The organism is Parasediminibacterium sp. HNIBRBA5674, assembly GCF_056745525.1.
Map to the genome: position 1 here is coordinate 115,344 of NZ_JBQWIE010000002.1, position 57,671 is coordinate 173,014.

The following is a 57,671-nucleotide window of genomic DNA, read 5'->3' on the forward strand; positions in this document are numbered from 1 at the left end:
AAAAAAGCAATATCTATTAAATTAGATCCATTACGTGAAACAGCTGACATAAACGAGGCTAACAACGTTTGGGGTAAAGTAGATGCAGAACCAAGCAAATTTGCTTTGTTTAAAGCAGGTGCAGGCAACCGTAGAAACCCAGCTGCTACTACCAAAAATCCAATGCAAATTGCAAAGGAAAAAGGTGGTAAATAAGATTTATGATTGAAATGATTTTTGTGATTGAATGATAATAAAAGCGGTGAAGTCGTTAACTGACTTCACCGCTTTTTTATTTAAGGTGTTTAAAAACTCCCTTTAGGGTCGGGGCATTGCTGGGGCTTTACCCAACTCTGCCATCCCTTACTTTAAAGGTCTTTTTGCCTGAGTTCTTTTTCTCAAATTCTAAAATCTCTTTGGTCTTCAATTTCTCAGGCGCTTTTTTGGTAGTATCTGTTTTAGCTACTGCAGTTGATGCTGCACCTTCTACTTTTGGTATTACCAGTTTATCCATATCATAGTTTTCGGTTTTTACAAGCGATAAAGAGCCTGGTCTGTAATATTTCCACACGCCATTTTTATAGGCATCACCTTCACGTTTTATTACCCTTCTTATCACCTTGTACGGGTCAACAACATCGGGTACATCTATCGTATCGTAAGGTTTTTCAGGGTTAATGGCTCGCCAGCTTTCTTCTCTTTCTAGCCCAGCAATAGTATAATATCTACAAATACCATCTTTAAAGCCCCAGCGATAATTTTCAAGCCCTATAAAATCACCTTCTAAACTATATAAGCGCCAAGGCCCTTCCTTTTTATCGTTTTTAAACACACCTTCTTCCTCATAGCCAGGTTCGCCACGTAGGCTTTCTATGCGTATTTTCCATCGACCCTGCTTTTGGCTTTTCATATCAGTGCAATTAATCGTATCGCCTGTAGATGTTAAACGATACGTTCTACACTGTGCCATACCTTGTAAACCAACTAATAATAATGGTACTATTAACCAGCGCATAATTTATTTTTTAGTGTATCAAAATTAGCAAACAATTAGCGCAAGAAATTGCTAATGTTCTTCAATGAGCACTACTTAAAATAAAAAAGCTACTGACTCAATTAGGTCAATAGCTTCAATCCTCTCAAATTATAAATTTCAAATACCCAATCACTAAACAAGCTCTCTCGTTAAGTGTATCTTGGTCATATCTAAATACTGGTTTTGCAGTTGATGCACATAATGCACATTAGGGTTGTGGCGCTTGTCTTCTCTATACCACATTTCCATTTTACTAAAATCACCATCTACAGGCGTTACAATTCTAAAACTCCCTTTTTTGTACTTGGCAGAGCCATCAGCATTTGGTTCTTTACTAAAACCAAGGTCTAGCAAAGCAGCATCATCCAGTACAATCGGGTGAAGGTGTTCGGTATCAAACCAAAACTCTTGTACATCAGTGAGTACGCATACTTGTTTTTCGTCACCATTAAGGTTTACTACTTCACCAGTAGATAATTGACCTTCGTATTCGGCTTGCACAAAGTCGCCAATTTTAATGTCATTAAACTTAATCATATAGCTTATCGTTTTAAGAACGAAAAGATAAGTAATTATTTCATACAACAAGATTTTTTACACAAAAAATACTATAAGGTAACACATGTAAAGCCCTTATATGATTCGCTTTTATGTTTTGGGTAAAAATGCTTTACTTCCAACGGGAGTAACACATTTCAAAACAGAAATGCCTTACTTCCAACGGGGGTGATACGTTTCAAAACAGAAATGCTTTACTTCCAACGGGAGTGATACGTTTCAAAACAAAAATGCCTTAGTTCCAACGGGAGTGATACGTTTCAAAACAGAAATGCCTTAGTTCCAACGGGAGTGATACGTTTCAAAACAGAAATGCCTTAGTTCTAACGGGAGTAACACTTTTCAAAACAGAAATGCCTTAGTTCCTACAGGTGTAAATTGTTTTTTAGCTGCTAAATAAGATACTTTGCTCAATGCCTATCGTTAACATTAAATATAAAACGTTCTCGTAGGGTTGCATTTTGTTAAATATTAGCGTTTAAGTTGCTGCACTGCTACAAAGGCTTCAAACTGTTCAAGGCTAAAGCTACTCAAGTTTTTCGCAGCCGTAAGCCCAGCTTTTTGCGCTACTAAAACACCGTATTTACAATCTGCATAACCATCTATCGCATGTGCATCAGGATTAATAGATATCAGCACATTTTTGTCCAGCGCATGTTTTATCCAGCGCCAGTCTATATCCAATCTTCTTGGGTGCGCATTTAGTTCTATCACCACATTATTGGCAGCGCAAGCATCTATAATTTTTACGTGGTCTACAGGGTAGCCACCACGGCTTAGCAACAATCTACCAGTCATGTGGCCAAGTATCGATGTGTAAGGATTTTCTATAGCATTTATCAAGCGCAACATGGCTTTTTCTTCACTCATCTTCAAGTTCGAGTGAATAGAAGCAATTACTACGTCAAAGGTTTTAAGTACATCTGTATCATAATCTAAACTACCATCACCAAGTATATCACTCTCTATGCTTTTAAATATCTTAAATGGCGCCATTTTAGCGTTTATCTCAGCTATCTGCGCATGTTGAGCCATTACCTTTTCTTCAGGTAAGCCTTGCGCATAAAAAGCAGTTTTCGAGTGATCACTAATTACCAAGTAATCATAGCCTTGTGCTTTTGCAGCGCTAGCCATTTCTTCAAGCGTATTTACGCCATCGCTCCATTTGCTATGGCTGTGTATAATGCCTTTAATATCTTTATGAGTAATGATTGTTGGTAAACTATTGCTTTTAGCTTGTTGTATTATAGCAGCGTCTTCACGTAAGTAAGCAGGTATTACAGCTAGGTTAGCTGCTTCAAATATGGCTTCTTCACTATCGTAGTTTGCAGTTTCGTCCCAGCCCGTAATGTTGTTCCAATTGCTTAAAAAATCATCACTGCAACTTGTAGTAAATAAGGTGCTATACAAGTTTGTTTCTGCTACGCAGTAAAAACCAAGCGTTACATTCTCTTTGCCTACAAACGATGCATAATTACCATCATCATCTACCAAATCAAATTGGTGTTTGGTTAAAAAATCTATCAGTACTTGCTTATCTAGTGTGGTTACCCATTCTAGCTTTTCTATTATTTCTAGTTGCCTTCTAAAAGCACCTGTTATAGTAAATCTTTCTTTAGGAAATAATGCCTGCATTTTAGCATGTACATTACCTGCAAAATGTTCTATTTGTTGGTATAAATAACTACCTAGGCTGCCAAGGTAAAACTCAATACCTTCTTTAATATTTTGCTGTGTTTTCTCGCCAAAGCCTTTGTACAGCATCAAGCGGTTTTCGTTACAGGCATACAGTAGTTCACCCAATGTTTCTATTTCTAGTTCTTTCCAAATAGTAGAAATTTTCTTAGGGCCAATGCCTTTTATGTTTAGCATCTCTATAATGCCTGGCGGTGTATTCGCTAAGTATTCGTTTAATAATTGCAATTCGCCTGTTTCTATTTGCTCTACTATTTTTTCACCTATAGTTTTGCCTATACCTCTAATGGCAAATATTTTATCAGCTGGCAAGTCTACTAAGGCAGATGGCAACTTTTCAATGGTGTAAGCAGCTACCGAATACGATTTTGTTTTAAAGCTATTCTCACCATGTATATCCATCAGTTTGCCAAGTAATGAGAAGTTTTCGGCTATTGCATAATTATCCATACTAATTAGTTTAATCAATTACAAACATAAAGAACTCAAATAATCACGGTACTATCAAAAACATCAACGGTTTAAAATAAAAAAGTCCCGAAGTTACCTTCGGGACTAATAGTATGATAGTAAAATCATTTACTTGTTTACTACTTCTTTTTTGCAGCAGCTTTTTTAGCAGGTGCTGGTGCAGCTTTCTTTGCAGGAGCAGCTTTTTTAGCAGGTGCTGATGCAGCTTTCTTTGCAGGAGCGGCCTTTTTAGCAGGTGCTGATGCAGCTTTCTTTGCAGGAGCGGCCTTTTTAGCAGGTGCTGGTGCAGCTTTCTTTGCAGGTGCGACCTTTTTAGCAGGTGCTGGTGCAGCTTTCTTTGCAGGTGCGGCCTTCTTTGCAGGAGCGGCTTTTTTAGCAGGTGCTGGTGCAGCTTTCTTTGCAGGAGCAGCTTTTTTTACTGGTGCTGGTGCAGCTTTTTTTGCAGGAGCAGCCTTCTTTGCAGGTGCTGCTTTTTTTGCAGTTGCCATGTTTTCAGAAATTTAATGGTTAGTTAATAACCTAAAAGTAAAAACTTATTGCGTACTGCAAAAATATTTTTATTCAGCTACCTCAACAGGGCTTACAGAAACGTAAGTTTTGTCTTCTCTAGTTTTTCTAAATTGAACTAAACCATCAGTTAAAGCGAACAATGTAAAGTCTTTACCAACACCTACATTTTTGCCAGGATGGTACTGTGTACCTCTCTGACGGATGATGATATTACCAGATAATGCTGGCTGACCACCAAATATTTTAACGCCTAAACGTTTGCTATTAGAATCACGGCCGTTTTTTACCGAGCCTTCACCTTTTTTGTGTGCCATCTTATAAAGATTTGAAAGTTTTGAATGGATAATATGCTACTCACGCCTGTGCAGTAGGCACATTACTAATACCATCTTAAAATTAAGCGATGCTTTCGATTTTAATGCGGGTATAGTGTGTACGGTGGCCATGTTTCTTGCGGAAACCTTTTCTACGCTTCATTTTAAAAGCGATTACTTTGTCACCTTGTACAAGGTCTTTAACTATTTCAGCAGTTACTACAGTTTTAACGTCTGCACCTACAGTTAGGGCACCAGCGTTATCAACTAACAATACTTCGCTGAATTGAACTTTATCGCCAGTGTTACCTTCAATATGAGGTACGTACAAACTATCTCCAGCTTGTACTTTAAATTGCTGACCTGCTATTTTTACAATTGCTAACATAACTATCCAAAATTTGGACGGCAAAAGTAAGGGTATATCTTCAAATTTCGCAACGATTTTTCAAATAAATTATTCAAGATAATTTTTAGATGCAAATTTTGAATTTACAAGCCTATTTTCAGCCATTTTTATTTACAACACAACTATTTGAATTAAAAAATCCCCTCAAATTCTGAGGGGATTAATATTAATTGAGATTAATACCTATTTCTTTCTGGTCTATCAGGTCTATCTGTTCTTGGTCTTTCTTGTCTTTCACCATCTTCAGCAGATCTTTCTGGCCTTGGCATTAATGCTTTGCGGCTTAATTTAAATTTACCAGTACGCTGATCAACTTCCATTAGCTTAACACTTACTTTATCGCCCTCGTTAAATACGCCATCCATGGTTTCTAAACGGCTCCAACTTATTTCGCTAATATGTAGTAAACCTTCTTTTTTAGGTAAAAATTCTACGAATGCACCAAAGTCTTTAATGCTCTTGATAGTGCCTTCGTAAGTTTTTCCTACCTCAGGTATTGCAGTAATGCTATTAACCCAAGCAGCAGCTCTTTCTAGGCTTTCTTTCTGTGGAGAGAAGATGCTTACTTCACCAGTGTTACCAACTTCTTCAATGTTGATAGTAGCGCCAGTTTCTCTTTGTATTTCTTGAATAATTTTACCACCTGGTCCTATCACTGCACCAATAAATTCTTTATCAATGATGATTTTAACCATACGTGGTGCATGTGGTTTCACTTCTTCACGTGCAGCAGGCATCGCATCGTACATCGCATTTAAAATGTGTAAGCGACCTTTACGAGCTTGCTCTAAAGCTTCCATCATTACTTCCATGCTTAAACCATCTACCTTAATATCCATTTGTACACCGCAAATACCATCACGAGTACCTGTAACTTTAAAATCCATATCACCTAAATGATCTTCATCACCCAAGATATCTGTAAGAATAGCGTATTTACCATCTTCACGGGTAATTAAACCCATTGCTACACCACTTACGTGCTTAGGAATAGGCACACCTGCATCCATTAAAGCTAACGAACCTGCACAAACTGTAGCCATTGATGATGAACCGTTACTTTCTAATATATCACTTACTACACGAACTGTGTAAGCATAATTATCGCCCGGCATCATTTGTTTTAAAGAACGCATAGCCAAGTTACCATGACCAACTTCTCTACGGCTTTGACCACGCATCATTTTTACCTCACCAGTACTAAACGGAGGAAAATTATAATGTAAGAAGAATTTGCTATCAACAGATTTTGCAGCGCTTTCTACTAATAATTCATCTAAACCAGTACCAAATGTTACAGTAGTTAATGATTGTGTTTCACCTCTAGTAAATAAAGATGAACCGTGTGGCGTTGGTAAAATATCAACTTCCATAGCTAATGGACGAACTTGGTCTAGTTGTCTACCATCTAAACGGAAACGATCGTCTATAATCATGCTTCTTACAACTTCCCATTGTAAATCTGCATAATATTTTTTAGCTAATTTCTTTTGTAAATCTGTTACTTCTGTACCTAAACTTTCAATTAATTCGTTCTTTAAAGCACTGTAAGCATCGCTACGTTCATGTTTTGCAGAACCTTTACGAGAAATTTCATAAATTTTATCTTTTGCAAAAGCCTCAACTTTAGCTTTAATTTCTAAATCTTCAGCTGGTTTTTTATACTCTCTATAGCCAGTTACACCTTTAGCAGCTCTTAGTTCTTGTTGTGCTTTAATTTGTACACGAATAGCGTCATGAGCCAATTGTAAAGCTTTAATTAAATCTTCCTCGCTACATTCTTTTGCTTCACCTTCAACCATCATTAGGTTTTTCTCAGTAGCAGCAATAATAAATTCTAGGTCAGATGCTTCTAATTCGCTTCTTGTTGGGTTTACAATAAATTCACCATTTAAACGGCTGATACGAACTTCAGAAATAATTTCTTTCATTGGTATATCAGAAACCGCAATAGCAGCCGATGCAGCTAAACAAGCTAATGCATCTGGCAACACTTCTAAGTCGCTAGAAACAAGGCTTATTAATACTTGTACATCGCAGAAATAATCTTCTGGAAATAATGGACGTAACGCACGGTCAATTAAACGGCTAGTTAATATTTCATAATCGTTTAAGCGGGCTTCTCTTTTAAAGAAAGAACCAGGTATACGACCTGCCGATGAAAATTTTTCTTGATAATCAACACTTAGAGGAAAAAAGTCTTGACCTTCTTTTGGGTCTTTATTGGCAACTACAGTTGCTAATAAGATACAGTTGCCTTGACGAACGGTAACAGCACCATCTGCTTGGCGGGCTAGTTTACCAGTTTCGATAAATACTTCTGCACCACTTGGTAGCAGAAAACTTGATTGTATTGGTTGTGATAACATTGTAGTGTAATAATGTGGTAATAAAGATAATGTGCTAATATAAAGCCATTAACATTACCGTGTTAGAATAACTAATAAATGAGGAAAAATAGGAGTGAAAAACACAAATCCCAACATCAAATAGAAGTTGGGATTTGCATATACGAGAATGTGAATTCAGTATTGTATATGAAGGCCTCCAAACCCCACTTAGTAGGGATTTGAGACTTTATTTTCTTAGACCTAATTTTTCAATTAAAGCACGGTAACCCATTAGGTTAGTTTTTTGCATGTAGCTTAATAAAGCTTTACGCTCACCTACTAATTGAATTAAACCTTTTTGGCTTGAGAAGTCTTTTTTATTAGCCTGTAAGTGTTTGCTAATATCTAAAATTCTCTCAGTTAATAAAGCTATTTGAGCTTCAGTAGAACCAGTGTTAGTTGCAGCACCACCAAATTGGGTGAAAATGCTAATCTTTTTTTCTTTAGTAATTGACATCTTAATTTCTTTTAGAGCAAACGGTATTGCTTCTTTTAAATTTTTTGTGGCTGCAAAAGTAGGATAAATTTTGTAAGTGTAGAAAGTTTTAAAAAATATTTTTTTTCAACATTGCAAATAGATACCAACTACCTAGCAACACCCATCTTACTCCCATTTAACTACGTATTAAAAGCCACAGATTTTAAGTAGATAAAAATGATACAACTATGGTTTTGCCAAAATGCCAACGGCTATATTTGCCTCAAACTTAGTCACATTGCCCCGTATTATTTGTACAGTAACCAACGATTTAAGCTACGACCAACGGATGCAGCGTATCTGTACATCGTTGTCGAGTGCTGGTTATGAGGTAGTTTTGGTGGGTAGACGACTAAAAAAATCCATACCATTACAAGCGCAACCATTTATCCAAAAGCGCTTGCCTTGCTTTTTTACTAAAGGCTTCTTGTTCTATACTGAATACAACTTACGGCTGCTATTCTTTTTGTTATTTACACGAGCTAATGCCTTCTGTGCCATAGATTTAGATACAATTCTGCCAAATTACATCGCATCTATTATTAGAGGTAAACCTAGGGTGTACGATGCACACGAGCTATTTACCGAATTAATTGAGGTAGTAAGCCGTCCAAGTATACACAAGGTTTGGTTAGCCATAGAGCGCTTTGTAGTACCTCGCTTTCAGTATGGCTATACAGTAAATCTGTTCATTAAGGAAGAGTTTAAACGACGCTATGGGGTTGATTATCAGATAGTAAGAAATCTACCACTGAAGAAAGAAATAACTGTATTGGAAAAATATCCTCGCTTTACGGTATTGTATCAAGGTGCTGTAAACGAAGGCCGCAGTTTTGAAACCCTGACACCTGCCATGCAACAGGTAGATGCTAACCTATTAATATGTGGTAATGGTAACTATTTTACCCAAGTACAAGACTTAATACAACAATATGGTGTAGAAGATAAGGTGACGCTAATGGGTGCGGTATTGCCAAATGAACTAAAAGCTATTACACCTAAATGTCATGTTGGGGTTACCATCTTTGAAAGTGAAGGGCTAAATCAATATTACTCACTTGCTAATCGCTTTTTCGATTATATGATGGCTGGCATACCGCAGATATGCGTCAATTACCCAGAATATGCACACATCAACAACCAATATGGCTTTGCCTACATGATAAAAGATGTACTGCCACAAACAATTGCAACAGCATTGAACAATTTATTGGCCGACAATGTTTTATACAAACAATTACAAGCTAATTGCGCTATAGCTAATGAGCAGCTTAACTGGCAACAAGAGGAAAAAACATTGATTCAATTTTGGAATACGATACTATAAAGCCATAGAAATTTTGGAAAAGCATTTACATATTGTTTGTTTAAACGTGCCTTATCCGGTAAACTATGGTGGTGTGTTCGACCTATTTTACAAGCTACCTGCATTACAAGCTGCTGGGGTAAATATTCACCTACATTGTTTTGATTACGGCCGTGGTGCGCAAGAAGAGTTGAATAAATATTGTGTATCCGTTAATTATTATGAGCGCAGAATAGGCCATGAAAGTATCTCAACATCACTGCCTTATATAGTAGCTTCTCGCAAAAATGATGAGTTATTAGATAACCTGCTACAAGACGATTACCCCATTTTTATGGAAGGTGTACATTGCACTTATCTGTTAAACGATGATAGATTCGCGAAGCGGCGCAAATTTGTACGTATACACAATGTAGAATACCAGTATTATCACGACTTATATAAAACAGCTACCTCACCTTTTAAGAAATTGTATTACTGGCGAGAAAGTAGATTATTGAAACATTACGAGGCTTCTATTGCAGGTAAAGCAACTGCCTATTGGGGCGTTACACATAAAGACGTCGCTTATTATCGCAGTGAATATCAATGTAAAACCATCGATTATTTGCCATTATACTTACCACCAACTTGGGAAGTAAAGGGCATTACAGGCATTGGTAATTACTTTTTGTACCAAGCAGATTTAAGCGTGGATGCAAATGAGAAAGCCGCCATTTGGTTGTTAGAAAAAGTGTTTAGTAAAATAGAAGTGCCGTTTGTAATTGCTGGTAAAAATCCTAGTGAGAAACTACAACGCCTTGCACATACACAATTGCATACTTGCATTGTTGTTAATCCATCTGAAAAGGAAATGCAGGATATGATAGCAAAAGCACATGTAAATATCTTACCGTCTTTTCATAGTACGGGCATTAAATTGAAATTATTAAATGCGTTGTATAATGGTAGACATTGCCTAGTAAATACTGCTACTGTAGATGGTAGCGGTTTAGAAAGTCTTTGCCACATAGCCAATACTGCTGACGAGTTTATAGCTGCTATACAAGCCATTGAAAACCTACCTTTTGTAGCAGAAGATGTTACACTACGTGAGATAGCATTAAAAGGGATGTTTAACAATGCTGCCAATGCTGCACAGCAAGTAAAATGGATTTGGACTGATTATGCGTAGCTATTTTATAAAGCCATAACTACTTTAAACTTTACTGATACAAATACCCATATTCAACCTTGCCAATTCGTTGCTTTTGCTTGTTGTAGCAAACTTCGCTTTCTTTAAGTCCTTTATCGTTGTAAGTGTAAGTCCATACTAGATAATTACTACCGCCATTAGTTACTTGGGTCATTTTGCTAATTCTGCCCTTATCATCGTATTCGTACAAGAAATCTGGTAGCATTTGCTTAGCTCTAGTATTAAAGCGTACAATATCTGTTACTTGATTTTTATCGTTGTAATAGTAATAATAGGTTTCAAAAACTCTACCTTTTCTTTTCCAACGTTCTTCACCAATATTGCCTTTTTCATCGTACACAAACTCAATAAAAGTAGTGTCTACTTTGTTCTTAATTTTTAATAAAGATGCAGGAATGTTATTGGCATTATAAGTCCAAATATGTACTTCGTTACTATTAATACCAACGGCTGTATCGTTTGTGTTTGAAGTAATAGTTACAGGCAAGCCTTTCTCGTTGTAAGTAAATGTATTGGTCGTTTCTACCTTGTGGTTTACATCTACACTTTTCTTTACTCTGCTGTTTTCGTAAGTTACTGTTAAGGTACTTTTCGAGCCTTCTTGTAATGAAGTAGTTGTTACTGTTTTTCTAAAATCAGGACTTACTTCTTGCTCTATGCTAAAGCCTTGCGTTACTTCACCCGAAGGCTCGTAGCTAATAGCTTTGATGGTTTTTATTCTGGCTTGTTTTATCAACTTAAACTGCTGATTGCTTAAGGTGTTGGCAACAATATCGTTGTAATAATATTGACCATTAACAATGCTACAGAAACAAACAGTAAACAGTATAAAAACAATGCGCATTAGAGAAGAAATTTCGTCAAATGTAGAAGCAAGTTTATTAACAATCCAAAAACATCAAAGCATATCATTGGCTATAACCGCTTGTTGCTGTATTTTTAGCCAAATATTAACAGCGTGTCTCATTTAAAAGAAAGAAAGGAAAAGCAGTGTCTTAATTGTAATGCGGTTATTTATGGTAGGTTTTGCCATGTTTGTGGGCAAGAAAATGTTGAGCCTAAAGAATCCTTTTTGCATTTGGTGAGGCATTTTATAGAAGATATTACGCACTTTGATGGTAAGTTTTTCGATACGTTGCGCTACCTTATTTTACGTCCTGGTTTTTTATCTTATGAATATATGCGTGGCAGACGCAACAGCTATCTCAATCCAATTAGGATGTACATCTTTACATCAGCTATTTTCTTTTTAATTTATTTTTCGGTAAATAAAAAAGAACATGCTAAGGATGGCGATGCGACACATACAGTAGAATCAGCTGATAATCATGGTAAAAAAGGTGGTCTTTTTGGTATAGGTGATAGTATTAAAGCCAATTTTAAATCAAATTTTGAAAAGGATCACGTTATAGATTCTTTAGAAGCTATTGAAGATTTGTTATCAGATTCAATTAAGATGACAAAAGATGCTGATGTAAAAGAAAAATTGCTAACCCAAAAAAAAGCGATAACTAATATATTAAAAATTAGTAAGTCTATTGTTGGTAATAATGACACACATCAGGAAAAAGATAGTACACACGATGCGCATCGAAAAGTAGTGAAAGACACTGTAAAGACCAATAGATATGCGTATAAACCAGTTGAAAATCCAATAAAAAGCGGGCAAAAAAAGCTTGAACATTCTAGTGCCAAAACAAAGGAAGCTGCCGTTGAAAAATATTCGCAAGAATTGAAAAATAGAATAGATAAGAAAGGTATTGTTGCTGAGGATGTTTCTATTGAAGAAACTAAAGACGAAGAAAATGAGCCAGATACGCTTGCTGTGCCAGGAATAACATTTGTTAACACACATAAACAGAAAAAGCAGAACACATCTGAAAATAAAGGTGCTATAGAAGGTTTTTTAGATGGATTGTCAGAAAATAGAGAAGAAGTAAAGCATAAAATACCTCAAGTTATGTTTATAACTTTACCTTTTATGGCCTTGATATTGCAACTTTTATATAGGAAGTTAAAGCAATTTTACTACGTCAATCATATCATTTTCATAATAAACCTTTATATTGGTGTTTATTTGTTGATATTATTTGAGTTAGGGTTAGATTATTTATATAAACTCAGTCACTTCGGTTTATTCACTTTCTTATCTGCTATTGTAAGCATTGGTTCGTTTTTTTACGTATACAAATCGTTGCGAAATTTTTACCATCAAGGTAGATTTAAAACGTTTATTAAGTGTTTATTGCTTTATTTTCTATTCTTTATTATAGCTGTTATCAGTTTTCTTGCAGTAGCAGCATTGCCATTTTCGTTATCTCATTAAAATAGTATTATGCCAACATTATCAGATAGTTTTTTAAAATTAGTTTCTATAATGGATGACCTAAGAGCAAAATGCCCTTGGGATAAAAAGCAAACAATAGAAACCTTACGTCCATTAACCCTAGAAGAGACCTATGAGCTTGCCGATGCCATTACGGATCAAGATTTTAAAGGCATCAAAGAAGAACTAGGTGATGTGCTACTACATATCTTGTTTTATGCAAAAATTGGTAGCGAGCAAAACCAATTTACGTTGCAAGAAGTAATTGATGGCATTAGCGAAAAACTCATTGTTCGTCACCCACATATTTATGGTGATGTAATTGTAGAAAATGAAGAAGATGTAAAACGTAATTGGGAGCAAATAAAGCTTAAAACTAACAATAAAAAGAGTGTTTTAAGTGGTGTGCCCAAAGCATTACCTGCTGTGGTTAAAGCCACTCGCATACAAGAAAAAGCCAAGCAAGTAGGCTTTGAATGGGAAAATAAAGAAGATGTATTTAAGAAAGTGCAGGAAGAAATAGGCGAGTTGCAAGAAGCTATTGCAGAAGACAATCAAGCGCATATTGAGGAAGAATTTGGTGATGTAATGTTTAGCCTTATAAATTATGCACGGTTTTTGAAGGTAGATGCTGAAGGTGCTTTAGAAAAGACCAATAAAAAATTTATGTATCGTTTTCAGCAAATAGAAACCATTTCTACGCAACGTGGCAAAGCCTTACAGGATATGACTTTGGATGAAATGGATGCAATTTGGAACGAAGTAAAACGCTTAAATAAAAACGCTTGACCCAATCATTACGTACCGCTTTTAGGCTAAACAGACGAATACTTATTACAGCATTGTGTCTTTATGTAATATCTGTACTGCTTACTGCTTTTTTAATTCATCGTGCTGCGCCTAACCAAGTAGTAAAGCAATTAGAAGCTAGAATAGCCAAGCATGAAGCCACATTTAATACAATTTATACCGATAATGCTTTACTTACACTACTTACAAAAGATACGCTTACTACAAAGCAATCGCAACTACAAAACCTGCCTTTTGGCTTGTTTGTGTATGTGTTAAACGATGTGGGTCATCCTATTTTAACGTATTGGAATAGCAACCAATATTATTTGCCTACTCAAAATATATTGCAGCAAGATGGTAGTTATTTCACCACCAATCAAAATGGCAATTTTGAAATTGTAAAAAAATCTACTCGCGTAAATGGACAAACCATTCTGGTAAATGCAGTAATACCTATTAGGTGGCATTATTTTATAGAAAACAAATACTTACACACCAACTTTGATGGCTTTAGTGATTTAGATGCGCAATATGACATAAGTAATGATAGTGGGGCTTATGTTGTACATAATAGCGAACAGCAACCTATTTTTAAAATTACACCTAAGCAAAATGACTATTTTATTTCCTACGATTTTGTAACTATTTTATTACGTACACTAGCAATAATACTGTTTGTAGTAGCGCTTAATAGTTTAAGCTTGCAAGTAGTTAAAGACAAAGGGTTTAATAAAGGGTATATTATTTTAGTATGTACAGTTATTTTTTTGCGGTTGCTTACTTACGTATTGCCGTTTCCATTTCAGTTTTCTAAGCTCGGTTTGTTCGATAGGTCAGTGTATGCATCCAACCAAATACATCCATCGCTTGGGCATTTATTAATAAATAGTGTTTTGGCTTTTTGGTTAATAGGGTATTACAAGTTTTATAAACCTACTACTGATAAGCACCAGTCGCCCAAATGGTTGGTGTACACTAATCTTGTATTGCTTTTAGAAATTACATTTTTTGTAGCCAAGATTGTTACAAGTCTTGTATCTGATTCAAAAATTTCGTTTGATGTTACCAACTTTTTCAGCTTAACTATTTACAGCATTATCAGCTTTATTGTGCTAGGTTTTTTGGCATTATCTTACTACCATTTGTCTCATATTTTATTAAAGCCAGTATTGCGCTATCAGCTACCGCTATGGCTACAATTATTGGTGGTGTTAGTGTTAGGGTTGGTGTATTTGTCATTTACGATAGGTAGCCCTAAAACAACCATGCATCTTGTGATACTAGCTTGGCTATTGTGTTATATAATATTAACCAATTGGCGTAAAAATGATCTGTATTTGTCATTGCTTAAGTCCTCTTTTTTTATTTTTTGGATGATGTGGTTTGCAGCCTCGTGTACCATTCTTGTAAGTTCGCAAAACAAAGTGGTAGAGTGGGCGCAACGCCAAAATATGGCAGAGCGCTTGGCCAATCAAAGCGACCCTAATGGCGAAAATTTATTAGCCATTGCAATGGCTAATTTCGATGATAAAAGCTTGGTAAAAAACTTCTATAAATTTCATTCAGAATTTAGTAATAGATTTTTAAAAGATAGCTTATTGAGCGAAAATTTTTCGGGCTATCTCAATAAGTTCGATACGCGTATTTACACCTTCGACACTTTGTATCATCCTCTATACAACGATGATCCCACTGGTTATGCCATCTTAAAAGCAATAGCCGTAAATAAGGGCAAAGCTGGCATTATACAGGATTTGTACACCTATCAAAATGCCGATGATCAAGTGCATTATTTGTACGAAAAAGCAATAGAAAATGATGGCATAAAACTAGGCTATTTTTTTGTGGTAGTAAAGCCAAAGCGCTATAAAAGCGAGGCTTTGTACCCTGAGTTATTTAAGCAAGTACAAGATTTAAATATCGACCTAAATACTAATTACGCTTATGCTGTGTACATTAATGGTAAAATGGCTAACAAGCTAAACGATTACGATTTTCCTACACAAATGAATAATAAAGCCTTAACTCCATACGAGTATAAAAAAATAACAACCGCCAACTTTACCGAGCTATGGTATAATGCTGGTAATGCAAGGTCCATTATTATTGCCAGGCAAGACCCTGGCCTGATAGAAGTTGCTACGCTATTTGCCTATTTGTTTTTTACTTTTTTAATATTGGTAATTACGTTTCATGCAGGTAGTTATTTGCTACGTACAGATTTTAGTAAACTAACGCTTACGCAAATTTTACAAACCAATATTCGTGCTCAAATACATACTACCATCATTTTTGTAAGCTTGTTTTCGTTTGTGGTAGTTGGTATAGCAACCATATCTTTTTTTATCAATCGCTTTAATACTACCAATGAAGCTAGGTTAAGTAAAACCATACAATTAATAGCCAACGAGATAGAGCAGAAAGTAAAAGAAATTCGTACGCAAATGCTTTTTGACGATGCCCTTACCATAACTGAAGTAGGCTTTGTAAATGAACTTGAACGTAAAATTACCGAGGTATCAGAAGTACATAATGTAGACATTAATTTTTTTACAGCAAATGGCAAGCAAATAGCTACCACGCAGCCTTACATCTACAACAAATCTTTACTTAGCTACCAAATGAACCCTAAGGCTTACGAGGTGTTACATTACAGTAAGGCTAGTCGTTTTATACAGTCAGAACATATAGGTAAGCTTAACTACATTAGTATTTACTTACCCATTCTCAATGAAGATGGTCATGTATTTGCCTACCTCAATATTCCATATTTAAACTCGCAGATAGAGCTTACACAAGAAATTTCAAACTTTATCGCTACCCTTATAAACCTAAATGCGTTTGTGTTTTTGCTGGCTGGTGCTATCGCTTTTTTACTTACAGAGCGCATTGTATCTGCCTTTAAAGCCATAGCCGATAAAATGCAACAGGTGAATCTATCGCAGCACAACGAAGTAATTACCTGGCATAGAAACGATGAAATTGCACCATTGGTAAATGAGTACAATGCCATGGTGCAAAAGCTAGAGCAAAGTGCTGTGGCACTAGCTCGCAGCGAGCGTGAAGGTGCGTGGAGAGAAATGGCAAGGCAAGTAGCCCACGAAATTAAAAACCCACTAACACCTATGAAGCTAAGCATTCAATACTTGCTTAAAGCCATAGATGCAGATGCTGCCAATAGCAAAGAACTCTCTAAAAAAGTAGCCACCACATTGGTAGAACAAATAGACCAACTAGCAAAAATTGCTGGCGATTTTAGCCAATTTGCCAATATTAATAATGTGCAATTAGACACGTTTGATGTTGCAGAAGTGCTTACCTCGGTTATTGCTTTGTATCACCACAGCGAGGGCGTTACCATTCATTATCAGCATACAACCGCAAGTTTAGTTACGGCCGATAAAACCCAACTCAATCGCTTATTTACCAACCTTATTAAAAACGCTATAGAAGCGGTAGACGATGAAGACGAAACCAACAAACCTATAATAACCATTGTACAACAGCAGCAAGCAAAGGCAGTTGTAATAAGCATTACAGACAATGGCAAAGGCATACCAGAAGCCATGCAAAGCCACATATTTACACCCAACTTTACCACCAAAACATCTGGTACAGGCTTGGGCTTAGCCATCTGTAAAGGCATTGTAGAAAACATTAACGGTACCATACAGTTTAGCACCCAAGCCAATGTAGGCACTACGTTTACAGTTACGTTGCCATTGGCAGAGCTGTAACTGGTACACTAAAAAATTAGAAGCGCAACAGTTTTTCAAAGCCAAGCAGCCCTCCTGCTTTTCGCTATTAGTCCTCGCCACCCGATAGCTATCGGGTCGTGCCTCATGGCTGTGGGCTAGCCGCTGCAATCAGGGCTATTATGTGGGGCGTTAGAATCATTACTGTACACATAAAAAGGGGCCACTATAGAAATAGCAGCCCGTTCGTTCATTGCTGAACTTGCGTCAAAAAAAACCGAGTTTATGCGCTAATGATAATAGCATTGATAAATGCTTTATACATTCGCTTGCGAATAAGATGTTGTAATAATTATTGGTGAATTTGTACGTGATAGATGCTATGCCATATAACGCTTAGTGCGTTTTGTAATAAGTAATAAGTACGTACAAGTGCATTTAACATATGTGGTCAAACCTGTAAGTACGGTAATGACTTTCATTAAGTAAATGCAAAAGCGTTACGCTTTGGGTGGTGGTGGTGTAATATCTTTAGAAAATAAGAAACAGTACTTTTCATCTAATGGAAAAGCAACAGATACAACGGTTACAAACTCTTGTTCTAAAGTAAAATTGAGCGGTTTTGGCTCATAAATTTTAATAGAAGTATGCTTTAAACTTTGGGTAGTTTTTTGCTTTGGCAGCTTATGTGTTGTTTCAGGAAAAGCATCTTTATGGCCTAGTACTACCTCAGAAATATATTCGGTAGCTGAATTAATATCGTTGAAAGTATTATGAGATGTATTGCTAACTAATATTGGGTGAAACTCTATTGCATCAATACTTTGATTGAGTATTTGTAATGCCATTAGTAGTATCAGGCACTTTAAAACGATATTTTTTAGCTTGGCTATCATTAATTACAGTGCAATAATACGTAGAACTTGCGTCTTTCAAACACTAATAGATGTTAAGGCCATTTTTTGCGAAGCTAATAGTAAACAAAAAGCCCCGCAAACTAGTTGCAGGGCTTTTTAAGTAAACTATATCAATCATTTATTTTTTCACTTCACTAGAACCTAGTGGTTTGTTTTTTGCAAAGTCAACCAAGATAGGTGCAGCTACAAAAATAGATGAGTAGGTACCTGTGATAACACCAATTAACATCGCAAATGCAAAACCTCTTGTAACCTCGCCACCAAAGATGAATAAGATTAAGATGGTTAAGAATACAGTTAATGAGGTCATTACTGTACGGCTTAATGTTTGGTTAATCGCTCTGTTAATGATAGTGGCGTTGCTTTCACCTTTCATTAGCTTGCTGTCTTCTCTAATTCTATCGTACACAATTACGGTATCGTTCATTGAGAAACCAATAACGGTTAGTATCGCTGCGATAAAGTGCTGATCTATCTCTAATGGAAAAGGCACAATTTTACGAGCAAAACTGAATACGATTAAGGTTACAAATACGTCGTGTAACAAAGAGAAAATAGTACCTAAACTGTATCTCCAATCACGGAAACGGATGAAGATATACAAGCAAATAACTAAGATAGCAAATATGGTTGCTTTTTGTGCACCAGATTTCAAGTCATCAGAAATTGTAGGTAATACAGTTTGAGAACTTTGTTTGTATTTGGTATCAAATTCAGCATAAGTAGTACCAGTAGGTAAATGATTAGCTAAGCCTTTAAATAAAGCTGTTTCTACTAATGAATCGATGTTTTTACCAGTCTCATGTATTCTATAAGCAGTAGTAATGTTTAATTGATTAGCACTACCTACAGTTTTAATAATAGGCGCTTGATTACCAAATTCTACTTTTAGTTCATCGATTAATTTTTCTTGGTTTACAGCTTGTGTAAACTTAACTGTGTAGCTTCTACCACCAGCAAATTCAACACCTTGATCGAAACCATTGAAGTAAGAAGCAATACCTAATACCAATACTACCGCAGAGATACCGTAAGCAACTTTTCTGTACTCAATAAATTTATAAGAAGCGTGTTTAAATACTTTTTTAGATAAACCAGTAAAGTAATCGAAGTGACGATTTTTACCCATGTACAAGTCTGTAACTAAACGAGAAATTAAGATACCGCAGAACAATGATAATACGATACCAACCATTTGTGTAGTTGCAAAACCTAATACAGGGCCTAAACCAAAGTAAGCCAATATTGCAGCCGTTAAGAAAGTAGTAACGTGGGCATCTAATACTGGTGCTAATGAACGTTTGTAACCATCGTTTACAGCCGTTGCGTAGTTTTTACCCTTGGTTAACTCTTCTTTAATACGTTCGAAAATAATTACGTTAGTATCTACCGCCATACCAATGGTTAATACTAAACCTGCAATACCTGGTGCAGTTAAAGTAAAGCCTAGTGCAGCTAAAATACCAATGGTGAATAGTAAGTTCAATATCAATGCAATATTAGCAACCCAACCTGCTGTGTTGTAATACACAAGCATTAAACCAAATATTACAATGAAAGAAATTAAGAAAGATAATGCACCACCTTTTAAAGCAGCATTACCAAGTGTTGGCCCAATTACTTGGTCCTGAACAATCTTAGCTGTTGCAGTAAGCTTACCACTCTTTAAAATATCTGCTAATTCTTGTGCTTCCTTTACAGTGTAGCTACCGCTAATAGAAGAGTTACCACCAGTAATAGCTTCGTTTACGTTTGGTGCAGAATACACAAAATTATCTAGTACAATAGCGATTGGTTTACCTACATTTTTGCCTGTCATTTTAGCCCAAATGTTAGTACCAATTTTATCCATGTTCATTTTGATAGACACTTTGCCTTTGTCATCATAGTCTTGTACTGCTTCAGCAACGTGTTCGCCTTCTAGTTCAGCTTGACCATTATCTAAAGTTTTGATAGCATATAGCTGTAAAATAGTTTTAGAAATTGCAGGATCTTCACTATCAACTTTACCATACATCAACACCATGTTAGCTGGAAACTTGCTTTTTGCAATATCCATGCGTAACAAAGTATTCAACTTGCTTGTATCAATTGCCTTTACATAACCAATAGCAGCAGGGAAAACTGTTTGACCATTTTTACCTTGTTGTGGTTGTGTAAATTGAATTAAACGTCTAATAGGTGCTTCGTTTGCTTTATAAACTGAGCTATCAACTTTGCTAGTGGTAGCAGTTTTGTTTTTAGCTAAGTCTGCCATGCTTTTAGCTTTCGCTGTATCAACAACAGCAGCTGTAGCAGCAGTATCTTTTTTAGTAGTGTCAACAGCTTTAGTACCGTTTAAGTAGTCTTGTACCGCTTTATCAGCAGCTACTAAACCATCACCTATTTCGTTTAGGTTATACACTTCAAAAAACTGTAAGTTGGCGCTAGATTGGATGATTCTACGTACTCTTTCAGGGTCGTTAGCACCAGCTAATTCTATGTTAATTACAGCTTTTACTTTATCAGGGTTAATGCTTGGTGACGATACACCAAAACCATCAATACGTGTTCTTAATACGCGTAAAGTATTGTTGAAGGCACTTTCAGCTTGCTCTCTTAAATAAGCAATTACTTTAGCGTCATTGTCATCAAACTTTACTTTACCGTTACTTTTTCCTGCAAAAAGCGGTGCTAAAGTAGCGTTAGGGTTACCAGCTTTAAACTCGTTGGTAAACAACGTGATAAAGTCTGCGCCACTATTGGCCTTTTTTGCTACAGCTGCGTCAAGCGCTTTGTTAAAGGCAGCATCTTTGCTATAGTTAGCAAGCGATTTTACCAAGCCATCTAAACCTACTTCCACGGTTACACTCATACCACCTTGCAAGTCAAGACCAAGTAATACTTCCTTGTCTTTTGCGCTGCGGTAAGTTGTTAAACCAAATGGACCAATTTTAGTGTCTTTGGTGCTGTCTAATAAGCGTTGTAAGCGAGCTCTTTTTAACTCTTTCAATGTGTCAGCATAAAGTGCTTGAAGCGCTTCATTGCCTGCGTACTTCTCTTTCGCAGATGGATAACTTGCTGATACCCATTTGTCAGCCTTAGCTTCCATATCGTTCTCATGGCTATGTACAAACCAAGTAAATGATAGTTGATAGATACAGATAAGAATTAGGGCAATCGCAAAGAAGCGTACTAAACCTTTCAGTTGCATAATTAGTAACGGTTTAAAAATTTTTAAGTGGGCAAAGATAGGGGGAAAGGCTATGAAAAAATCCAAGGCCAAAAGTGGCGATTTTATTTGAAAATAGCACACAGATTACGCAGATTATCATGATTTTTTACAATTCCGGCATCGTTTATCATGTTTAGCTTAGCCATCATGATTGTCTGCATTCTATTTATGGTTGTTCATCTGCTTTAGCCTTGCTTTTATCCCTTTTGGCTAATAGTTCTAAATACTGTTGTTCTTTGCTTTCCCATTGAAAATTGCGGTATAGCCAAGCCATAAATACGGTTATTATTAGCAATGCTAAGGCAAATACAATGGTACTCATTTTACTGTTGGCTACCATATTGGCACGTTCAAACCAGCCTGTAATTACCGCTACAATTATGGCTGCGCAAATGCCCAAGCCTACTGACATACCTTTTACAAACTGCACAAAGCTTTGTCTGTAAGTATCACGTTGCTTAGCCCAGTAAATGATATAGTCTTCTTCTTGTTTTGTAAGCATGGGGCAAAAGTAGGGCAATAGTGAGAAGTGAGTAGTGAGAAGTGAGCAGTAAGTAGTGCGTAAAGAAACCACGAGGTAAAGAAGCAATGAAAATGTATTTTCAATGTTGTTATTATCTTGAGTTAGCAAGTGTGTACAAGCTTACCTACAACTTCTGAATAAACTCTGTGCCTTTGTGTCTAATGTGGTAATACTTTATTTCTTCATACTACTCATTAAAATATAACCATCGGTAAAGGTTTTCAAGGTATCTAGTTGGCGATGCTGTTGTATGGCTTGTAATCTTAGAATATTTGGGTTGTCAAACTCATTGGTAAACCATACAATATAATGTGGCTTGGTGTTGTAGTAGCCTTGTATCTCTTGTGTATGAACGGTTTCTGGTAAAGTATTGCAGCTAAGTTTACTAAAAAAATATACCGCATCATTCGCATTGGCATAAATAGTTGTACCACTTTTAAAAAATTGCGGCTGCTTTTGCAAAAACTGCACAATAGGCGATTGCTGCCAAGTAGCATCGGTGTAACCTGGTATGCCATAATCAATCACCATGCCTCGCCAATCATCGGCCCATAAATATTGCTGATACTGAAATAAACCAACAACGGTAAGGCACAAAGCAGTTACCAACCATTTTATAGTAACTATTTTTATTTGCTTCAAAGCACCGGGTAACCAATAACTGATAGCCAATAGCATAGGTATAAAAGCGGCAGATAATAATCGGTTATTAATTTGCTCGTAACGAGAAATAGAAGCCGTAGCCACTATAAATGCCACGTAAATAACAAAAGCTACCGTGGCAATATTTTGATAAGTATAAATGGCTTTTTGTTGCCAGCAGCGTGTTGCAATTAATAATACCATCACTACAAATAGTGTAGCGGCTACAAGGTCTGCATGGCTGTAAAACATTTGTGGTAGATGTAACCAATCATAAAAGGTATTGCCATAAAATTGTAGATTATCTGCAAAAGGGGTAAGGCTTTTTTGTCTATCACCAGTTAAAGTGCCTTCAAGCCAATAATTGTAGGAAAGATTAGCTATTAAAGGCAGCAAACTACCTGCACCAAAGACGAGCAAATGCCACCATTTTTTGCGCCATACCAATTGGCCATCCATCAATATTACCAAGGCTGCAATAGCTATAAATGTAACACCTGCAAAGCGTGTAACACATGCTGCTGCTGCAATAGCGCTAAGTTGTACCAATGATTTGATGCTGTAAGTAGCACCATATTTGCGCAGCGCAACAAACAAGAATAGCAGTAGTAGAATAAACAATGTTTCGCTCCATAACATGCTATAAATTTCTATAAGCGACGAGCTAATAATAAGGCAACTTAAAAGCAGCCATTTATATAATTTGCTGCTTGTTATTTGCTGCGCTAAGCAGCCCGTAATAAAAATTACTAAGGCAAATAGTAGTGCATTTAGTATGGGTGCAATGGCAATAATATCGTGTTGCGATACAAACATAACGCTACCTAAAAAACTAGGGTAGAAGCATGGAAATACGATGAGCGGCCTACCATCAAACTGATACCAAAACCTACCTTGCTGCATATTGCGTGCAACGCTTGTATAAGTAAGTGAATCTGGCGAAACACCAATACCATGCTGCACAGCTAGCCAATAAATAATGCTTGCGCCAACAAAAGCGGCAATTAGTGCATCAATATTGTGTTTAAGTATGCTGGTTTTGGGGTGCTTCATTATTGCTACAATGGATGGCTGCTAAGATAGAGGAAACCAAGTAAGTGTATCTATAGCAGTCTATGTTAATGCAATGTTTAGTAATAGCATAGCTTAAACTTGTGTGTAAATGTTAATAGGTTAAAATGGTGATACAACTTCTTACCGAACTATTTATCTTCGCCCATAATCAACTAAAATTATGGCAGAAGACTTACACATTGCAAAAGGTACTAAGGAAGAGCAATACATAGATTTAGTACCGCAAATAGCAGCCTTGGTAGAGGGTGAAAAGTATTTAATATCTAACTTGGCTAACGTTACAGCCGCTTTAAAGCAACAGTTTAATTGGTTGTGGGTAGGCTTTTATCAAGTAAAAGGCGAGCAGTTGATGTTAGGGCCATTTCAAGGACCTATAGCCTGTACAAGAATACATAAAGGCAAGGGTGTTTGTGGTACAAGTTGGGCGCAAGCAAGAACGATTATTGTGCCTGATGTTTCAAAATTTTCTGGCCATATTGCTTGTAGCAGTGCTTCGAAAAGTGAAATTGTAATACCAATTTTGGTACATGGTGATGTAGTTGCGGTGCTAGATGTAGATAGCGAAAAGCTAGATGATTTTGATATTGTAGACCAAAAATATCTTGAGAAAATCGTTAGCCTTATAAAGTTTAAATAGCGCACAAGGTTTAGAACTCTTTACTTTATTTGTTGTTATTATACTTTATCATGAAGCAATTTGAAGTTCCTAATATTTACCGCAGCCAATTAATAAGCGCTGTAAAAGCAAAGCGTAAAAGCGAAGACAAGTTGAAGAAAGACTTTTCGCCTACGTTGCTAGATTTTGGTGCGGTGCAAATATTTCTTGCAAGGCATTTTGGCTTTTGCTATGGTGTAGAAAATGCTATAGAAATTGCTTTTAAAACCATCGACGAAAATCCAGGCAAACGTATTTTTCTGCTTAGCGAAATGATACATAACCCACAAGTAAATGCAGATTTACAAGCGCGTGGTGTACAGTTTTTGCAAGATACTTATGGTAAGCAACTGATAAGTTTTGACGACATTACCAAAGACGATATAGTGCTTATTCCAGCTTTTGGTGCAACGCTATCTATAGAGGCATTGTTAAACGAAAAAGGCATTGCTACAGAAAAATACAATACAACTTGCCCTTTTGTAGAGAAGGTTTGGAACCGCGGAGAACAAATTGCTAAAAAAGGCTACAGTATTGTAATACACGGTAAGCCAAAGCATGAAGAAACAAGAGCTACTTTTTCTCATGCGGCTGCAAATACACCAAGTATTATTGTAAATGATATGGCTGAAACCATTGCTTTGGGTAAATACATTATTGGTGAAGCAAATGCGGCACATTTTTATACAGAATTTAAAGGACAATATTCTGATGGTTTTGATATTACCAAAGACCTACAGCGCTTTGGCGTTATTAACCAAACCACGCAACTAGCTACAGATACACAAGCTATTTCTGATTATTTAAAACAATTAGTTGCCACACATTACCAACTAGATGATACAACTATTGGTGAGCGTTTTGCTGATACAAGAGATACGCTTTGCTATGCCACTAACGATAACCAAACAGCGGTAACAGGTTTACTACAAACAGGGGCTGACTTAGCATTAGTGATTGGTGGTTATAATAGTAGTAACACATCGCATTTGGTAGAGTTGTGCGAACAAAAATTGCCAACGTATTTTATAGATAGCCCTAATAAATTGCTATCAAAAGAAGAAGTGTTGCACTGCAATTGGCACACAAAAGCCACATCGGTAATTGCTAATTATTTACCACAACAACTGCCTGCAAAAATATTAATTACAAGTGGTGCAAGCTGCCCAGATGCTGTGGTAGAAAGTGTGATAGAGAAGCTACTGAGTTTTTACAATACACCAAAAACAATGGACGATATTATACAAGAATTAGTAGTTTAAGATATCATTAAAAGACCTGTTAGTTTTTTCAAAATCTAACAGGTCTAAATTTATCAGAAAGCTTATTTTTAAACTGATCTAGTTTAATTTTTTCACCATCATTAAGTAAGTAGGAAAGTGATCACTATAACCACCACGGTAGGTTAAGCCATCCCAAGTGCGCATTGGGTAGCCTTTGTATTTACCAATATTTTCTACCAAAAATTCTTTATTAAAAATGTATTGTTTGTAGAAGAAGTAGCCGCTTTGGTCTTTGCTTAACCATGGGTAACTAATCATAATTTGATCAAACAAGCCCCATGCATCTTGATAAGCCAATGTACCAATACCTTTCTTATACAAATCTGTCCAAGGGTTGTATATACCACCAGGTTTTACATCAGCAATTTTAGCTTTAGCTTTTAAAACTTCTGTAATACTAGGGCTTACCGGGTCATCATTTAAGTCTCCCATAATTACAAACTTTGCATTCGGGTCTGTTTCTGCTACTTTAGCCATTTGCACTTTACATACTGCTGCTGCTGCTGCACGGCCTGGTGCACTTCTTTCCTCGCCACCTACACGGCTAGGCCAGTGATTTACGAGTACATGAATGGTTTCACCATCAAACTTACCTTTTACCCAAAGCACATCTCTAGTATAATAGGCATCTTTACTGCCGCTTGGTAGCGCTACAAAAAGTGCTTTACTTTCTTCAGGTGTAAAATATTTTGGGTTATAAATTAATGCCACATCTACACCACGAGCATCTCTACTATCATAATGTACAAATTTGTAATTACGACTTTTAAGGAGTGGATGATGTATTAAATCATTTAGCACTGTATCGTTTTCTATTTCCGCAACACCTAAAATAGCTGGTCCATCTGGGCTAATATCCGTACCCAATTGCGATATTACAGTAGCTAATTTTTCAACTTTATTCCAGTAGATTTTGCTATTATAATTGCGAGGGCCTTTAGGTGTAAACTCATCATCATTTACCCTAGGGTTATCTGTTGTATCGTAAAAGTTCTCGCAGTTGTAAAATGCTACAATAGCTACTTTATAGTTTTTTTGCTGTGCAAATGTCCAGAAAGGTAATGTTAAAAGTAAAATAAAAATTTTCTTCATATAATTTCTTAAAGGGTAAAAATACAGTTATGACACTAAAAATTGCAGAATTTGTAGTATTATCATTGTATTACTAAAATAAAGATTGACAATTTTATGTAACAATAACCTATTTTCGTATTTGGAACAAAATTTACTTATGAGAAAATTGATATTCTTTTTGTCTGCGTTATTGGTTATAAATAGCGCTTGGGCACAAATTAAAGAGAAGCAAAAACCTATACAAGATACCGTACGTAAAAGTATAGATAGCGCTATTGTAGAAGAGTTAAAAGACAATGCTTTGGATAATATTCCAACTGTCTCGCTTGATGACAATGATTTTGGGGATGGCGGTAGCGCACAAAACATATCATCTATTCTTACAGCAGGAAGAGATCCTTTTTATTCTGCATCAGCCTATAATTTTAGCCCTGCGCGTTTTAGAATGCGTGGTTACGATAACGATTTGAATGCCACTTTTATGAATGGTATTCCTATGGATAACTTAGACAATGGCTTTACCCCATTTGGTTTATGGGGCGGCTTAAATGATGTAATGCGTAGCAGAGATTTGTCTATTGGCTTGCGTTACAACACTTTTAGCTTTGGCGATATTGGAAGTAGTACTAGTATAGATTCTAGAGCAAGTAAACAGCGTGAGCAAACTCAAGTAGGCTACTCGTTGAGTAATAGAAATTATACACACAGAGTAAATGTTTATCATGGTTCTGGCATTAGTAAAAAGGGCTGGGCTTATGTAGTTGCAGGTAGCTTTAGAGGTGCTGATGAAGGTTATGTACCTGGTACTTATTATAATAGTTATAGCTACTTTTTAGGTGTAGATAAGCGTTTTGGTCAAAAACATTTATTGTCTCTAGTGGCTTTTGGTGCGCCTACAGAAAATGGCCGTCAGACGGCAGCGGTGCAAGAAGCGATGGATTTAGTAGGAAGTAATTATTACAATCCAGCTTGGGGTTATCAAAATGGAAAAAAACGTAATACAAATGTGGCAAAAACGCATCAGCCTTACATTATACTTACGCATGATTTTAGAATTTCTAACAAAAGCTCATTAGTTACTGCATTAGGTTATTCTTTTGGCGAAAGGGCAACGACGGCTTTAGATTGGAACAACTCTGCTGACCCAAGACCAGATTACTACCGATACTTACCAAGTTATCAAGAAGATGCTACTTTAAAACAAAGAGTAGCTGATGAGTTTGCAACTAATACATCTCTAAGCCAAATTAATTGGGATAAATTGTATTTAACTAATTATGGCAGTTTTGAAACGGTTAAAGACGTAAATGGTATTGCTGGTAATAATGTATCTGGTAGGCGCTCAAGATATATTGTAGAAGAACGTGCTATTGATACAAAAAAATTCAATGTAAATACTGTATTTAATAAAAAGATTAATAATCACCTAGATTACACTGCTGGTGCATCTTTCCAGAACCAAAAAAATAACTATTTTAAAAGAGTAGGTGATTTGTTAGGTGGCGAGTTTTATGTTGATTTGAATCAGTTTGCAGAAAGAGATTTTCCTACAAATCCATTGGCAGCACAAAACAATGCATTAGCACCGAATAGAATTTTACTTAAAGATGATAAATTTGGTTATAACTACGATATCAATATTATGAAATCGGCAGCTTGGCAACAATTTGTGGTAAAGTATAATAAAGTTGACTTTTTTGTAAGTGGCGAAATTTCTAATACTCAGTTTTATAGAAACGGTAATTACAAAAACGGTTTGTATTTAAACAATTCTTACGGTCAATCTACTACTTACAATTTTAATAACTATGCTTTTAAAGGAGGCATTACTTACAAAATTGATGGTAGAAATTACTTGTATGTTGATGGTGCGATGCTTACAAAAGCGCCTTATTTTGATAATGTGTACACTTCACCAAGAACGCGTGACTTAACACAAGATAATATTACGAGTGAAAAAATCTCATCATTAGAAGGGGGTTATGTTTTGAATGCGCCAAAAATTAAGGTGAGATTAACTGGTTACTACACCAAGTTTGAAGATCAAATGAATGTTATTACCTTTTACCATGATGATTATAGGAATTTTGTAAACTACGCTTTGAGTAATATAAATAAAGTGCATTTTGGTGCTGAATTAGGTTTTGACGCAAAAATTATGAGAAATTTATCCTTAGTAGGTGCTGCTGCAATTGGTAGGTATTACTACGATAGCAAGCAACAAGCAACTGTAACACAAGATAATAGTGCTGTAGTATTAAGCAAAGAAACAGTGTATTCTGAAAACTTTAGAGTAGGTGGTACACCGCAAGAAGCTTACAGTTTAGGTATATCTTATCGTAGCCCTAAGTTTTGGTACTTTACACTTACTGGCAATTATTTCGATCAAATGTGGTTAGATTTTAACCCTATACGTAGAACAGAAGCTGCTGTAAACGGTGTAGCTAAAGATAGCGATAAGTGGAATGAAATTTTAAATCAAACACGCTTAAAGCCACAAGCTACTTTAGATTTTTTTGGTGGTTATAGTTATAGATTACCAAGGCAAAGAGGGTCTAAACACAGTCAGTATTTAGTATTTAATGTTGGTGTAAATAATTTGCTTAATAACAAGCAATTGATTACTGGCGGCTTTGAACAATTGCGTTTTGATTTTGATGCCAAGGATGTAAGCAAATTTCCACCAAAATTGTTTTATGCTTATGGTACCAATTTCTTTGCAAGCATCATTTATCGTTTCCAATAAATCTTTTTATCAAACATTCATAAAATCATAATACAAATAAGATGAAAAATAATAAATTTCTTTTAGCTTTCTCAGTAATAATGCTGCTGGCTGCAACAATTGTTATGTCGTGTAACAAAAAATTTGATGAGCCACCTTATCCAACTGACCCGAATATTACCGCTAACACAACTATTAAAGCTTTAAAAGCTAGGCATACTGTAGCTGGTGCTTACGACGAAATTAAAACCGATTTAATAATATCGGGTGTGGTTATTGCCGATGATAAAAGCGGCAATTTGTATAAAAATATATATATCCAAGACTCAACTGGTGCAATTAATGTGTTGTTAGATGCTACCAGTTTGTACGGTTCTTACCCTGTAGGTCGTAAATTATTTATTAACTGTAACGGACTTACTGTAAGTGATTATAATGGTCTAATTCAATTAGGCATTAAAGCCTTTGTTAATAATAGCCCATCTTTAGAAGGCATACCAAGTGCGCTAATTTCGAAATATATCACTGGCGGTTCTCTAAATAATCCTGTAGTACCTAAAACGGTTTCACTCAGTCAGCTAACAACCAATATGCAGGATCCATATCTTGGTTCTTTGATTCAATTAAGTAACTATGAATTTGTTGCTGGAAGTGTCACAAAAACATATGCTGATACTTCTGCTTACAAAGCTACGGGCGAATTATTAATTCAAAACTGTTCGGGTGCAAGTAGTGAGGTAATGGTACGTACAAGTGGCTTTGCCAACTTTGCAAGCTATAAAGTACCTACTGGTAATGGTATTATCAATGCTATTTATACTATTTTCAGAACTACTAAGCAATTACTTGTCCGTGACACAAGCGATGTGAAATTTTATGCTACACGTTGTAATGGGGTAGTTATTGGTGGGCCTACAACCGTCATCAATATTTCTGATGTAAAAGCATTGTATACCGGTAGCCCAGCAGCAGCACCTAGTGCTAGAAGAATTACTGGTATTGTAATTTCTGATAAGGCAGGCGCAAATATGCAAGCACAAAATTTAGTACTACAACAAGGTAATGGCCTTGCAGGTATAGTGGTGCGTTTTGATGCAGCACATTCGTTTAACCTAGGCGATTCTATTGATGTTGCTATTTCTGGAGGTACTATTGATAAATTTAGTGGTCTATTGCAAGTTGCTACTGTGCCTTTAGCTAATGCTACACTAATAAGTACAGGAAAAACAATTACACCAAGAGCAACTACTAGTGCAGCAATTAATACAAATATTGATGCATGGGAGTCAACTTTGGTAAGATTAAGTAACGCAACTATTACCGGTGGTACTGCTGGCACTTGGGGTAGCAATGGTAGCACAATTATTAACGATGGTACTGCAACTATTACGCATTTTACACGTTCTGGGGCAACGTTTCAAGCTACAGCTTACCCAACTGGTACTGTAACATCTATCACTGCTATAGTAGGTAGGTTTAATACTACCAACCAAATAGGTATTCGTAATTTAACAGATGTTGTGGGTGGTGCAACTGGTGGTGGCGGTACTGGTACTGTATTGCTAGATGAAAATTTCGAATCTACAACTGGCAACATTGCATTAACAAATTGGTTTAATGGACCAGAAGTTGGGACTAGATTTTTTACTTCGGTTTCTGCAACTGGATTTAGTAAATGTGCGCAAGCAACTGCATTTGGTACACCTGCAGACCCAACTGTAAAATCATGGTTAGTAACACGAGGTATTAACTTCAGCACGTTTACTTCTGAAATTTTTACTTTCGAAAGTAGAGCAACTTTTGCGAATGGTTCTACATTAAAAGTTTTGGTATCAAATAATTATTCTGGCGTTGGTAACCCTTGGGTAGCTGGTGTAACTTGGAATGATATATCTTCTTTATGTACACTTAGTCCCGGAACATCTACCAATGGCGCAGGTATAGCATTTACACCATCTGGTAATGTTAATTTAAGTAGCTACACTGGTACTGTTTACATTGCATTTGTGTACGAAGGTGGAGCCGCGGCACCTGCTAAAACAACAAATTGGCAAATTGATAATGTGAAGATTGTAGGTAATTAATGGGGAAATAAAAATAAATTATAGCCATCCGATTTTCGGATGGCTTTTTTATTGTGCTATAGGATGAGCATTTTAAAGTGTGCAAAATTTTGTGCAAGATATTTTGTGCACGTTTTGTTTGAAAGAAAAAATTGCCACTCGTAAAGTTGTCATGATGGCAGGGTAAGTGTTGGTGGTACTGTGTTTGATAACAGGCTATTGAAGCTAAATCTACGCTTAGATAAAAGCTGAATACCAAGACAAACGTACAAGTGTGCGACGCAACAACAGCTAAATAGTAGTACTGTAGCTGTTAACAACAATGAAAAAATAACATAAACAATACACGATTATGCAAAAAGGACAGATTAGGGTAAATACGGAAAACATTTTCCCGATTATCAAGAAATTCTTGTACAGTGAACACGATATTTTTTTACGTGAGTTGATTAGTAATGCGACTGATGCGACGCAAAAAGTGAAAACTTTATCGTCTATTGGTGAAGCAAAAGGTGATTTGGGCGAATTAAGAATTGATGTGATTTTAGATGCGAAGGAAAAGACCTTAACCTTTAGCGACCGTGGTGTTGGTATGACCAAAGAAGAGGTAGATAAATACTTGAACCAAGTGGCTTTTAGTGGTGCAGAAGAGTTTTTGACCAAGTATAAAGATGCAAGTATAATTGGTCATTTTGGTTTGGGTTTTTATAGTGCGTTTATGGTGGCTGAAAAGGTAGAAGTGATTTCTCAAAGCCACAATTTAGATGCGCCTACGGTATATTGGAGCTGCGACGGTAGTCCTGAATTTGAATTGTACGAGGTAGAGAAAAAAGACCGTGGTACAAAAATAATCTTGCATATTAATGAAGATAGCAAGGAATTTTTAGAGGCAAGCAAGGTAAAATCTGTTTTAAACAAGTTCTGCAAATTTTTACCGATACCTATTTATTTTATTGATGTTGCAGAAGAGAAAAAAGAAGATGCTGAGGCAGAAAAAAGCATCAACAATACGAACCCAATTTGGGTAAAAAAGCCAAGTGATTTAACGAAAGAAGACTACGAAAACTTTTACAAAGAATTATATCCTTTTAACGAAACACCATTGTTTTGGATTCACTTGAATGTAGATTATCCGTTTAACTTAACAGGTATTTTGTATTTCCCTAAAATTAAGCAGAGCTACGAAATACAAAAAGATAAAATTCAATTGTACAGCAATCAAGTGTTTGTAACAGACGAGGTGAAGGAAATTGTTCCTGAATTTTTGATGTTGTTGCAAGGTGTCATTGATAGTCCGGATATTCCTCTGAATGTGAGCCGTAGTTACTTGCAAGGCGATCCTAACGTTAGAAAAATTAATGCGCACATAACAAAAAAAGTAGCTGATAAATTAGACGAACTATTTAGAAACGAAAGAGCATCTTTTGAAGATAAATGGGAAAGCTTGGGCTTGTTTGTGAAATATGGTATGATGACCGATGACAAGTTCTTGGAAAAAGCCAACAAGTTTTTAATAATGGAAAATACGGTAGAGAAAAAATTCTTTACCCTTGATGAATATAAAACTGCAACCGAAGCTTTACAAAAAAATAAAGAAGGTAAGCACGTTATTATTTACACCACCAATCCTGTTCAGCAAGATGCTTATATACAAGCTGCTGTGGCAAAAGGCTATGTCGTGGTAAAAGCTGAAACCCTTGTAGATGCTGCATTTATTAACCACATGGAAATGAAATGGGATAATGTAGCGTTTGTACGTGTAGATGCTGATATAGTAGATAATCTTGTAGATAAACAAGAAAATACCGATAGCGTACTAAGCAAAGAAGATGCAGAAAGCCTCAAGAAATTATTTGAGTTTCCAGTAAGCGATTTGCACTTAACAGTAGAAGTAAAAGGGTTGGTAAATAATGATGCACCCGTGGTAGCAACTCGTCCTGAGTTTATGAGACGTATGAAAGATATGGGTGCTGCTGGTGGCGGTATGACGGCATTTTACGCACAAATGCCAGACGAAGTAACCTTAACTGTAAATGGTAATCACCCAATCTATACAAGTTTGTTACAAGAGCCAGATGTAGAAAAACGAGGTAAGCAAATTAGAAATTTAGCTGACTTGGCTTTATTATCCCAAGGTTTATTGAAAGGTGCCGAGTTAACCAACTTTATCAATAGAAGCGTTCAGTTGATGAAAGCTTAATAAATTGTTGTGAGTTTGAATATTGAGAAGCCAATCTGTAAAAGGATTGGCTTTTTTGATTGTACAATTTAATCCAAAAATCTACTCTTCAATTCAGGTGTAGGTAACCAACAAGCCTCTTGTTTACCAAACCACTTGTACCTATTTTTTGCAACAATATTATACACACCATCTCTTATAAATGTTGGTACTATAATGCACCAATGCAAAAATCGAATAGCGCCTTTCAACTGTTTAGCCACAGTAAGCGCAGCAGTTGACCGTTGGTAAATAATACCATTTTGCAATAGAATAAAAGAATTGTAATTGGTATTGCTTAATTGATGCGTTGCTAGTATTTGCTGCCCAAATTTGCTTTGTAGTGAGGCAAATAAGAAGCGATTATTTGTATCGTGTTTTATTACATATTGCACAGCACCATTGCACAAATTGCAAACCCCATCAAAAAGTATAACAGGCTGGTTCATGTCAGTTAATGCTGTCATAATGCAAAGGTAGGATAGGAAGACTGATGACACTGACGAGATAGAAAAAAAGGATTTTGTCTTAATGTCTAATATATTTTAGTTTATATATGTGCAAATTCCTCAAATCCTTTTTCTCCGTCTTCTATCAATCCAAAAAATAAACAGCTACCTTACTTGCGTAAGATGGCTGTTTTTATAAAAGCTAATTTGTTACTAATTATTTAGCAGCGTCTTCGCCACCTTCTAATTTCGCACGTAATTCAGCTAAAGCACCAATATCACCTAAAGTTGTTTTTTCAACTTTAGCTTGAACAGCTTTCACTGCTTTCTTAGTGTTTTCAGCTTCAGCTCTTGCTTCTTTCTTCACTGCTTCTTTTTCTTCAGCTTGAACTTGTTCCCAAACGCGGCTGTGACTTAACAAGATGCGTTTTTCGTTACGATCAAATTCAATTACCACAAATGGTAAAGTTTCTTCTGCAACTACAGTTTTACCGTCTTCTTTTGCAAGGTGACGAGCTGGTGCAAAACCTTCTAAACCGTAAGGCAATTGTACCAAAGCACCTTTATCATCTTTACGAGTTACAGTGCCTTCGTGTGTAGAACCGATTGCAAATGTATCTTCAAGAGAATTCCAAGGATCTTCTTCTAATTGTTTGTGACCTAATTGTAATTTACGATTGTCTTTATCAATACCCATGATAATGATGTCGATGTATTCACCAACTTTCACATAATCACTTGGGTGATTAAAGCGTTTCAACCAGCTTAAATCGCTGATGTGAATCATACCACCAATACCTGGCTCTAATTCAACAAAAACACCATAAGGAGTGATATTTTTCACTAAACCTTTGTGCTTGCTTTCTACTGCATATTTGTTTTCAATAGTGCTCCAAGGATCTTCAGTCATTTGTTTGATAGACAAGCTCATTTTGCGAGCATCTTTATCAAGTGTTACAACTTTAGCTTCGTATTCGTCGCTTAATTTAAAGAATTCTTTAGCATTGATAGGAGTGTTAGCCCAAGTAATTTCACTTACGTGTACTAAGCCTTCAACACCTGGTTGAATTTCTAAGAAAGCACCATAATCTTCAATATTTACAACTTTACCTTTTACAATGCTACCTTCAGCTAGGCCCTCTGGTAATACATCCCAAGGGTGTGGAGTTAATTGTTTTAAACCTAAGCTGATACGTTTTTTATCATCATCAAAGTCTAATACAACCACTTGTAATTTCTGATCCATTTTCAATACCTCACTTGGGTGAGAAATTCTACCCCATGAAATATCGGTAATGTATAGTAAACCATCTAGGCCACCAAGATCCATAAATGCACCAAAGTCAGTAATGTTTTTCACAATACCTTCTAGTACTTGGCCTTTCTCTAATTTGCTCATGATCTCAACACGTTGAGCTTCAATATCGCTTTCAATTAAGGCTTTGTGAGATACAACGGCATTCTTAATAGTCTCGTTAATCTTAACAACTTTAAATTCCATTGTTTTACCTACAAACTGATCGTAATCAGTAACTGGTTTAACGTCAATTTGGCTACCTGGTAAGAAAGTTTCCATACCAAATACATCCACAATTAAACCACCTTTAGTTTTACTAGTAACTAAACCAGTAACAACTTCGCCAGTTTTGTGAACTTCCATAATACGCTGCCAAGCACGGAAAATTCTAGCACTCTTACGGCTTAATGTAAGGTTACCGTTTTTATCTTCCTTTTCAACCACCATTACTTCTACCTCGTCACCTACTTTAAGGCCTGGGTAATCACGAAATTCATTCAATGAAATTAAACCATCACTTTTAAAACCAATGTTTACAACCACATCAGTTTTAGTAAGACCCACAACGCCACCATTAATAATCTCACCATCAGCAATTTGTACAAAAGTGTCTTCGTACACTTTATCGTACTTTAATTTTTCTTCGCTAGAGTACAAACTCACGTTACGTTTGTCAACGCTCCAGTCAAAGTCATCATGTGCAGTAGCAATAACTTCTGCTACAGGTTGGTAAGCCACAACTGGTTCAGTTGCTGCTTCTACAGTTGCTTCAGGGGCAACAGTTTCTTCTACAGGTGCGTTTGTTGTTGCAGTTGTAGCTTCTACAACCTCTTCAGGGGCTGCAACACTATCCTGTGCATCTGCATTTAATTGTTTAATGAAAAAGTTCATAAAAAATTCCGAATTTTTTTATTTCGGGCTGCAAAAGTAATTAAAAATACTTCTCAAAAGTCAACCACAGCAAGCATCTTAAAGCTTTTTTGGGGTTATCGGCTGTAGATATACTATTTATCTCCGTTGCGTCGCACATTTGTACGTTCTGTTCGCTGCGCAGCTTTGCCCATGTTGTGCACTTTTTCGCCTTATTTTTATAATAATTTTTACATGAAACAGCGCCTAGCACATATTGCCCTTGTAGTAGCAGATTACGATGAAGCCATTGCATTTTATACCCAAAAACTACAGTTTACTTTGGTAGAAGATACCCAACTAAGCGATACCAAAAGGTGGGTATTAATAGCCCCAAAAGGTTCGCAAAATGCTTGTAACATCTTACTAGCCAAAGCGGTAGGTGATGAGCAAATAAGTAGGGTAGGTAACCAAACAGGTGGTAGGGTATTTTTATTTTTATATACCGATGATTTTTGGCGAGACTACCACCAAATGCAAGCAGATGGTATTGCGTTTGCAAGAGAACCATCAAAAGAAGCGTATGGTACCGTAGCCGTATTTAAAGATTTGTTTGGCAATTTGTGGGATTTAATTCAGCCGAATTAACATAACCTCAGCAGTAGCTAAATTATCTTTTGCCTATATCTTCACATCTTTAACCAAGCAAAAGCATACATGACGCTTTCTCCCAAACAAGAAAATTATCTGCTTATCGGCATCATGTTGTTGGCGGCAGTTTTTATGGGCTTGTGTATACAAGATGGCCACAATTGGGGTGATGATTTTGCCTTATATATTGAGCAAGCAAAGGCGCTTACAAATGGCACTATTAGAAGCTTGTATGCTAGCAACAAATTTGCTATGCAGCATTCTTCAGAGTTGGTAGGGCCTTATTTGTATCCAAATGGTTTTCCATTGTTGTTAAGCCCAATTTATTATTGCTTTGGTGTACATTTTATAGCTATGAAGGTTTTTTGTAGTCTATTTTTTGTTGCAGCAATACCAATTGTGTACAAGCTGTTGCAGCCATATTTTACCAATAGTATTTATCCATTTTTTATTATTCTAGCTTTTGTTTTTCATTTCAGCTTTGTTTCATTTTCTGATGAAATTTTATCTGATTTTCCTTTTTTTTTCTTCAGTTTTTTGAGTTTGTTGCTGATGAAAAAAAGTAATAATGCACTCAATCAAGTCATCATTGGCTTGTGTATTTTCTTCACTTATTTTACAAGAGATATAGGTATTGTACTATTGCCTACTCTTTTGGTATATCAAGTACATACAGTTAGGTTTAAAAATTTTTGGCAAAAAAGTAACTTTCAATATGCCATTCCTTACCTCATATTTTGTTTGTTATTTGTTTTGGTAAATATTGTTTTACCTAAAGGTGGCGAGAATCATTTTGAGTTGCTGTTTAGTAAAGTATCTATACAAAGTATTATTTCTAATCTATTGTATTATGCGCATTTGCTAGCCATTTATTTCTTCTTTAAAAATTATTGGTTGTTTGTACCTGTATTATTGGTAGTGTTAGCTGGGCTGTTTTCAATTTGGAAGCAAGCAAAGACTTTTATCGTATATACTGGCTTTTTCAGTGTGGTTTTAATCGTTTGGCCTGGGGTTCAAGGTATAAGATTTCTGTTTCCGTTAATACCTTTTGTGTTGTTCTTTTTATTAAAAGGTGCGTTGTATTTATCTGCTAAATTCAAGATTAACGTAAAATATTTACATGTAATACTCTTGTTGTTTGTGCTTCGAACAACTTTATACACTATTAAGCAAACGGTATTAGTGAAGCAAGAAAGTAGTAATCACGCTTATACAGAAGAGATGCAAGACATTTATCAATTTATAGCTAAGAATATTCCTGAGCATGAAATTATTGGCTTTTTAAAACCAAGAGCGTTAAGGCTTTTTGATGGTAGAAATACCATAAAAACTGACCAAGCAAATTTTGGTAAATCGGTTGCCAATTATTTATTAATTGATAAAAAAGAGGTAGATAGTAGCATTATTAAGTATCGCAAGCGCTACGAAACAGCTAATTATATTTTAGTTGTAAAATACTTAATTCTTAGGCACTAAATATTCTTGCAAAGCCTTGACATAAGCTTCAAAAGCGGCTATACCTACAGGCGTTATTTTGCAAGTAGTTTGCGGATAATTATTTACAAATTGCTTTGTCACTTCTACATAGCCTACATCTTTAAGCTTTTGTATTTGTACAGATAAATTGCCAGCGGTAGCGTTGGTTTTATCTTTTATAAAAGTAAACTCAGCCTCTTTTACACCTATCAGTAAGCTCATAACTGCTAGGCGTAATTGCGAATGTAATATGGGATCAAGTTCTTTAAACATTAGCAGCTTTTTCCTTTTTTGTAACGATTACGTAAAATCAATCCAGGAATTAACCAGTTGCCTACACCTGCCAAACCTGCCAGTAAATTATCGTACATGGTAGATGTGTACAACGAAATGAAAAAGAAAATATAGCAAGCTATTGCACCATAAATCATAGGCTTAAAACGGCGAGCCAAACCAGTAACAAGCGTAGGAAAAGCGTATAAAATCATCAGTAACGAACTGCCGCTTAAAGCAAAAGCTCTAAAAGGTTCTACCACACCATTTGCATTTTTTTGAAACAAACTCACACCACTTTGTGCAAATAAATTGGCAGAGCTGTAAGGTATAATATTGATGTAAGCAATCATGGCAAAAACACTAATACCATAAACCGTCCACACTGCATCCATGGCCATTTGCATATCAGAACGCACAACACGGTTTCTACTTTCTCTAATACTAATGAAAATTTGTGGCACTAATGCTACAAGCGTTAAAATCCAAACGTCAAAGTGAATACTAAAATTAAAATATTGCTCAGCAAAATGTACTAATCCACAAAAGCCCACCACGCTGCCCCACAAAATAGCACTTGTACCATCTTCATGAAAGTGGCTAGCCTTTGCTTTAGCAATCATATCGGTTATTAGGCGCAGGCTTTCCTGTTCGTTCATTGGTGTTTCTTCGTTCATCATAATTAGTTCGTTTGTAAGTATTTTTTACGCATTAAATAGCCAGGAACAATCCATGCCACCAGCATTGCAGCCGGTATAAATAGCAATTGATAATCGTAAGGCACTTTGGTTAGACTTGTACTTGCTACAAAACTGATTATCCAACAACCAATACCACCAATTGTTAAAGGTTTAAACCGCAACAATATACCAGAAAGAAATACTGGTATTCCATACAATACAATAATACAGGGTGTAAACAATATGTAATATTGGCTAAACATACCCTGAGTGTTAGTAATGGCATAGCCTATCAAAAACATCGCAGTTACAAAGCTTATCCATACAAAACCAATCACTTCGTCGTAATACGTTTTTACAGTTCTTTCTTTTTGTTTACGCTTTAAATACACTACTTGATAAATCACTACCACCCAAGTAATCATCCAAATTCTATAATGGTCTTGGTATTGAAAAAAATGTAACAACACAAACTGTAAAATGCCACACACAAAAACTGTCCAGCCCCAAAGCAGGTACAAATGCCCATTTTCAGCAAACTTATTTTGCGCTTTTTGTATCATGCTTTCAATTAGTGCCAAGCTTTCTTGAGGCGAAAAATTGTTGTTTTCCATGTTCTTTATTTTTTGTTAACCAGCAGCATTGCTACTATTAAGCTTTCGTTGAAAGTTTATACTGAGTTTACGAAGTACCTGCTTGTAGGCTTTGCACTACTTTAGGCTTTTAGGTGCATATTGTTTTAAAAACTTCGCAATTAGAACAAAGCCAACAACAGTAGGCAATAACCACAAAATCCATTGTTGTTGAATGTGTACGTTTACTACCAAAAAAGCTGTGTAAGTGGCAACTAAGCCACCCATCATTCTTGTAATATGGTTAGCCATCCAATGTGTTTTTAGTGGCTTTTTACCACTTAGCAAGCCATAATCTAATCTTGCATAATTAATACAAATACCACCAAATGCAGCCGGTACAATGCTAAACGTGTTGCCGTTTTTCAATCCTATAAAAGCCAATACAATTAAAAACACACCAAATACAATAGCAAAAAGCGTAATGGCATAATCAATTACCCCAATTGGAAAATCAGTTGTTTTTAATTGGCGCTTCAAATGTATCATTCTGTAACCACTCGTTATCATGTACAGCGTAAAGCCACCCACAGCAAATAAAAACAGGTTGTGGTGATTAGGCAACCAGCTAATAACTAACGCAGCCAAAGATGCTAGCAGCATACCATAAAAATATAGCTTGCCGCTACTATTGTGCAACTTACTGCCCTTTTTTACCGATGCAGCTACTGCACCAGTAATTAAACCAGTAGTGCCACCAGCTACATGTAGGCTTATGAGAATTGTAAAAAGTGAAGGCATAGCTATGATTTATGATTGCTGATTTAGGATTTATGATTTTAAACCTTCCAAGTCTGTGAGACTTGGAAGGTTTAGAGATCTTAGTTACAAGCAGCTAATTGTTTTGCCGCTTCTTCAGCACCCCATGTTGGGTGAAACGGTGTAGCAGGTTTGTAGGTTTTAAATAACTCTACAGACTTTGCGAACAAAGGTTTTGCAACTGCTTTACCACCACCAAATGCTTCTGGTGTATTAAATTTTGTCATACCTTCTAAGTAGTAAATTCTTGGGTTTGTTGCATCTACTTTTTTGGCATTTTCTAATGCAGCAGTTGCAGCAGCACCATAAGTTTGCCAGCGGTTCATTGCATCTACCATCATTTGTAACACTGCAACTTGTTGTTCTAGGCAATATAGGTCGGCAGTTTTTTCTATCGCCATACCTTTAGATACTAATACTTTACAAGCTTCGCCTACTTTGTCTTTGTCGGCTTTTGGGTCAGCCCAAGCACTTTGATACAAGCTTAATGCTGCATAATAATAAGGTAACCATTGTGTTTTTTCTGCATCGCCTATGCGCTCAAAAAATGCAGATGTTTCTACTAATGAAGGTGCGGTTTTAGCTTCTTTCATCATGCCTAAACCTTTTGCCATACCTGCTTCAAATTTACCTTGTGCGCTTACTAAAGTTGCCATAAAAAGGCTTGCGATAACTAATAATTGTTTCATGGTGTTTAATTTTTGCCCTCAATCCCTAAAGGGAAGATTTGTGAAGGAGTGATTAAAAATTTTGTTATTTAATTTTTTCTTTTTTGCCGCAGCGTTAAAAGAAGTTGCCACAGTGATTCTCTAGTTTTTCTATATGCCTATGATTCTATGTGGTGAATTTTTATTTATTGTTTATTTTTTAATTTTTGGTACTCGTTTTCAATAGATTCTTTGGTATTAAAAACATAGGCTTTTACAAATTTTACAGCCAAACCAAAGCCCCAAAACAAAGTAACCCAAGCCGGCCAAGGTATGTGAAAGCGCCATCGCATGTCTTCATCAAATATGAAGTATCTACCATGGTGGCTGCCTTCGGTAAAATACCAAATACACCATAAAAAAGGGATGACGATACAAAAACTAATAAGGCTTTTCTTAAACTTAGCTCTGTCTTTTGCTATTTCCCAAAGTGGGTCGTTTATTGGTTCCATAATTATTGCCCCCAGCCCCTAAAGGGGTGTTTTAAATTGATTTAATGATAGCTGATTTTTGGTACACATTAATTGCATTGCACGGTATTATGAATCATTTTCTATGTGCCTATGTGGTGAAAACTATTTATTTTGATTTTTCAAGCGTTCGTATTCACTTTCTGTACTAAATATTTTATCGCCATGGTAGGCATGAAAATATTGAAAAGCCAAACCAACACCCCAACCTAATGCTGGCCAAATAGGCCAATAATAACTATATGAGCCACTAGAGAAATACCAAATGGCATTCAACATTAGGTTTACAATTAAGTAACTAGCAAGGCTGCTTTTAAAGGCTACACGAGCTTTGGCAGTTTTCCAAAGTTGTTCGTCTCTTTGTTCGTTTGTCATGGTAAGTTGTGATTTATATGATTTGAATGAAATAATGATTACCTGTTTAGAATTTGAATAACTAAACTTATAAACTTCTTAAACGTTAAACTATAAATTGTTGTTAATGGCATCTTGTCGTTTATCAACACCCCAACTTAAAAACAAACCAATAAAGTAAAACTGAGGTGCCGGTGGTCTTATGGCTTCTTTATAAGTAGCATTGTAATTGTAGTTGTAACCATAAATCTGGTCGGTGTTAAGTACATTGGTTACACTAGCCACAACCACAGCGTAAGCCTTACCTAGCTTGGTTAAATAGTTTAAGCTAAAGCCAAGGTTATTGTAATCTTTCGTTTTGCCCTGATCTCTTATATCGTATTTACTGCCATTGGCTACAAAGTTGTAGTAAGGCCGGCCTGTTGCATAACTATACGTAAAGTTGAAGCCTGTATTTATTTTGGTAATAAATTTCTTAACTACTAATGATGCTGTGTGACTAGCGGCAAATGTTGGTTGCAGCTCGCTAGGGTAGTTGTTAAACTGACGTTTGGTATCTAAAAACGAGTAGCTTAACCAATAGTCTAAACCTGAAAATGTTTTTTTATCTCTCCAAAAAATCTCTAAGCCTTGTGCGTAGCCATCACCATTATTATTGTAAATATTACTTGGTGGTGTAACAATTAAGTTGTGGTATTTTTTGTAAAAAGCTTCTGCTCTAAACGTTTGTAAGGCATTGGTTTTAATATAATTTACTAAATAGTGCGTTGCTTTTACATAGCCTAAATTAGTAGGGTTACTGTACAAGTAATTGTTCTCAGGTTTTTGATAAAATTCACCATATACCAAACTCATTTGAGCGCCTGGGCTAGTTTTATAAGCAAGCGAAATACGCGGTGCAATATTGGCTTTGTTAATGATAGAAGAGTGTTCGAATCTAGCACCCACTTTTGCTGCTAAATCATTGGTGATATACAAATCTGCTTCGCTAAACAATGCTGCAAAATTGTCTTTCAATGTATAAGTGGCGTTATTGAAAATAGTATTTGTGTAGTTGTACCAATATTCACCACCAAAGTTTACAACGCTAATGCCAGAAATACGCTTAGTTAATACCGTTCTTATCTGCGTTAAATCTTGACGACTATTGGTACTAAAGTTTTTGTTATCGATCCAGCTATAACCAGTAGTTACAGGTGTGTTGCTGGCGTTTTGTATTTGTTGGTATAATTCATCTCTATTAGTGCTGAAACTAAAGCCAGTATTAATCTTCCAGCCTTTACCTAAATTTTCTTTCCAGCTAATATTGTTGTAAAAATTGTGGTTTTTAATGCTAAATGCATCTTTCAATGTCAAGCTATCAATATCTGGTCTTCTCAAGCCAATATTGCTGGCAGCATAGCTAGTATAAAACTTTATCATGCCGCCTTTAGTCTTTATTCTAAAATTAGCATCTGTACTATGAAATTCTGGTATGTGAAAATAGTCGGGCTTTTGTTTTACAATGGCAAAATAGGCGGCTAAATTGGTGTAGTTATAGTTTACGCCCCAAGACGATTTTTTATTTTTTGCTAATTCTTGTAAACCTGCACCAAATACCACAGTGCTGATAGAAGCTGTTGCTTGTGATTGGTCTGGCAAATCAATACTTTCTAAAATTAATGCAGATGATAATGCCTGACCATACAAAGCTGAATAACCACCTGTGCTAAATACAGTGCCTTTAAATAAAAATGGTGAAAAACGACCACGGCTTGCAATGTCTGGTACACTGGCATTAAAAGGATTGTTTACTACTGTGCCATCAATAAATTGTTTGGTTTCATAAGCTGTACCACCACGTACAAATAAGCCTTCTTGCTCGCTTACTTGTTGTGCACCTGGTAGTGTTTTTACCGAAGCCACAATATCTGCATTACCACCACCTGTTGTTAATACATCAAGTGTACTTAAAACGGTAGCGGCTTTCTTGCGATCACCTGCTTCAAAGCTACCCGCAGTTACGGTTACAGCTTTTAGCTCAGTCACTTCTTCTTTTAAATTAAAATTGGTAACTATTGCTTCGCTACCTATAACGATTGTGTTTTCTACAGTTTTATAGCCCACAGATTTTGCAACAACTACTTGGTTACCTTTTTCAAATGTTTTAAAAGAATAATTACCTGCACTGTCAGAAACGCCACCGTCATAGCTGTCTTTTACTACCACAGTAGCGCCAGCAATAATTCTGCCTTTGGTATCTTTTACACTACCGCTAATTTTTATTTGTGCTTGTGTGGTAGCGCTTGCAAGCATCATTGTTAGAAAAATTATTAACTTATTCATAGCTGTTATTTTAGTTTGATAATGCGAATGTAGAGTAGTTTATTTTATAAACCAAATTATTTTGTAAAATTTATTTTTTAAGATGCACAACTTTTTAAAAGCCTCTATTTATTATCTAATGAAAGTTAAGTTTAAGTTGATTTTTTTAAGGTAATACTGTTATACATTTACTGCAACGATTGTTTTAACAAGTACAAATAAATTTGCCATTCACATGAAAGAATTACTCTCTTGAGTGATAATTACTACAGGTATTTGTAGTACTTAGTTCAACTGTATCTAGTTATCTCGCTGCAAAATTTCAGTCTAAGATTGCCTTGCTTTACAGCTTTTAGAAATAACTATTTATTAGGAATAACCAAGAATTTTTTCCTTGAGGCATCCAATGTATTAGTTCTTTCGTTCTCAAGATTCTTACGGTATCTAACCCCAATGCCTAATGAAAAAAGCCCTTTATACCCTATTTATTTGTTTATTATTCAGTTCTGCCAAATCGCAATTAATAGCAGATTTTAGAACGCTGAATGGTACAACAGGTGGTTGTTCGCCTTTTTCTGTTACTTTTCAAAATACCACTAAAGGTGCTAGTGCTAATGCCACTTACCAGTGGGATTTGGGTAATGGAAATTCCTCTACTTTACAAAATCCTGGGGCTACCTACGCTATAGAAAAAACCTACACTGTTGTACTTACTGTTACAGATAATGGCAACACATCTACAAAGCGATTAGATATAACTGTCTATAAAAAACCAAATGCTAATTTTTTAATAAAAGATATCAAAGGATGCTATCCCTTTTCTACTGTATTTACTAGTGAGTCAACTTCAGGTGAAGGAGTTATTAAAGATTATTTTTGGGATTTTGGCGATGGGGGCATCGTAAGATTATCTGATTCTATTACGAGTCATGTGTTCTTAACTTCTATAAATTCTAAGATTGTTTTAGTGGTTACTAATAGCTTCGGTTGTCAAGCATCTGCTTCTAAAGATACTTCCATTACTGTAAACCAGCCGCCTGTTGCGGCATTCAAGGTATCTGATACCGCATTGTGCAAGCTGCCTGATAGTGTAATATTTACCAATAATACAGTGGACCCAGGAAATATTACTTACAAATGGGATTTTGGCGATAGCACTTTTGCCACTACCTACAATGCATCGCATGTGTATATTACAAAAGGGCAGTACAACGTAACCTTAACTGCTACTAACGATTTAGGTGTTGGTTGCGTGAGTATTGCTAAACAAGTAACACCAATTTCGGCAGCTTTTTTTAATTCCAATTTTTTAGCGCCTGCAATTTATTGTAGTAACAATGCGGTGAATTTTAAAGCTGCTAATCTTATTACTGCATCTAACACGCAATGGCAGTTTAGCGATGATGGATTTAGTAAAACATTTACAGGAAATAACATCAATAAAACCTTTGCCAATGCAGGTTCTACCGTTGTACGTATGATTAATACTTATGGTAAATGCATTGATACTATTCAGAAAGCTATTAAGGTAAATGCTTCACCAAACTTGACAGGTTTTGTAATTAATCACAGTGTGGTTTGTAGTGTGCCAGTTAGTGTGACGTTTAAAGACACAGCAGCACAAGCGGTAAAATGGTTATGGCAATTAAATGGTAGCAATGCTACCATCGATTCTACAAAAAGCGTTACTACTATTTATCAAAATGAAGGTAATTATGTGGCGCAGTTAAAAGTAATAGACAGCATTGGTTGTTTCGATACGATTAGTAAACCTTTTTCGTTGCAAATACCTAAATATCCAATCTCAGATATTGCAACAACAAGCCCAACTGGCGTAACAGGTTGCCCTGGTTTTACGGTAACTTTTGGTGCTACACCTGCAAGTGACATAGTCAATTTTAAATGGGATTTTGGTGATGGTTCTGCTATTGATACAACTGCTAATCCTAGCCATACTTACACCAAAGAGGGTGTGAGTAAAGTAACGCTTAGTTATGTTACAAAAGATGGCTGTACTGGTGTTTCTAGCTTTATAAAAGATGTGATTGTATACAGAAAACCTGTGGTTGATTTTAGTGTTTCTGATACGGTAATTTGTGGTAGCAATCCTTTTACTTTAACAGATAAATCGTCTTCACCAGCTACAGCATGGGATTGGTATTTTGGTGATGGCTCTCATTCATATGGAACAAGTCAAACGGTCATTCATAAATACTACGATTCTGGTTATTACAACATAAAATTGGTTACGTATAACAACACTTGTAGTGATAGTTTAGAAAAGAAAAAGTATGTGTATGTATTGCCACTATTTGCAGATATCACCAACATCATTAACACCTGTAATGGCCTAAGAGATAGTGTTTGGTTTGTGCCAAAATATCGTTTTGTAGATAGTGTTACTTGGCGTTTTGGTGATGGTGATTCTTTAGTTTCTAATCCTACAGTAGACACACTGTTACATCAGTATAAAAAAACTGGCCAGTACATTGTCGGCATCACTATTAGTAATAATTACTGTGCTTTGCGAGATTCAACATTGGCTTATATTTTATTAAAACAATCGCCTTCATTAACAGCTAATGCAGATACTATTTGCTTAAGTGATACACTGAAAATATTGGTAAATAATATTGAGAATAACCCCGATGCAGGTCAGTTTTATAATCTGTTTAAATGGCAGTTTGGTGATGGTTCACTTTTTACAGGAAATAGTACTACGCATCCACCTATTTTTACATTTGGCAATAGCTTCTCTGATATATTATGGAACTTGAAAAATGGTGTACAAACCATTAAAGCTATTATCCAATCGGCACGTTTTGGCTGTTACGATACTACCAATTTGCTTACAGTAACTACTAAAGGGCCAACAGCAGCCTTTTTTACCACCAATAAAGAAACCTGCTTTAAGTTACCAGTTGTTTTTAGCGACACATCTGCTACTGGTTTTAATGCACCAATTGCAACAAGGGCTTGGACTTTTGGTGATGGCACAACGGCTGTAAAAATAGACTCTGCAAGCTTTACGCATTTATATACTGCACCTGCAAGCTACAATGTGCAACTAAAAGTAACTGATGCTGAAGGTTGTTTTAGCGTTGCTACAAATACCGCAACACCTATTCAAATTTTAGGGCCAAAAGCTGATTTTAATTGGAATGCCAATCCTATTTTAACTGGCATCACCGTTACATTTACCAATACTACTAACAGCTTTGGTAGTACCACAAATTATCAATGGCATTTTAGTAATAGTGGTTTAAATTCAACTGCCTTTGGGCCTATCAATCAATCATATGCTAATAATGCAACCGTAGATACAGTAAGGCTTATAGCTACCAATACGGCTATTCAGTGCACAGATACTTTGGTGCAAATTATTCCTGTAAAAAGACTAGGTGTACAGTTTATTTATACTACTTCTTATGTTAATCAATCAAATTGCCCGCCACTAGTAGTTAGCTTTAAAACAATCCTCCAACGTGTAAATACCATTAGTTGGAATTTTGGTGACGGTACAACTGCTGGTAATATTTTAGCACCAATACACACTTATACAAAGCCTGGTGTGTACACTATTACCTTATATGGTTATGGTAATAACAATTTGATTGATTCTGTTTCTGATGTGATTGTTGTAAAAGGGCCTTATGCTTCTTTAACTTCTAATGCTGTTATTAGTTGCTTGCCATTTACTGTTACGCTTACTGCACATACTGTAAATGCGGCAAGTTTTATTTGGGATTTTGGTGATGGTAGTTTATCATCTGTTCAAGATACCATTGCATCGCACCAATACTTAACACCAGGTATTTATCAGCCAGCATTAATTATGAAAGATAGCGCAGGTTGTAGTGCTGCATTTAGCTTGCCTACCACTATTTTGGTAGATTCTTTAAAACTTGGTATCACACCTTCACCAATGGCTATTTGTAAGGCTGGTGTTATCAATTTTACCAATAAAATAACGAGTGTTTCTGATAGTTTAAATCCTGCTTCTACCAAGTATCATTGGGTATTTGGTACAGGTAATGCAACTGATACAAGCAACAATGCAAGTACATTATTCAATTATACCAAAGTGGGTAAATATCCTGTAAGCCTGCAAGTTTCAACGGCTTCTGGTTGTAGTAAAACGGTAGTAGATACAATAGAAATAAAACCTGTGGCTGTTACTACCATTACATCACCTGCAAGTATTTGTGAGCATGATGTAGCAACGTTTACAGCAACATCTACTATTACTAGTAATGTTACTTATCAATGGAATTTTGGTAACGGTAACACATCTACATTGCTCAATCCATCAGCACAAAACTATGTATCTGCTACAGCACCTTATAATGTGTCATTAATAAGCACTTACAATGGCTGTAACGATACTACCAACACTATCATTAAAGTATTGCACAATCCTGTTGTAAACTTACTACCAAAGCTCACCAATATTTGCTTGGGCGATTCATTATTACTCACGGCTCATGATGGTACTATTTACCAATGGCAAACCAACGCACCATCTGCTAGTAATACGTTTATGGCTAAGCCTAAAATTGATACTAAGTACGTTGTTACAGTTACCAATGCGGCAGGCTGTTCTAGTATTGATTCTGTTGCTATTACAGTATCTCAGCCATTTAAAGTAAGCGTATCGCCTGATGTGATTTTATGCCTTGGTAGCACCACCAAATTACAAGCAAGCGGTGCTGATAATTACCAATGGATTAATAATACTACGGGCTTATCAGCAACTAATATTGCCAATCCTTCAGCGAACCCAATTGTTACTACCAAATACACAGTTGTTGGTTACGATAATGCAGGTTGTTTTAAAGATATCAATAGCATCAATGTTACGTTAGCACCTTTGCCTACGGTAAATGCAGGGCCAGATTTATTAGTAGGTACAGGTACTTCTGCCAACTTAAATGGTACTGGTAGTAGCGATGTTGTAAGTTGGTTATGGTCACCAGCAAAATACCTAAACTGCACTACTTGTCAGGCTACTACTAGTACACCACGTAGCGATATAACGTACATACTTACAGCCACTACACAATATGGTTGTAAGGCTTCAGACTCAATGAATATCAAACTGAGTTGTATTCAAGGCAACTTGTTTATACCATCAGGATTTACACCTAATAACGATCCATTGAATAGTGTGTTCTATCCATTGGGTAGAGGTATTAAAAACGTGAGATACTTCACCATTTACAATAGAGCAGGTGAGAAAATATTTGAACGTCAAAACTTTAATGTAAACGATAAATCTGCTGGCTGGAACGGCAAGTTTAAAGGCAATGAAGCAGCTTCAGGTGTGTATGTATATGTGATAGAAGTTGAGTGCGATACTGGCGATATTTTCTCAGAAAAAGGTACTGTTACTTTAATACGATAGAATTAAAATTGCCCGCTGATAAAGCAAATTCTCGCAGATAAAAGCTTGAATTACATCTGCGCTATCGGCGAAATCTGCGGGCAAAATTATTTGTGCGAAACAAATCCCTTACAGCGCAGGATATACAGGTGTTTTAATGTCGTGGTAAAACAAAAATGTCCAATCATCAGCTACACCTTCTTCCCACCATTGCTGCCTTAGCTGCATACATTTTTTACCATCATAATCGTACTTGGCTACAAACTTACTTTTCATCTGCTGCAATTGCGGTGCATCATCACCACCAAAAAACAATACTTCACCATCTTTTTTTAGCCAAAAAACTTGGTGATAGGGGCTATGCGCACCAGTAATTTGATGCGTAATAAAACCATCAATCACGCCATCACCATCTAGCCAATGCACTTGTGGATTATTTTCTAAAACACCAATTTCTTCGCTCATAAAGCTAGGAAAACCTGTTTCCATAGCATACGCAAACTCTTTGCGTTGCACATAGTAAGTAGCATTAGGAAACGACAAATGGTAATTGCCAAAACTGTCCCTTTTGCTAAGGCCGCCTGCATGGTCTTTGTGTAAATGGCTCATCAACACTTTGGTAACCGCATTAGTGTCTATACCATTGGCTAATAAGTTTTGGTGTATTTGTAATTGGCCATTAACGCTAAAGCCAAGCCCTGTATCTATTAGGTAAATATCATTATCGGTAACTATGGCAAATGGTTGAACCTCTACAAGCAAGCTACCAATAGGGCGCTGTTGCAAATCATCTGCCTCTAAATTAAAAGGAACAAAAATTTTGGTTTTATCTATCGTAAACGAACCTTCTGAAAGGGGTATTATTTTCATGCTGCGAACTTACAACAGGAACTATAAAGCTGCGACTAATTGTAGAATTTTAATTGACGCATTTATCAATGATACATTAAAAGCAATAGTTTTAAATTATGGAAGCAATAAGACAATTTGTGAAACCTACTAATGGCAGTATTACTATCAATTTGCCACACCAATATGCTAATACAGTTTTAGAAGTAATTATCTTACCTGTATCTGATACAAATACTTTTAAAAATGAAAAGTTGTATGATTTCTCTGATGTGATAGGTAAACTAGAATGGCAAGGTGATGCTTTAGCAGAACAAAAAAGATTGAGAGATTAGTGGCAAAAGTTTTTTGGTTACAAAAGCTTTTGTATTAGTTAAAACCTAACCTGTAAATAGCATTTTTATCTATGAATAATCATTTCATACCTCATTTAGAATGGGAAGCAATTAAATTTCCGCTGGAGCTAGTTGATTTACAATTTGAAAATCAAACTTTTAATCTATCGAATAAAGTACACATCCAAGTTGATAGGACTAAAGACTATAATTTTTTAGTCGTAATGACAGGATGGTTTGAAAATCCCAAGTTATTTGAATCCGATAATTTCTTAGATCTTAGTAAGATAATTAAAGGACAAAAAATCACTGGGAAAGATGAAAACGGTAATGAAGTGATATTGAATGAATGTTTCGTTAATACTTGGAGTACTTCATCTAATAATTTTGACGGCATAGAATATTATTTCACAGCAAATATTCTTATCGCCAGTTTAAACATAGTTTTTACAGACAATACTAAAGCGATTAAAAATTACGATTGGTTTATTTGTGGGAAAACAACTATTCATTTTAGTAATGTCACAATTCGAACATCGGGTAATTTTCCTACGAAAATTCGTAGAGGTGTTGATGTCTATGACGAAAACTTACTTAGAATAAAAGGCAATTATTCTAGAGATTTTATTAAAGTGTTAATTGACAGTGAATTAATTATTGTTGCTAAGGTGCCTGATGAATTTATGACAAAACAAATGCGAGGGATTTGTTTTGAATACTCGCCAATAATATCGTCTGAGTTGATTGAAGATTTAAAGGATTTTCTTTCCTTCATTTTGGGTACACAATTGATTTCTATTGGCTCTAGTAAAATTGATGAAAACAATTTTTTGCTTGAAAGTCATTTAAAAAGAGTCTCTTTATTAAACTTGGAAGATCATTCGCAAAGAGTTTTTCCACCTATACATTTTAATGTGCAATATGATTGGGGCAATTTAGAATGGTTAGTTGAAAACCTATTTCCTAGATACAGGTATAATAGGAATGATTTACAGCTAGATCAAGTTTTAGCTAGATATTTTATCGCTTTAAAAACGCCCATAGGTGCAAACCTTCCAATACTTGCAAATGCAATTGAAATATTAGCTGCGAATTATCTAAAATTAAACGGGGATATTGATTTGGCATACTTAGAAAATAGCAAATTTCTATCTTTAATAGAAGACGAACTTAAAAGCTTAGAAGTAAAATTGAAGCCATTTGAAGGATGCGACATTATGCTGAGAAAAATCAAAAGTATCAATCAAAGAAATCCTTCTGAAAAAATTAATTTCTTTCTTTCTTTAATTGATATTAAAATCGGTAAATCGGAAAAAGATGCATTAGCCTTAAGAAATAAAATGGTACATAGTGTGCGGAACTATTCTGAAGAAAAAAATGCTTTAAACGATGTGTTTCTTACTCGGGTTTATCAAGTATTATTTAATAGAATTTTTCTAAAAATACTTGGCTATAATGATTTTTACATCGATTACAGTTTGAAAGATGTACTTGCAAAGCACATTAGCTTAAGTGCAGGAGTCTAAAACTTAAATCTTCATCATTTAAAACAAAACACCGCCGAAGCATCACTACTTCGGCGGTGTCATTTGCTCAAAGTTCCTATTCCTCTACATACCCCAATTTCTCTCTGTATTGTGGGTGTTTTCTCAAAGCAATAATAGCAGTGGCTTTAAACTCACTCATCCATGCTGCTAGTTCATCGTGTAGGTCGTCTCTCTCTTTGGTGGCTCTTTGTGCTTCGCCAGTTTCTTTTTCTTGTTTATAAGCTAGTGCATCTAAAGCTGTAAAGGCGGCTTGCTGTGCTAGCAATTCAGCTTCTGTAATACCCTTGGTAGCTAGCCCAGCTTTGTAGTCATCACTTTTTAATGCATTGTTATAAAACAGTAAACCTTGGCTGCTGTAACCAGATGCACTTTGCTTTCTATCGCCAGATAAACCCATAGCTGTTTTAGCAGCAACATCGTTTTTAAATACCAACCTAGCCAACCCTAAATGATCCATATAATCCTCATGTATGTCATCTTCTGCATTGTTATAATCTTCTGTAGCCTTATACTGTTCACCATATTCATTCTTCTGTTTCTCATCTAGCGAGGCTAGCAATTCAATTTTTGCAAGCTTGTCAGCTATTATTGCTTCTGTATAGCCACGCTTTTTTAGCAGTGGTAAAATGTCGGGGTCACTAGCATTGGTAAGTGCTGTTTTACTTTGCCTTCCAAATTCTGCTAAGTCAATGTAAGGTGTTTTACTACGCTTTTTGGTAGTAGCGTTTGGTGTTGTGTTGTTTGCTTCTGCCATAGTATTAAATATTTTTTGTACTAGCAAATTACTAAGTACCATTTAAAACTGCAACAGTATACAAGATACTGTGTATATCTTTTGAGTAAATGTGGATTATTGTAATATAACCCTATGAAAAATGCCCAAAACCGCGTACAGATGCCCAAAAACGCATACGGATATGCAAAACCGCACCCGAAAATGATAGAAACGCAGCAGAAAATGGGTAAACCGCAATAGAAAATAGTTGAACCGCATACAGAAATCATACAACCGCAGCAGAAAATCACTAAACCGCACGAGAAAGTGATACAACCGCTACTTGAAACCACTGAACCGCAACAGAAAATGGATAAACCGTAACCGTCTATGTCCTAATTCCCCCTTTGGGGGCTAGGGGGGGCTTTATCTTAACACCATTTGCCTATCAGCATCTAAGCGTATCATAATGAAAATAAGAATGGTAAAGTCTACAAGTGATAAACCACCATAGCTGATTAATGGCAAAGGAATACCAATAACAGGGCACAAACCTATCGTCATGCACACATTTACTACAATGTGGAAGAAGATAATGCTGGCTACACTGTACGCATACACACGGCTAAAAGTGCTTCGCTGACGCTCTGCAATGGTAATGATGCGAAATAGTAAGAACAAATACAAGCCTAAAAATGCCGCACAGCCACTTAAACCAAAGGCTTCGCCAAGGCTTGTGAAAATGAAGTCAGTACCTTGTTCGGGTACATATTTGCCCCTTGTTTGTGTACCTTTTAAAAAGCCTTTACCTATTAAACCACCCGAACCAATAGCTATTTTACTTTGGCGCACATTGTAATCATCGGGTTTTTTTGCTGCTTTTTCTTTATCGTTTGCACGTTTTTTATTGCTACGGTTTTGGCTACAATCGTACTCTTTACCCACCATGCTATAAATACGGGTACTTTGGTAGCACTGAAACACATTGTTGAAAATATAAGGCACCGCAAAGCGCTGAATACCTACGCATATTACCCAAATACCAATGATGGCAACAAGTAGGTTTTTGCTACGTTTTATTTGCTTGCGCAAAACATAAATGATGATGCCTGCAATAACTGTAAGTGCAATAGCTAGCACATTGGGGTTAAGTAATAGGGTAGCCACCACTAGCACACCAAAAGAGAAACCAATAATTAATAGAGCAGGGGGTAAGCCTTCACGGTACATAACTATGAAGAACGAGAAATATACCAAGGCAACACCAGTTTCGTTTTGCCCAATAGATAATATAGCTGGTACTAAAGCGATAGCAGCACCGATGAGCTGTGATTTTATTTTGGTAAAATCGGTTTCTTGCCGTGCGAGATATTTGGCTAAGGCAAGTGCAGCAAATATTTTACAAAGTTCGGCAGGCTGTAAGTTGAAGCCACCACCAATAGGTATCCAACTTTTAGAGCCTTTAATGTCTTTACCAATGGCAAAAGTTGCTAGCATTAATACGATACCAAAGGCGTAAAATAAATTGGCAAAAGCGGTAAACAGTTTACTATCTGACAGTAAAATAAACGTGGCTATTACTAGCGATAAACAGAAGAAAAAGAATTGCTTGCTATAGTTGGTTTTGCCTCCTAAAAAGGTTGACAATACATCTACACCTGGCTTGTACTCAACCATAAAAATGCACAGAATACCAATGCCAACTAGTAAGGCATACATCCACACTACCACCCAATCTATACCTTTAGAAACTTCTGTATTGTAATTCTTAGCCATTGTGGGTTAAGCCTTTGCGTTTTTCTTTGAAAAATATTTGCGTTCTTCTGTTAAAATAGCAGCACTTGTGGTTAACACTTTTTTATTGTTGTTAGCAGGTTTTGGTGCTATTGGTTTAGGTTTTGGATTGTTAATCAGCGTATCGTCAAAAGTATCATCATCAATGGTGTCTTGCGCTTCTTTCTCTCTTTGCAATTCTAGTAAATGGGCTTCTTTGGCTTGCTTAATAGAATCCATTTTTGCTAGTTGCACACGCATTAACGCAGGAATTAAATTGGTATTGGCAATGCGTTCTAATTTCTCTTTTCTATCTGCTTCAGGTATTGAGTCCTTTAAATATTTTTCCATCATTAAGCTAGCAATAGGTGCAGCACTTGCAGCACCAAAACCTGCATTTTCGCACATTACCGCTATGGCAATTCTAGGATTGGTACGTGGGGCAAAACCACCAAAAAAGGCGTGGTCTTTTTGCGGTTTCATCACACCATCTACTTTGGCAGAGTTTTGCACCGTACCAGTTTTACCACATACTACAAAACCTGGAATTTTTTCAGCTTGTCCTGTACCAAATTCCATTACACCTTGCATACCATCGTGTACGGCCTCAAAAATACTATCAGAAATATGGCTAGCTGTATGGTGTTTTATTTTAAAAGAATCTAGTAAACCGTATTCGTCACCACCTTCAATAGAATCGATAAGATGTGGTGTATAATACCAGCCTTTATTAGCAATTGTGGCCATTACATTAGCCAGTTGTACCAAGGTAGTTTGTACCTCACCCTGACCAATAGAGTTAGAAATGACATTACATGAGTACCATTTTTTACCAAATATTTTTTGGTAGTGCGATGATACAGGAATGTTGCCGCGTTTTTCAGAAGGTATATCTACACCTAACGGATGGCCTAGACCAAAACTGTAGGCATACTCATTGAAAGCCTTTAAAGCACTATCAGCACCGCCATATTTTGGTTGGTCTAGTATTTTTTTGTAAACAGTAGCAAAATAAGTATTGTCGCTCACCGCAATGGCATGTACAAAATCAAACGTCCCTACATCTAAACATTTTGGCTTGCCTGTGCCACAACCACCAAAATAGCCACCACACGAAACTGTGAAGTGTTTATTAATAACGCCTTCTGCCAAGCCAACCACACCAACCACTGTTTTAAATGTAGAACCTGGTGAATACTTTGTACCAACAGCACGGTTGTTAAATGGTAAGCGAGGGTCTAGCAACATTTCGTTAATGTGCTTTTTACGTTGGTTACCTGTTAAATAATTAGGATCGTAAGTAGGTGCACTTACCATGCATAAAATACCACCAGTTCTAGGGTCAATAGCTACAATACTACCTACTTTATTGGTCATTAATTTTTCGCCTAGTTTTTGCAACTCAACATCTATACTTGAGTACAAGTTTTTTCCTGCAACGGCTGTGGTATCAAACTCACCTTTTTCAAATGGGCCTTGTATACGGCCTTTATTGTCACGAATAAAACGTTTTACACCACGCTTACCCATCAATACTTTTTCGTAACTACGTTCAAGCCCTGTAAAGCCTACATAGTCACCACTTTCGTAGCCTTCATCTTTATGTCTACGTAAAAAAGAAGTATCTACTTCTGATGTATAACCAAGAACAGCAGCACCTGTATTGTAAGGGTAGCTACGTACAGAACGATCGCTCAATACAAAGCCAGGAAACTTGTACATATTCTCATTCAGTTTGGCATACAATTCTGGTGTAAGTAAGGGTTCAAAAACACTTGGCCTTACACTACCATTTTTAAAAATAATATCCTTGATGCGTTTACGATAAGTAGCTGTATCTATGTTTAGCAAACTACAAATACCCAATGTATCGGTACCCTTTGTTTCATTTGGTGTAACTACAAGGTCATAAGTAATGGTATTTTCTAGTAAAGCTTTTTTCTTTCTGTCGAAAATAATACCTCTATCTGGGTAAATAATACGCCTGAAAATGGCATTGTTATCAGCCTCTATTTTATATTTTTTTGAAATTACCTGCAGGTTTACTAGCTGACCAACAATGATGAGGAAAACAATACCAAAAATAATTTTGATAACGCCGCTGCGACTTTGGTTAAATACCGACATATAAAATTGCGTAAAATGTTAGATTGTAGCTTCGATGAAGTAACTGTAAAATTGCTGATTTGTTGCGTAAGCCACAAGAAAAATTTGAGGAAATACAAAACTTTAAGCACCTTTTAAAATTGTGCCTCTTAAAGCCAATATTTATCTTGTAAAAGGTTTTAAAAATGCAGTGTTTAAGCGTTTGTTCTAAACTTACCTTTTCTAAAAAATAATAGCTCGGTAATGGTAATTAATAAAATGCTGATGCCTGTTGTACCAAGCACTTTACCAAAGAAGAACAAGGCATTACCAAAACTTAGCCACTCAATTAATGTAAGGTAGCCATGGTGCATAAATGTGAAAAGTGTAACGTACAAAGCATAAGGTGCAAAGCCCATACTTTTTACACTTGGTTCGGTGTAACTAAGTTCTATGGTATCTTGTGGTATGAGTATGTTTAAAATATAGGGGCGTAAATAAGCAACTAATGTGCAAGGCGCAGCGTGCAAGCCCATAGTGC

The 57,671-nt window shown here is 36.1% G+C and carries 45 protein-coding genes (2 of these 45 cut by a window edge); 16 read left to right on the forward strand and 29 right to left on the reverse strand.

All coding sequences use genetic code 11. From position 1 onward, the window contains the following. Positions 1-195: the final stretch of a M1 family metallopeptidase gene (locus ACT9TX_RS01950; RefSeq protein ID WP_481336518.1), read on the forward strand. 2,217 nt of this gene lie to the left of the window's left edge; the window shows 195 of its 2,412 coding nt (coding positions 2,218-2,412); its start codon lies beyond the left edge, outside the window; it ends in the stop codon at positions 193-195. A 127-nt stretch (positions 196-322) separates the two neighbouring features. On the opposite strand, the gene ACT9TX_RS01955 is transcribed toward ACT9TX_RS01950, so the two are convergent. The 8 genes from ACT9TX_RS01955 to rpsO all read right to left on the reverse strand — a co-directional run bounded on the left by ACT9TX_RS01955 (position 323) and on the right by rpsO (position 7,819). Beyond that, a complete protein-coding gene (locus tag ACT9TX_RS01955) occupies positions 323-994 on the reverse strand; it encodes a hypothetical protein (RefSeq protein ID WP_481336519.1) in 672 nt (223 codons plus the stop codon). Positions 995-1,147: 153 nt separating this feature from the next. Next, positions 1,148-1,552, reverse strand: coding sequence for a hypothetical protein (locus ACT9TX_RS01960; RefSeq protein ID WP_481336520.1), 405 nt, complete (start codon positions 1,550-1,552; stop codon positions 1,148-1,150). 492 nt (positions 1,553-2,044) lie between these two features. Next, positions 2,045-3,718, reverse strand: coding sequence for a helix-hairpin-helix domain-containing protein (locus ACT9TX_RS01965; protein WP_481336521.1), 1,674 nt, complete (start codon positions 3,716-3,718; stop codon positions 2,045-2,047). A 140-nt stretch (positions 3,719-3,858) separates the two neighbouring features. Continuing rightward, a complete protein-coding gene (locus ACT9TX_RS01970; protein WP_481336522.1) occupies positions 3,859-4,227 on the reverse strand; it encodes a hypothetical protein in 369 nt (122 codons plus the stop codon). Positions 4,228-4,296: 69 nt separating this feature from the next. Next, positions 4,297-4,563, reverse strand: a complete 267-nt coding sequence (gene rpmA, locus ACT9TX_RS01975) for a 50S ribosomal protein L27 (RefSeq protein WP_481336523.1) — start codon at positions 4,561-4,563, stop codon at positions 4,297-4,299. An 82-nt stretch (positions 4,564-4,645) separates the two neighbouring features. After that, positions 4,646-4,951 (reverse strand): 50S ribosomal protein L21, encoded by a 306-nt coding sequence (rplU, locus tag ACT9TX_RS01980; RefSeq protein WP_379014214.1) that lies wholly within the window; start codon positions 4,949-4,951, stop codon positions 4,646-4,648. Positions 4,952-5,148: 197 nt separating this feature from the next. Beyond that, entirely contained in the window at positions 5,149-7,341 is a 2,193-nt protein-coding gene (gene pnp, locus ACT9TX_RS01985; protein WP_481336524.1) for a polyribonucleotide nucleotidyltransferase, read from the reverse strand. Positions 7,342-7,549: 208 nt separating this feature from the next. Continuing rightward, positions 7,550-7,819, reverse strand: coding sequence for a 30S ribosomal protein S15 (rpsO, locus tag ACT9TX_RS01990; RefSeq protein WP_481336525.1), 270 nt, complete (start codon positions 7,817-7,819; stop codon positions 7,550-7,552). Positions 7,820-8,042: 223 nt separating this feature from the next. On the opposite strand from rpsO, the gene ACT9TX_RS01995 reads away from it, so the two are divergent. Both ACT9TX_RS01995 and ACT9TX_RS02000 read left to right on the forward strand, forming a co-directional pair. Continuing rightward, positions 8,043-9,167: a glycosyltransferase gene (locus tag ACT9TX_RS01995; RefSeq protein ID WP_481336526.1), complete on the forward strand. Its 1,125-nt coding sequence runs from the start codon at positions 8,043-8,045 to the stop codon at positions 9,165-9,167. 13 nt (positions 9,168-9,180) lie between these two features. Further along, positions 9,181-10,320: a glycosyltransferase gene (locus tag ACT9TX_RS02000; protein WP_481336527.1), complete on the forward strand. Its 1,140-nt coding sequence runs from the start codon at positions 9,181-9,183 to the stop codon at positions 10,318-10,320. A gap of 31 nt (positions 10,321-10,351) precedes the next feature. Here the strand turns inward: ACT9TX_RS02000 and ACT9TX_RS02005 are convergent, their stop codons facing one another. After that, a complete protein-coding gene (locus ACT9TX_RS02005) occupies positions 10,352-11,185 on the reverse strand; it encodes a hypothetical protein (RefSeq protein ID WP_481336528.1) in 834 nt (277 codons plus the stop codon). 114 nt (positions 11,186-11,299) lie between these two features. Here ACT9TX_RS02005 and ACT9TX_RS02010 point away from each other — a divergent pair, with 114 nt between their 5' ends. The 3 genes from ACT9TX_RS02010 to ACT9TX_RS02020 are packed head-to-tail and all read left to right on the forward strand — an operon-like array spanning position 11,300 to position 17,196. Continuing rightward, positions 11,300-12,667 carry a DUF3667 domain-containing protein gene (locus ACT9TX_RS02010; protein ID WP_481336529.1) on the forward strand — a complete coding sequence of 456 codons (1,368 nt, stop codon included), beginning with the start codon at positions 11,300-11,302 and terminating at the stop codon, positions 12,665-12,667. A 9-nt stretch (positions 12,668-12,676) separates the two neighbouring features. After that, complete coding sequence (gene mazG, locus ACT9TX_RS02015; RefSeq protein ID WP_481336530.1) at positions 12,677-13,456, forward strand: nucleoside triphosphate pyrophosphohydrolase; 780 nt, start codon at positions 12,677-12,679, stop codon at positions 13,454-13,456. Next, on the forward strand, positions 13,453-17,196 hold the full coding sequence (locus ACT9TX_RS02020) for a sensor histidine kinase (RefSeq protein WP_481336531.1): 3,744 nt from the start codon (positions 13,453-13,455) through the stop codon (positions 17,194-17,196). The genes mazG and ACT9TX_RS02020 overlap by 4 nt, the downstream gene beginning before the upstream one ends. Positions 17,197-17,654: 458 nt before the next feature. On the opposite strand, the gene ACT9TX_RS02025 is transcribed toward ACT9TX_RS02020, so the two are convergent. The 4 genes from ACT9TX_RS02025 to ACT9TX_RS02040 all read right to left on the reverse strand — a co-directional run bounded on the left by ACT9TX_RS02025 (position 17,655) and on the right by ACT9TX_RS02040 (position 23,503). After that, complete coding sequence (locus ACT9TX_RS02025) at positions 17,655-18,002, reverse strand: hypothetical protein (RefSeq protein ID WP_481336532.1); 348 nt, start codon at positions 18,000-18,002, stop codon at positions 17,655-17,657. A gap of 187 nt (positions 18,003-18,189) precedes the next feature. Continuing rightward, the gene (secDF, locus tag ACT9TX_RS02030; RefSeq protein WP_481336533.1) at positions 18,190-21,264 is read right to left on the reverse strand and encodes a protein translocase subunit SecDF; all 3,075 of its coding nucleotides are present in this window, start codon (positions 21,262-21,264) and stop codon (positions 18,190-18,192) included. A gap of 187 nt (positions 21,265-21,451) precedes the next feature. Then, complete coding sequence (locus ACT9TX_RS02035) at positions 21,452-21,787, reverse strand: hypothetical protein (RefSeq protein WP_481336534.1); 336 nt, start codon at positions 21,785-21,787, stop codon at positions 21,452-21,454. A 195-nt stretch (positions 21,788-21,982) separates the two neighbouring features. After that, on the reverse strand, positions 21,983-23,503 hold the full coding sequence (locus ACT9TX_RS02040) for a hypothetical protein (protein WP_481336535.1): 1,521 nt from the start codon (positions 23,501-23,503) through the stop codon (positions 21,983-21,985). Between the two features lie 181 nt (positions 23,504-23,684). Here ACT9TX_RS02040 and ACT9TX_RS02045 point away from each other — a divergent pair, with 181 nt between their 5' ends. Together ACT9TX_RS02045 and ACT9TX_RS02050 are read left to right on the forward strand one after the other, a co-directional pair. Next, entirely contained in the window at positions 23,685-24,161 is a 477-nt protein-coding gene (locus ACT9TX_RS02045) for a GAF domain-containing protein (protein WP_481336536.1), read from the forward strand. A 50-nt stretch (positions 24,162-24,211) separates the two neighbouring features. Next, complete coding sequence (locus ACT9TX_RS02050; protein WP_481336537.1) at positions 24,212-25,441, forward strand: 4-hydroxy-3-methylbut-2-enyl diphosphate reductase; 1,230 nt, start codon at positions 24,212-24,214, stop codon at positions 25,439-25,441. Positions 25,442-25,519: 78 nt separating this feature from the next. On the opposite strand, the gene ACT9TX_RS02055 is transcribed toward ACT9TX_RS02050, so the two are convergent. After that, positions 25,520-26,554, reverse strand: coding sequence for an endonuclease/exonuclease/phosphatase family protein (locus ACT9TX_RS02055; protein ID WP_481336538.1), 1,035 nt, complete (start codon positions 26,552-26,554; stop codon positions 25,520-25,522). 139 nt (positions 26,555-26,693) lie between these two features. On the opposite strand from ACT9TX_RS02055, the gene ACT9TX_RS02060 reads away from it, so the two are divergent. From ACT9TX_RS02060 to htpG, 3 genes are all read left to right on the forward strand, one after another. Beyond that, entirely contained in the window at positions 26,694-29,282 is a 2,589-nt protein-coding gene (locus tag ACT9TX_RS02060) for a TonB-dependent receptor (RefSeq protein ID WP_481336539.1), read from the forward strand. Between the two features lie 41 nt (positions 29,283-29,323). Continuing rightward, on the forward strand, positions 29,324-31,345 hold the full coding sequence (locus tag ACT9TX_RS02065; protein ID WP_481336540.1) for a DUF5689 domain-containing protein: 2,022 nt from the start codon (positions 29,324-29,326) through the stop codon (positions 31,343-31,345). A 331-nt stretch (positions 31,346-31,676) separates the two neighbouring features. Next, positions 31,677-33,524: a molecular chaperone HtpG gene (htpG, locus tag ACT9TX_RS02070; protein WP_481336541.1), complete on the forward strand. Its 1,848-nt coding sequence runs from the start codon at positions 31,677-31,679 to the stop codon at positions 33,522-33,524. 68 nt (positions 33,525-33,592) lie between these two features. Here the strand turns inward: htpG and ACT9TX_RS02075 are convergent, their stop codons facing one another. Beyond that, positions 33,593-34,009, reverse strand: a complete 417-nt coding sequence (locus ACT9TX_RS02075; RefSeq protein WP_481336542.1) for a thiol-disulfide oxidoreductase DCC family protein — start codon at positions 34,007-34,009, stop codon at positions 33,593-33,595. 199 nt (positions 34,010-34,208) lie between these two features. Beyond that, on the reverse strand, positions 34,209-36,179 hold the full coding sequence (rpsA, locus tag ACT9TX_RS02080) for a 30S ribosomal protein S1 (protein WP_481336543.1): 1,971 nt from the start codon (positions 36,177-36,179) through the stop codon (positions 34,209-34,211). Positions 36,180-36,392: 213 nt separating this feature from the next. Here rpsA and ACT9TX_RS02085 point away from each other — a divergent pair, with 213 nt between their 5' ends. Further along, the gene (locus tag ACT9TX_RS02085) at positions 36,393-36,785 is read left to right on the forward strand and encodes a VOC family protein (RefSeq protein ID WP_481336544.1); all 393 of its coding nucleotides are present in this window, start codon (positions 36,393-36,395) and stop codon (positions 36,783-36,785) included. Between the two features lie 69 nt (positions 36,786-36,854). Next, complete coding sequence (locus tag ACT9TX_RS02090; RefSeq protein ID WP_481336545.1) at positions 36,855-38,264, forward strand: hypothetical protein; 1,410 nt, start codon at positions 36,855-36,857, stop codon at positions 38,262-38,264. On the opposite strand, the gene ACT9TX_RS02095 is transcribed toward ACT9TX_RS02090, so the two are convergent. The 8 genes from ACT9TX_RS02095 to ACT9TX_RS02130 form a co-directional block, all read right to left on the reverse strand. After that, positions 38,247-38,537, reverse strand: a complete 291-nt coding sequence (locus tag ACT9TX_RS02095) for a winged helix-turn-helix domain-containing protein (protein WP_481336546.1) — start codon at positions 38,535-38,537, stop codon at positions 38,247-38,249. The genes ACT9TX_RS02090 and ACT9TX_RS02095 overlap by 18 nt on opposite strands. Beyond that, complete coding sequence (locus tag ACT9TX_RS02100) at positions 38,537-39,217, reverse strand: hypothetical protein (RefSeq protein ID WP_481336547.1); 681 nt, start codon at positions 39,215-39,217, stop codon at positions 38,537-38,539. The genes ACT9TX_RS02095 and ACT9TX_RS02100 overlap by 1 nt, the downstream gene beginning before the upstream one ends. 2 nt (positions 39,218-39,219) lie before the next feature. Beyond that, positions 39,220-39,831: a hypothetical protein gene (locus ACT9TX_RS02105; RefSeq protein ID WP_481336548.1), complete on the reverse strand. Its 612-nt coding sequence runs from the start codon at positions 39,829-39,831 to the stop codon at positions 39,220-39,222. 96 nt (positions 39,832-39,927) lie between these two features. Then, positions 39,928-40,590 (reverse strand): DUF2306 domain-containing protein, encoded by a 663-nt coding sequence (locus tag ACT9TX_RS02110; protein ID WP_481336549.1) that lies wholly within the window; start codon positions 40,588-40,590, stop codon positions 39,928-39,930. An 80-nt stretch (positions 40,591-40,670) separates the two neighbouring features. Next, positions 40,671-41,297 (reverse strand): hypothetical protein, encoded by a 627-nt coding sequence (locus tag ACT9TX_RS02115; protein WP_481336550.1) that lies wholly within the window; start codon positions 41,295-41,297, stop codon positions 40,671-40,673. A gap of 164 nt (positions 41,298-41,461) precedes the next feature. Beyond that, positions 41,462-41,767 carry a 2TM domain-containing protein gene (locus tag ACT9TX_RS02120; protein ID WP_481336551.1) on the reverse strand — a complete coding sequence of 102 codons (306 nt, stop codon included), beginning with the start codon at positions 41,765-41,767 and terminating at the stop codon, positions 41,462-41,464. A gap of 123 nt (positions 41,768-41,890) precedes the next feature. Then, positions 41,891-42,160, reverse strand: coding sequence for a 2TM domain-containing protein (locus ACT9TX_RS02125; RefSeq protein WP_481336552.1), 270 nt, complete (start codon positions 42,158-42,160; stop codon positions 41,891-41,893). Between the two features lie 90 nt (positions 42,161-42,250). Further along, the gene (locus tag ACT9TX_RS02130) at positions 42,251-44,464 is read right to left on the reverse strand and encodes a TonB-dependent receptor (protein ID WP_481336553.1); all 2,214 of its coding nucleotides are present in this window, start codon (positions 44,462-44,464) and stop codon (positions 42,251-42,253) included. 439 nt (positions 44,465-44,903) lie between these two features. Here ACT9TX_RS02130 and ACT9TX_RS02135 point away from each other — a divergent pair, with 439 nt between their 5' ends. Further along, complete coding sequence (locus tag ACT9TX_RS02135) at positions 44,904-49,847, forward strand: PKD domain-containing protein (RefSeq protein ID WP_481336554.1); 4,944 nt, start codon at positions 44,904-44,906, stop codon at positions 49,845-49,847. Between the two features lie 108 nt (positions 49,848-49,955). Here the strand turns inward: ACT9TX_RS02135 and ACT9TX_RS02140 are convergent, their stop codons facing one another. Next, the gene (locus ACT9TX_RS02140) at positions 49,956-50,696 is read right to left on the reverse strand and encodes an MBL fold metallo-hydrolase (RefSeq protein WP_481336555.1); all 741 of its coding nucleotides are present in this window, start codon (positions 50,694-50,696) and stop codon (positions 49,956-49,958) included. Between the two features lie 98 nt (positions 50,697-50,794). On the opposite strand from ACT9TX_RS02140, the gene ACT9TX_RS02145 reads away from it, so the two are divergent. Both ACT9TX_RS02145 and ACT9TX_RS02150 read left to right on the forward strand, forming a co-directional pair. Next, complete coding sequence (locus ACT9TX_RS02145; RefSeq protein ID WP_481336556.1) at positions 50,795-51,010, forward strand: hypothetical protein; 216 nt, start codon at positions 50,795-50,797, stop codon at positions 51,008-51,010. Positions 51,011-51,081: 71 nt separating this feature from the next. Then, positions 51,082-52,536 carry a hypothetical protein gene (locus tag ACT9TX_RS02150; protein WP_481336557.1) on the forward strand — a complete coding sequence of 485 codons (1,455 nt, stop codon included), beginning with the start codon at positions 51,082-51,084 and terminating at the stop codon, positions 52,534-52,536. Between the two features lie 76 nt (positions 52,537-52,612). On the opposite strand, the gene ACT9TX_RS02155 is transcribed toward ACT9TX_RS02150, so the two are convergent. The 4 genes from ACT9TX_RS02155 to ACT9TX_RS02170 form a co-directional block, all read right to left on the reverse strand. Continuing rightward, positions 52,613-53,311: a PQLLE family protein gene (locus ACT9TX_RS02155; RefSeq protein ID WP_481336558.1), complete on the reverse strand. Its 699-nt coding sequence runs from the start codon at positions 53,309-53,311 to the stop codon at positions 52,613-52,615. Between the two features lie 387 nt (positions 53,312-53,698). Continuing rightward, a complete protein-coding gene (rodA, locus tag ACT9TX_RS02160; RefSeq protein WP_481336559.1) occupies positions 53,699-55,048 on the reverse strand; it encodes a rod shape-determining protein RodA in 1,350 nt (449 codons plus the stop codon). A gap of 6 nt (positions 55,049-55,054) precedes the next feature. After that, complete coding sequence (mrdA, locus tag ACT9TX_RS02165) at positions 55,055-57,172, reverse strand: penicillin-binding protein 2 (RefSeq protein ID WP_481336560.1); 2,118 nt, start codon at positions 57,170-57,172, stop codon at positions 55,055-55,057. A 173-nt stretch (positions 57,173-57,345) separates the two neighbouring features. After that, positions 57,346-57,671: the 3' portion of a rod shape-determining protein MreD gene (locus ACT9TX_RS02170; RefSeq protein WP_481336561.1), read on the reverse strand. Its footprint extends 205 nt past the window's final position; the window shows 326 of its 531 coding nt (coding positions 206-531); the start codon falls outside the window, past its right edge; the stop codon is at positions 57,346-57,348.

Bases quoted from the DNA above. Each gene is read 5' to 3' on its own strand.
- ACT9TX_RS01955 (WP_481336519.1), bottom strand. From the start codon at position 994: ATGCGCTGGTTAATAGTACCATTATTATTAGTTGGTTTACAAGGTATG.
- ACT9TX_RS01960 (WP_481336520.1), bottom strand. From the start codon at position 1,552: ATGATTAAGTTTAATGACATTAAAATTGGCGACTTTGTGCAAGCCGAA.
- ACT9TX_RS01965 (WP_481336521.1), bottom strand. From the start codon at position 3,718: ATGGATAATTATGCAATAGCCGAAAACTTCTCATTACTTGGCAAACTG.
- ACT9TX_RS01970 (WP_481336522.1), bottom strand. From the start codon at position 4,227: ATGGCAACTGCAAAAAAAGCAGCACCTGCAAAGAAGGCTGCTCCTGCA.
- rpmA (WP_481336523.1), bottom strand. From the start codon at position 4,563: ATGGCACACAAAAAAGGTGAAGGCTCGGTAAAAAACGGCCGTGATTCT.
- rplU (WP_379014214.1), bottom strand. From the start codon at position 4,951: ATGTTAGCAATTGTAAAAATAGCAGGTCAGCAATTTAAAGTACAAGCT.
- pnp (WP_481336524.1), bottom strand. From the start codon at position 7,341: ATGTTATCACAACCAATACAATCAAGTTTTCTGCTACCAAGTGGTGCA.
- rpsO (WP_481336525.1), bottom strand. From the start codon at position 7,819: ATGTCAATTACTAAAGAAAAAAAGATTAGCATTTTCACCCAATTTGGT.
- ACT9TX_RS01995 (WP_481336526.1), top strand. From the start codon at position 8,043: ATGCCAACGGCTATATTTGCCTCAAACTTAGTCACATTGCCCCGTATT.
- ACT9TX_RS02005 (WP_481336528.1), bottom strand. From the start codon at position 11,185: ATGCGCATTGTTTTTATACTGTTTACTGTTTGTTTCTGTAGCATTGTT.
- mazG (WP_481336530.1), top strand. From the start codon at position 12,677: ATGCCAACATTATCAGATAGTTTTTTAAAATTAGTTTCTATAATGGAT.
- ACT9TX_RS02025 (WP_481336532.1), bottom strand. From the start codon at position 18,002: ATGGCATTACAAATACTCAATCAAAGTATTGATGCAATAGAGTTTCAC.
- secDF (WP_481336533.1), bottom strand. From the start codon at position 21,264: ATGCAACTGAAAGGTTTAGTACGCTTCTTTGCGATTGCCCTAATTCTT.
- ACT9TX_RS02035 (WP_481336534.1), bottom strand. From the start codon at position 21,787: ATGCTTACAAAACAAGAAGAAGACTATATCATTTACTGGGCTAAGCAA.
- ACT9TX_RS02040 (WP_481336535.1), bottom strand. From the start codon at position 23,503: ATGAAGCACCCCAAAACCAGCATACTTAAACACAATATTGATGCACTA.
- ACT9TX_RS02045 (WP_481336536.1), top strand. From the start codon at position 23,685: ATGGCAGAAGACTTACACATTGCAAAAGGTACTAAGGAAGAGCAATAC.
- ACT9TX_RS02050 (WP_481336537.1), top strand. From the start codon at position 24,212: ATGAAGCAATTTGAAGTTCCTAATATTTACCGCAGCCAATTAATAAGC.
- ACT9TX_RS02055 (WP_481336538.1), bottom strand. From the start codon at position 26,554: ATGAAGAAAATTTTTATTTTACTTTTAACATTACCTTTCTGGACATTT.
- ACT9TX_RS02060 (WP_481336539.1), top strand. From the start codon at position 26,694: ATGAGAAAATTGATATTCTTTTTGTCTGCGTTATTGGTTATAAATAGC.
- ACT9TX_RS02065 (WP_481336540.1), top strand. From the start codon at position 29,324: ATGAAAAATAATAAATTTCTTTTAGCTTTCTCAGTAATAATGCTGCTG.
- htpG (WP_481336541.1), top strand. From the start codon at position 31,677: ATGCAAAAAGGACAGATTAGGGTAAATACGGAAAACATTTTCCCGATT.
- ACT9TX_RS02075 (WP_481336542.1), bottom strand. From the start codon at position 34,009: ATGACAGCATTAACTGACATGAACCAGCCTGTTATACTTTTTGATGGG.
- rpsA (WP_481336543.1), bottom strand. From the start codon at position 36,179: ATGAACTTTTTCATTAAACAATTAAATGCAGATGCACAGGATAGTGTT.
- ACT9TX_RS02085 (WP_481336544.1), top strand. From the start codon at position 36,393: ATGAAACAGCGCCTAGCACATATTGCCCTTGTAGTAGCAGATTACGAT.
- ACT9TX_RS02090 (WP_481336545.1), top strand. From the start codon at position 36,855: ATGACGCTTTCTCCCAAACAAGAAAATTATCTGCTTATCGGCATCATG.
- ACT9TX_RS02095 (WP_481336546.1), bottom strand. From the start codon at position 38,537: ATGTTTAAAGAACTTGATCCCATATTACATTCGCAATTACGCCTAGCA.
- ACT9TX_RS02100 (WP_481336547.1), bottom strand. From the start codon at position 39,217: ATGATGAACGAAGAAACACCAATGAACGAACAGGAAAGCCTGCGCCTA.
- ACT9TX_RS02105 (WP_481336548.1), bottom strand. From the start codon at position 39,831: ATGGAAAACAACAATTTTTCGCCTCAAGAAAGCTTGGCACTAATTGAA.
- ACT9TX_RS02110 (WP_481336549.1), bottom strand. From the start codon at position 40,590: ATGCCTTCACTTTTTACAATTCTCATAAGCCTACATGTAGCTGGTGGC.
- ACT9TX_RS02115 (WP_481336550.1), bottom strand. From the start codon at position 41,297: ATGAAACAATTATTAGTTATCGCAAGCCTTTTTATGGCAACTTTAGTA.
- ACT9TX_RS02120 (WP_481336551.1), bottom strand. From the start codon at position 41,767: ATGGAACCAATAAACGACCCACTTTGGGAAATAGCAAAAGACAGAGCT.
- ACT9TX_RS02125 (WP_481336552.1), bottom strand. From the start codon at position 42,160: ATGACAAACGAACAAAGAGACGAACAACTTTGGAAAACTGCCAAAGCT.
- ACT9TX_RS02130 (WP_481336553.1), bottom strand. From the start codon at position 44,464: ATGAATAAGTTAATAATTTTTCTAACAATGATGCTTGCAAGCGCTACC.
- ACT9TX_RS02135 (WP_481336554.1), top strand. From the start codon at position 44,904: ATGAAAAAAGCCCTTTATACCCTATTTATTTGTTTATTATTCAGTTCT.
- ACT9TX_RS02140 (WP_481336555.1), bottom strand. From the start codon at position 50,696: ATGAAAATAATACCCCTTTCAGAAGGTTCGTTTACGATAGATAAAACC.
- ACT9TX_RS02145 (WP_481336556.1), top strand. From the start codon at position 50,795: ATGGAAGCAATAAGACAATTTGTGAAACCTACTAATGGCAGTATTACT.
- ACT9TX_RS02150 (WP_481336557.1), top strand. From the start codon at position 51,082: ATGAATAATCATTTCATACCTCATTTAGAATGGGAAGCAATTAAATTT.
- ACT9TX_RS02155 (WP_481336558.1), bottom strand. From the start codon at position 53,311: ATGGCAGAAGCAAACAACACAACACCAAACGCTACTACCAAAAAGCGT.
- rodA (WP_481336559.1), bottom strand. From the start codon at position 55,048: ATGGCTAAGAATTACAATACAGAAGTTTCTAAAGGTATAGATTGGGTG.
- mrdA (WP_481336560.1), bottom strand. From the start codon at position 57,172: ATGTCGGTATTTAACCAAAGTCGCAGCGGCGTTATCAAAATTATTTTT.